We start from the raw sequence: 57,040 nt of genomic DNA on the forward strand, positions 1-57,040 counted from the left end.
TCCCGACAGGCTCCACCACTGAGGACGACTTTTGGGTCTGTAGCTCAGGTGGTTAGAGCGCACCCCTGATAAGGGTGAGGTCGGTGGTTCGAGTCCTCCCAGACCCACCAAAACCAGGCTGGCCATTACTTCTGAAACCTGCAATCGCACACTAAAAGATTATTTTGAAACGGATCGGCGCTGAAGCCGGCTTCGTGTTCTTTAACAACTTGTGACGTAGCGAGCGTTTTAGATTTTCATCTAGACGTGTCGTTGAGGCTAAGGCGGGGACTTCGAGTCCCTAATAAATTGAGTCGTATGTTCGCGTTGGTGGCTTTGTACCCCATCAACACGGCATGTAACTCCGAGGCGACTTGGGGTTATATGGTCAAGCGAATAAGCGCACACGGTGGATGCCTTGGCGGTCAGAGGCGATGAAGGACGTGGCAGCCTGCGAAAAGTGCGGGGGAGCTGGCAACAAGCATTGATCCCGCAATGTCCGAATGGGGAAACCCACTGCTTCGGCAGTATCCTGCAGTGAATACATAGCTGCTGGAGGCAAACCCGGTGAACTGAAATATCTAAGTAACCGGAGGAAAAGAAATCAACCGAGATTCCCTGAGTAGTGACGAGCGAACGGGGACCAGCCCTTAAGCTGGATTGGTTTTAGAAGAACAGTCTGGAAAGACTGGCCATAGACGGTGACAGCCCGGTATTCGAAAAGACCTTTTCAGTGAAGACGAGTAAGGCGGGGCACGAGAAACCCTGTCTGAACATGGGGGGACCATCCTCCAAGGCTAAATACTCCTGACCGACCGATAGTGAACCAGTACCGTGAGGGAAAGGCGAAAAGAACCCCGGAGAGGGGAGTGAAATAGATCCTGAAACCGTGTGCGTACAAGCAGTAGGAGCCCGCAAGGGTGACTGCGTACCTTTTGTATAATGGGTCAGCGACTTACTGTTCGTGGCAAGCTTAACCGTATAGGGGAGGCGAAGGGAAACCGAGTCTGATAAGGGCGCATAGTCGCGGGCAGTAGACCCGAAACCGGGTGATCTAGTCATGCCCAGGGTGAAGGTGCCGTAACAGGTACTGGAGGCCCGAACCCACTCCCGTTGCAAAGGTAGGGGATGAGGTGTGATTAGGAGTGAAAAGCTAATCGAACCCGGAGATAGCTGGTTCTCCTCGAAAGCTATTTAGGTAGCGCCTCGTATGAATCTTCTTGGGGGTAGAGCACTGTTATGGCTAGCGGGACATCGCGTCTTAGCAAACCATGGCAAACTCCGAATACCAAGACAGAATGTACGGGAGACACACGGCGGGTGCTAACGTCCGTCGTGAAAAGGGAAACAACCCAGACCCACAGCTAAGGTCCCAAATTTCGTGCTAAGTGGAAAACGATGTGGAAAGGCACAGACAGCCAGGAGGTTGGCTTAGAAGCAGCCACCCTTTAAAGAAAGCGTAATAGCTCACTGGTCGAGTCGGTCTGCGCGGAAGATTTAACGGGGCTAAGCACGAAACCGAAGCTTGGGGTGCATAACTTTGTTATGCGCGGTAGAGGAGCGTTCCGTAAGCCTGCGAAGGTGGCTTGAGAAGGCTGCTGGAGGTATCGGAAGTGCGAATGCTGACATGAGTAACGATAATGCGGGTGAAAAGCCCGCACGCCGAAAGCCCAAGGTTTCCTTGCGCAACGTTAATCGACGCAGGGTTAGTCGGTCCCTAAGGCGAGGGCGAAAGCCGTAGTCGATGGGAAGCAGGTTAATATTCCTGCACCTCGCGTGAGTGCGATGGAGGGACGGAGAAGGTTAGGTGTACCGGGCGTTGGTTGTCCCGGGGAAAGGCGGTAGGTTTGGATCTTTGGCAAATCCGGGATCCTTTAAGACCGAGCACCGAGACGAGCCCTTTAGGGCGAAGTCACTGATACCACGCTTCCAGGAAAAGCTCCTAAGCTTCAGCTCACGCAGACCGTACCGTAAACCGACACAGGTGGGTAGGATGAGAATTCTCAGGCGCTTGAGAGAACTCGGGTGAAGGAACTAGGCAACATGGCACCGTAACTTCGGGAGAAGGTGCACCCTCTTTGGTGGCCCATGCGGGCTATAGCTGAGGGGGGTCGCAGAAACCAGGCCGCTGCGACTGTTTATCAAAAACACAGCACTCTGCAAACACGAAAGTGGACGTATAGGGTGTGACGCCTGCCCGGTGCTGGAAGGTTAATTGATGGGGTCAGCCGCAAGGCGAAGCTCTTGATCGAAGCCCCAGTAAACGGCGGCCGTAACTATAACGGTCCTAAGGTAGCGAAATTCCTTGTCGGGTAAGTTCCGACCTGCACGAATGGCGTAACGACAGCGGCGCTGTCTCCACCCGAGACTCAGTGAAATTGAAATCGCTGTGAAGATGCAGCGTTCCCGTGGCAAGACGGAAAGACCCCGTGAACCTTTACTATAGCTTTACATTGAACGTTGAGTTCGTCTGTGTAGGATAGGTGGGAGGCTATGAAACCGAGGCGCTAGCTTCGGCGGAGCCAACCTTGAAATACCACCCTGATGTGCTTGACGTTCTAACCTAGGTCCGTAATCCGGATCGGGGACCATGTATGGTGGGTAGTTTGACTGGGGCGGTCTCCTCCCAAAGAGTAACGGAGGAGCTCGAAGGTACGCTCAGCGCGGTCGGACATCGCGCACTGTGTGCAAAGGCATAAGCGTGCTTGACTGCGAGATCGACGGATCAAGCAGGTACGAAAGTAGGACTTAGTGATCCGGTGGTTCTGTATGGAAGGGCCATCGCTCAACGGATAAAAGGTACTCCGGGGATAACAGGCTGATACCGCCCAAGAGTTCATATCGACGGCGGTGTTTGGCACCTCGATGTCGGCTCATCACATCCTGGGGCTGTAGTCGGTCCCAAGGGTATGGCTGTTCGCCATTTAAAGTGGTACGCGAGCTGGGTTCAGAACGTCGTGAGACAGTTCGGTCCCTATCTGCCATGGGCGTTGGAAGTTTGAGAGGGGCTGCTCCTAGTACGAGAGGACCGGAGTGGACGAACCTCTGGTGTTCCGGTTGTCACGCCAGTGGCATTGCCGGGTAGCTATGTTCGGAAGCGATAACCGCTGAAAGCATCTAAGCGGGAAGCGCGCCTCAAGATGAGACTTCCCGGGGCACAAGCCCCCTAAAGGAACCATCAAGACTAGGTGGTTGATAGGTCAGGTGTGTAAGTGGGGCAACCCATTGAGCTAACTGATACTAATGATCCGTGCGGCTTGACCATATAACCTCAAGTGGCCTTGGACTCGACGATATCGTCAGAGAAAATCCAATGCCCGCTACGTCACAAGACCCTATGAGAGATTGGCGCCTTAATCCGTTCCCTGGATGGCGACGCTCCAACCCTCTCCCTGGTGAAATTAGCGCTGTGGTCCCACCCGTTCCCATCCCGAACACGGAAGTGAAACGCAGCCGCGCCGATGGTAGTGTGGCTTAAGCCATGCAAGAGTAGGTCATCGCCAGGGGCTTTATCCCGAAACCCCCAGCCGTAAGGCTGGGGGTTTTTTATTGCCCGGCTTTCGCCAACAATCGGGGTTCATCTCACAGGGGCGAAGCATGAAGCGGACTTTGTTGGCCTTGGCCACCACGCTGGCGATATTGGCGAGCGCTGACATCGCAGCGAAGGACGCCAGTGCGGAAGCGGCGCGCATACATGAGGGTGCCTTGGTGCTCGATACCCATCTGGATACGCCGGCGAACCTGCGACGGCCGGGATGGAGCATTGCCGACGACCATCGCCACGAAGGCGAGCTGTCGCAAGTGGATCTCCCGCGCATGAAGGCAGGAGGCCTGGATGGCGGGTTCTGGGTCATCTACACGGCGCAGGGCGCGCGCGATGAGGCGGGCAAGCGCGCGGCCCGGGATCACGGGTTGGAACGGTTGGTCAGCATTCGCGAGATGCTCGCCGCGCACGCCTCAGACATGGAGCTTGCGCTGACGGTGGCCGATGCCGAGCGGATCGCATCGGCCGGCAGGCGCGTGAGCTTCATCAGCATGGAGAACGCGGCGCCGCTGGCGAGCGACCCAAGCCTGCTGGAGGTCTACCACCGCCTTGGCCTGCGGATGCTGGGGATCACCCATGTGCGCAACAACGAGTTCGGGGATTCATCGACGGATCCTGCAGGAGCGGAGTGGAACGGACTGAGCCCTGCCGGGCGCGCGCTCGTGGAGCAGGCGAACCGGCTTGGCATCGTGCTGGACGCCTCGCACGCGAGCGATGCGGTGTTCGACCAGCTGCTGGAACTGTCGCGTGCGCCCATCGTGCTTTCCCACACCAGTGCGGACGCGGTGTACGACCACCCTCGCAACATCGACGATGCGCGTATCCGTCGGCTTGCTGCCAAAGGAGGCGTCATCCACGTCAATGCCTATGGCGGCTACCTAGTCGACATCCCCAAGGTACCAGAGAGAGAGGCGGCGCTCGAAGCCCTGTCGGAGAAGTTCGGTCCGGAGGAGCGACTGCCGACGAGCCGCGTGACGGCCTATCTGAGTGAGCGCCGCGCGATCGAAGCGCGGTATCCCGTCAAGCGGGCGACCTTCGATGACTACATGTCGCACCTGCTGCACATCATCCGCGTCGCGGGCGTCGACCACGTCGGTATCGGTGCCGACTGGGATGGCGGCGGCGGCGTGGTGGGCATGGAGGACGTCACCGCCCTGCCCAGGATCACGGAGGCCCTGCTGGCGGCGGGCTATTCGGAAGGCGATGTGAGGAAGATCTGGGGTGGCAACCTGTTGCGCGTCCTGAGGCAGGTCCAGGACGCGAGCGACGCTTCCGCTCCGTAGCCGTACTTCGGGTCGTGAGGCAAAGCCAAAACGTGGCAGTCCGCGCGATGGGCGAGGACGCAGATCATTGAAGAACGCTTGGAACGCGCAGGGACGCATCTACATGGACGAGCGCATCACGCCACGCCGCTTCGCCGCCGGGTTGCCCGGGGACATTCCCCGGCACTGGCTGCCGGGGAACGAATTCGTATCGTCGCTGTTGAATGCTTACACCATCCTGGTGCCTGCCAACGAGGCGTTCTACATCCGCACGCTCAATGCATGCCTGCCGCATGTGCGCGACGAAACGCTGCTGGGTCGCTGCCAGGATTTCATCCGTCAGGAAGCGCAGCACGGCGTGGCGCACAAGCGCTACTGGGACAATCTGGATGCGCAGGGCTACGCATACCGCGGGTTCGAGCGCATGGTCGACCGCTGGGTCTTTCGGGTGATGGACCGTTTCGCGCCCCTCTGGTTCCGGGCTTCGCTGGTCAGCTGCGTCGAGCACATCAATGCCTTTCTGGGATACGAGTTCCTGTCCCAGTCGATTCTCGCTTCCGCAGATCCGCGCATGCGCGACCTGATGGAATGGCACTTCGCGGAGGAGATCGAACATCGCGCGGTCGCCTTCGATCTGCTGCAGGCGGTTTCACCCCGCTATCCGGTGCGTCTGCTCGGCGCGATCACGACGAGCACCCTGTTCTATCTGTTGATGACCGGTCTGACGACGGCCCTGCTGGCTCAGGATCGGCGGCTCTTGCGCAAGGCCGCCTGGCGGCAGGCAGCCTGGCATCTGGGCACGGGCCATGGCATGGCACGCCGCACGCTGCAGCATCTGCTGGACTACCTGCGACCCGGCTTCCATCCTTCTCGTCTGCCGGGCGCCGACGCGCTGGCGGCGGGGGTACTGACGCGCCAAGCCAGCCGGCAGCCCCCGGCTGTCGTCGCGATGGGCACCCGAACCTGAACGCCAGTTCCACCCGAGCCGACGCGATCACCCGTGTCGCGCGCGGTGGCGGGCCCGCCCATTACCAAGTCATTGACTGATAAAGGGCTTGGGTGCCGGGCGGGATGGCGCGCCATCGTTGCAGTGCTGGGACAATGGGGAACTTCCCATGTGGTTAGCAGTCGAACCCCCCGACTGCTAACATCCTTGCCCATGAGCCAGAACACCTCCACTACCGCCTTGGTCGCCAACAACCTGCCGATCCCCAGTGCCCTGGGCTCGCTCGACGCCTACATCAGCGCCGTGCACCAGATCCCGGTGCTGACGGTCGAGGACGAGCGCGCCCTGGCGCAGCGCTACCGCGAAGAGGAAGACCTCGATGCGGCACGCGAACTGGTGCACTCGCACCTGCGTTTCGTGGTGCACGTGGCCCGCGGCTACAACGGCTACGGCCTGCCGCTGGGCGACCTGATCCAGGAAGGCAACATCGGCCTGATGAAGGCGGTGAAGCGCTTCGACCCCGACATGGGCGTGCGCCTGGTGAGCTTCGCGGTGCACTGGATCCGTGCCGAGATGCACGAGTTCATCCTGAAGAACTGGCGCATCGTCAAAGTCGCCACGACGAAGGCGCAGCGCAAGCTGTTCTTCAACCTGCGCAAGTCCAAGACGCGGCTGGGCTGGATGAATGCCGAAGAGGTCAGCGCCATCGCCAAGGACCTCAATGTGTCCGAGCGGGAAGTGCTGGAGATGGAAGCGCGCCTTTCCGGTCGCGATATCGGGTTCGATGCCCCCGCGGACGAGGACGAGGACCATGCACCGCCGTCGCCGGCCAGCTACCTTGTCGCGCACGACGAGGATCCTTCGCAGGCCTACGAACGCGCAGACAGCGAGGACAACCAGCTGGAACTGTTGCGCGAAGGCCTGGCCAACCTGGACGACCGCTCGCGCGACATCATCAAGCGTCGCTGGCTGGATGGCGAAAGCAAGGTCACGCTGCAGGAACTCGCCGACGAGTACGGCATCTCCGCCGAGCGCGTGCGCCAGGTCGAAGCCAATGCGCTGAAGAAGATGAAAGCCCTGTTCGCGGCCTGATCCGCGTCGCACGATGTCTTCGAAGAGGCCCCGCAAGGGGCCTTTTCCATTGGCGTGTTCATCGTCCGGCGGAAGTGTGGTCCACTACGCCGCGATCCGCATTGGGCGGCAGACCGGCAAAGGAGCACGGCATGGGGTGGGGCAGCAGGCGGTGGGCAAAGCTCGCGTGGGCGGCGGTGGCGGCATTGGGCCTGGCGGCATTGCCGGCGATCGCGGCGACGAATGCGGCCGAGGGCGGAAACGAGAAATCAGACAGTACCGAACGTGGCATCCGCTTCGGCATCGATCGTGAGGAATACGACGCGCAGGCGCGTGCGGCGATGCAGGTCGATCCCGTCGTGGCCGCGCAGTTGGGCGCGATCCGCAAGGTGACGCTGGACGAAGCGGCCAGCATGGACGAACCCGGTCCGGACGTACTGGTGTTCGATGTGGAGGGAAGTCGTGGCAAGGGGCGCGTCACCGCGCGTTTCATCACGGTCAGCGCTACTCAGGAGGCGCTGGGTCCGGGCATGCTGGTCATGGCCGACGGCACCCGGCACGCCATCGAGGGCGACGCCGATGCGCTGGCTGCGGAGGACGGCCACGCGCATGACCATGAGCATGATGAGGATGTCGAAGCGGGCGCCGGCCTCTTTACCCGGCAGGCACAGGAAGCCGCGCAGCGTTACCCCCTGATCCGCCAGCACATCGGGCAGATCACGACGTTCGAGATCGATACCGACGCCACCGGCGCCGCGCCCGGCATGAACACCTTCGTGTTCGACGTGGCAGGCGACAAGGGACGCGGGCGCCTGCAGGCCGATTTCATCACCGTCGATGCGGGTACCGAGCGCCTGGGCAAGGGCGTGCTGACGCTGGCCGATGGCCGGCGGCTGGCATTCGAGGGCGAACCGCCCGGCGAGGGCGAGGCAGCCGACGAGGGCGCGGGCGTCGACGATCTGTTCGGCGACATGCAGGACAACATCTTCACCCGCCAGGCCCGCGTGGCCGTGCAGCGTTATCCGCTGGTGCAGCAGCACATCGGCGCGCTGCAGACCTTCGAGTTCGACATGGCCGCGACCGGCGAAGCGGAGGGCGTCAACGAGTTCGCGTTCGCACTGGTCGGCGACAAGGGGCGCGGGCATATCGTGGCGGAGTTCATCACCGTCGATGCGGATACCGAACGCCTGGGCAAGGGCGTGCTGACGCTGGCCGATGGGCGCGAACTGGCATTCGAGGGCGAGCCTCCGTTCCCGGGAGAGCAGGTCGACGGGGACGTTCCCGAGACCTTCGCGCGCCAGGATGGCATCTTCGTGTTGCAGGCCAATGCGGCGATGCAGGCGCACCCGGTGGTGCGACGCCATATCGGCGACATCCGCGAGGCGGCCTTCGATCGCGACGCGTCCTGGGCGGCAGAAGGCGAGCGCTATATCTTCGACCTGAAAGGCAGCAAGGGTCAGGGACGCCTGGAAGCCGAGTTCATCACCGTCGACGCCGACAGCGAGCGCATCGGCGAGGGCGAGCTGGTCATGGCCGACGGCACGCGTTATCCGCTGGACTAGAAGCGGGCCGAACAAGATCCGGATAGCGCCGCCGTGACGGCGGCGCGAGCATGGCGTCCTCTGTTCCGGAGCCTGATGCCATGTCGTTCGTGATCCGCGGGCTGTCGCCCGACACCTTCCGGCCGTTGTTCGCACTCGACGACGGCGCGCTGGCGGCGCGCAACATACGCCGCGTCGTCGCCGACGCCGACCGGGGATTCCCGTGCCGGGTCATCCTGGAAGACGCGCGGCAGGGCGAGACGCTGTTGCTGCTGCCGTTCCTGCACCACGACGTGGCAGGCCCCTATCGTGCCAGTGGGCCCATCTACGTACGCGAGGCCGCCATGCAGCAGCCCGCGGCGGTATTCCGCGACACGCTGCCGCCCAGCTTTCCGCGACGCCTGCTGTCGCTGCGCGCGTACGATGCAAACGGCCTGATGCGCGATGCCGATGCGGTGGAAGGAAGCGACGCGCTGTCCCACCTGCAACGCCTGCTCGCCGTGCCGGACGTCGCCTACCTGCACGTCCACAACGCGCGACCTGGCTGCTACGCCTGTCGCGTCGATCCGGCCTGATCCTCGTCCTTGCCCAGGATGATCCGCGCGCCGCGCTGGTAGCTCCAGTACGCCCAGCACCAGTTCAACAGCACCACCAGCCGGTTACGGAAGCCGATCAGGAAGAACACGTGCGCCGTCAACCAGAACCACCAAGCCAGCAGGCCGGAGAACTTCAACCGGCCGAAATCCACCACGGCCGCCATGCGGCCGATGGTCGCGAGGTTGCCATAGTCCTGGTAGCGGAAGTCGCCAGGCGATGCGCGCCCATCCAGGCGTGCGCGCAGTACCTGCGCCACGTGCCGACCCATCTGTTTCGCCGCCGGCGCCACGCCGGGCACGGGGCGCCCGTCCGAGGTCACGGCGGCGAGATCTCCCGCGACAAAGATGTCCGGATGCCCCGCGACACTGAGGTCGGGCTGCACGGGCACGCGGCCGGCGCGATCCAGTGGCACGTCGAGCGTGCGCGCCAGCGGTGACGCGGCCACGCCGGCAGCCCACACCACCGTCTTCGCCGGCACGAAGGTGTCGCCCAGCCGGTAACCCTCGTCGGTGATGTCGCTGACCGGCGTGCCGGTGACGACCTCGACGCCCAGCCGTTCCAACTGCCTGCGCGCCTTCTCCGACAGCGTGTCGGGAAAGGACGCCAGCACGCGCGGTCCCGCCTCCACCAGCCGCACGCGCGCCTGCGAGGGGTCGATGCGGCGGAACTCGTTCGTCAGCGTATGCCGCGCGATCTCGGCCAGCGTGCCGGCCAGTTCCACGCCGGTCGGTCCGCCGCCGACGATGGCGAAGCTGAGCCACGCGGCGCGTTTCCCGGGATCGGTCTCGGCTTCAGCGCGCTCGAAGGCGAGCAGCAGATGGCGGCGCAGCTGCAGGGCATCGTCCAGCGTCTTCAGGCCGGGCGCATGCCGCGCCCACTCGTCGTGGCCGAAATAGGCATGCGTCGCGCCCGTCGCAAGCAGCAACGCGTCGTAGGCGATGGTCGTGCCGTCGGCCAATACGACATGCTTCTCCTGCGGCGCGATCGCAGCGACCTCCGCCAGCCGCACTTCCACGTTGGCCTGCTTGCGCAGGATGTGGCGCAGCGGCGCGGCGATATCGGGTGCCGACAATCCGGCGGTGGCGACCTGGTAGAGCAGCGGCTGGAACAGGTGATGGTTGTGCCGGTCGATCAGGGTGATGCGCACCGGCGCGGACGCCAGCGCGCGCGTGGCCCAGAGGCCGGCGAAGCCACCGCCGACGATGACGAAATGGTGTGCTGCCTGCATGCCGTCTCCCGCAGCCACGAAGTGCGTGGCGGATCGCGACGGATTGTCGCACGCGGCCCGCCGCCGTCGTTCAGTCCGGGTCGCGGTCGATCAGCGAGGTCGTGCGCGTGTCGGGCATCCACAGGTAGACCAGCAGCGAACACGCGATGCAGGCGGTGACGTACCCGTAGAAGCCGGTCTCCATGCCGATCTTCTTGAACCACAGCGCGACCATGTCCGCCGTTCCGCCGAAGAGCGCGACGGTCAGTGCATAGGGCAGGCCGACGCCGAGGGCGCGGATCTCCACCGGGAACATTTCCGCCTTCACCACCGCGTTGATCGCGGTGTAGCCGCTGAGGATCACCAGTGCCGCCATGACCAGCCAGAACGCCTGCGCCGGGCTGGATACGGTCTGCAGCGTCGACAGGATCGGCCACGTGCACAGCGTGCCCAGCACGCCGAACGCGATGAGGATCCGCCGGCGGCCGATCCGGTCGGACAGCGCGCCGACCACCGGTTGCAGCAGCATGAAGAAGAACAGCGTGGAAGCGTTGATCAGGCTGGCCGTCTCGCTGGCCATGCCGGCGCTGTTGACGAGGAATTTGTGCACGTAGGTGGTGTACGTGTAGAAGGCCAGCGTGCCGCCCATCGTCAGCCCGACCACGGCGAGCACCGCGCGTGGGTGCTGCATCAGCGCGCGCAGCGTGCCCTGCGCCTCCTGCTGGTCCGGCGTGCCCGCGGCCTCGTGGCGGGAGAAGGACTCGGTTTCCACCATGTTCCGGCGCAGCCACAACGCCACCAGCGCCGCCACCGCGCCGATCGCGAACGGGATGCGCCAGCCCCATTCGCGCAGTTGCTCGTCGGTGAGGAACACACGCTGCAGCGCGATCAGTACGGCCAACGCAATCAGGTGCCCCATCACCAGCGTGACGTACTGGAAGCTGGACCAGAAGCCGCGATGCCCGCGCGTGGCCATCTCGCTGAGATAGGTCGCCGAGGTGCCGTATTCGCCGCCGACCGACAGTCCCTGCAGCAGCCGCGCCAGCACCAGCAGGATCGGTGCGGCCACGCCGATGCTCGCGTAGCCGGGCGTGCAGGCGATGATCAGCGAACCGCCGCACATCATCACCACCGACAGCATCAGCGCGCGCCTGCGGCCGTGGCGATCGGCGTAACGGCCCAGCAGCCAGCCGCCGAGCGGGCGCATCAAAAAGCCCACCGCGAAGATCGCAGCGGTCTTCAGCAACTGGCTGGTGCGGTCGCCGCCGGGGAAGAACACCTCGGCGAAGTACAGCGAGAACGCCGCGTAGACGTACCAGTCGTACCACTCCACCAGGTTGCCGACCGAGCCGCTGAAGATGCTGCGCAGGCGTTGGGCGGGCGTCAGTTCGGCACGGGACGTGGGCGTCATCAGTACAGGTCCATGGGGTCGACATCGAGCGACCAGCGCGTACGGCGGGCTTCCGGCAGGGCGCGGATGTCGGGGAGCGCGAGATCGAGCGCGCGATGCAGGGCGCGCCGCTCGGCTGAGGACAGCAGCAGCTGTACGCGATGCAGGCCTGCGCGACGCGGCATGGGTGCAGGCAGTGGTCCGTGCATCTCCAGCGAGGCATCGTGTGCGCGCAACGCGCGCTTCGCCGCCTGCAGGAACTGCTGCGCGGCGTCGACGTGCTGGGCTTCGGCGCGCAGCAGCGCCAGGTGCGCGAAGGGCGGGAACCCGGCCATCTGGCGTTGCTCCAGTTCGGCCTCGGCGAAGGCGTGGTAGCCGCCGCTGATCAGCGTGTTCAGCAGCGGATGGTCGGGATGGTGCGTCTGCAGCCACACATCGCCGCGCTTGCCCGCGCGTCCCGCGCGTCCGGCCACCTGGATGAGCTGCTGCGCCAGCTTCTCGCCGGCCCGGAAGTCGGTGGAGAACAGGCCCTCGTCCACGCCGACCACGGCCACACGGGTGAGATGCGGCAGGTCGTGGCCCTTGGCCAGGATCTGCGTGCCTACCAGGATGCCGGGCGTGTCGCCCAGCTTCGCCAGTTGCTGCGCCAGGCCGTCGCGCTTCTGCGTGGTGCCGCGATCCACGCGCAGCACCGGCACGTCCGCGAACTGTTCGGCCAGCAGTTCTTCCAGCCGCTCGGTGCCGATGCCCTGCGGTTGCAGCGCCAGACCCCCGCAGTCGGGGCAGGCCGGTGGCGCCGCCTGCCGCGCGCCGCAGTGGTGGCACTGCAACCGCTTGCCACCCGCGTGCACGGTCATGGGGCTGTCGCAGCGCTTGCACTGCGCGCTCCAGCCGCAGTCGTGGCACAGCAGGACCGGGGCGTAGCCGCGACGGTTCTTGAACACCAGCACCTGGCCGCCGGCGTCCAGCGCCTGGCGGATCGCCTGCAGCGTGTCCGACAGCAGGCCGGCCTGCTGCGCGCGCTTGCGCATGTCCAGCACGCGCACGGCCGGCGGCTGCGCCTCACCGGCACGACGCGACAGGCGCAGGTGCGCATAGCGGCCGCTGCGTGCGTTGTGCAGGGTTTCCAGCGATGGCGTGGCGCTGCCCAGCACCACCGGCACGTCCAGCGCCTTGCCGCGTACCAGCGCGAAGTCGCGTGCGTGGTAGCGGATGCCGTCCTGCTGCTTGTAGCTGCCGTCGTGCTCCTCGTCGACCACGATCAGGCCGGCCTCCGGCAGCGGCGTGAACACCGCCGAGCGCGTGCCCACGATCACCCGCGCCTCGCCGCGCAGGCAGGCGGCCCAGGTGCGGGCGCGCTCACCGTCGTTGAGGCCGGAGTGCAGTGCATGCACCGGCACGCCCAGCCGTTCGCGAAAGCGCGACAGCGTCTGCGGGGTCAGGCCGATCTCCGGCACCAGCACCAGCGCCTGCCGGCCGCGCCGCAGGCAGTCGGCGATGGCGTGCAGGTAGACCTCGGTCTTTCCGCTGCCGGTCACGCCGTCGAGTAGGAGGGCACCGAACCCCGAGGTGCCGATGATCGCGTCGGCAGCGGCTTGCTGTTCGTCGTTGAGCGCCGGGCCGGGCCGCGGCGACGCGACGGCGGCGGCAGGCGGGGCCGCGAAGCGCTCCGCCAACCCACGCTTGCCCAAATCGCGTGCGGTGGCGCGTCCTGTGTCCAGGTGCAGGTCCAGCACGTCTTCATCGAGGGTGCCGTGCTGCGCCAGCAGGTCCGCCAGCCGCCGTGGTCGGCTACCCGCGCGCAGGCGCTCGCGTCCCGAAAGGCCGGCTTCCGTCAGGCGCCAATGCCAGGCATGGGTATCGGGCAACGGCTCGCCCTGGCGCAACAGCACCGGCAGGGCGGTGGCCACCACCTCGCCCAGCGGGGCGTGCGTGTAGCGGGCCAGCCAGTGCAGCGATTCCAGCAGCTCGCCGTGCAGCAGGGGGGCCGCGTCCAGCAGTGCGTCCGCCGGTCGGAGGTCCAGGCCGGGATCGGACGGCGGGCCGACCCCGGCGACGAACCCGGTCAGCGCCCGGTTGCCGAACATCACGCTCACCCGCTTGCCGACATCGCCTGGCGAGGCGGCCTGGCCGATAGGGGGCAGGTAGTCGAACAACCGTGGCAACGGCACGGGCAGGGCGACTTGAAGGACGTGATCGGGCGGCATCGCGTGCAGTGTATCGGCCCCTTCCGATGGCGGTCAGGTCTCACACAGTTGCGGCGATGTCCTGCCAGAATCTTGACGAAAATCACGCAAGTGCCGATCTCCAAAGGGGATTCCGGTTTATCCACACAGGTTGTGGATAAATCTGTGCATGGCGTTAATGCTTCACGGCGCAATGACGGTCCCGCAAGCATCCGGGTCGGGTTGGCGAAAAAAACGCCAGCGGCATAATTCCAAATAAAATCAGTAGCTTGACCGTGAAACCGAAATGAAACATGGGCGCCAGGGGTGGGTCAGCGGCCACGGATGACGGATCGATGACCGCTGTGCACAACGTTGTTTCGTCGAAACCCTTGTGCCATCGGGGAGAGCAGATTCCGACGCGCTGTCAAGCGTCCATACGGGCCGGATGGGTGACTATCATCGGCCATCCGCAACCGGTTCCATGATGGCTCCCCAAGACACCGTCGGCTCTCCCCCCGCCGCCCTGGCCGCCTTCCTGCGTGGCTGCGAGCGTCGCGGCGCCGTGTTCGCCGAACTCCAGTGCGGCGACCCGGACCGCGGCGATGTCGCCCTGGCCGCTGCCCTGCGAGCGTTCCGTGGCAATGCGGCGGCGCTGCCGATGGCGGACTGGCCGGTGCGCTTCTGGTCGCTGCTGTCCGCCGCGCCGCCGTTGCGGACGGCTGCCCCTGACGCTCGATGGCCGGGCGCGCTGTCCGCCCTGGCCGCGGCCGCGCCGCTCGACCGTGCCGCGCTGTTGCTGCGGCTGGCCGGTGGCCTGCAGGAAGCCGACGCCGCCGACGCCCTGGGGCTCGATGGCGCGGCTTACCGCGATGCCCTGGCCCGTGCCTGCCCCCGCGACGCGTTGGGCCATCCCGATGCCGCCGCGTGGCGCGCCGTGGCCGAGGCGATCCAGACGCAGCTGCGGGAACTGTCCCCCGACCGGCTGGCCAAACTCGCCCGCCTGCGCGAGGACGCCCTGGCCGGCACCCGCGTGCCGGCCGTGGCGCCGGCGAAGGCGCCAGAGACCAGGACTGTCGATGCCCGGCGCCGCTGGCCGTGGATCCTGCTGGCCGGCATCCTGCTGCTGGCCGCCGCGGGCGCGGCGCTTTGGTGGTGGCAAGGGCAGGCGCCACCGCCGGCATCGACGCCGACAGGGGCGCCCGCCGCGGAAGAAGGGGTCTCGGCGCTTCCGCCTGATCCGGTCATCACGTCGGCACCCCTGCCCGCGGCCGAGGCGCCCGCCTTGCGCGCAGACAACTTGATCCCCGCCGAGACCCATGGGGATTTCGCGCTCCTCGCCGATGCCGATGACGAGGCCCATGCCCGCGAAGCGGATTTTCTGGCCTGGTACGTCGCGGGTGCCGGCGCGATGTCGTCGACCGCTGTGCCCAACCCCGATGCAGGAGCCGCGACCGATGCGGCGCGCTGACCGCAGACCGGCGACTGCCGTGCGCGCGATGGCCGTCATCGCCCTGTTGGCGGGCATCGGCGCGTCGCCCGCGCAGGACGCAACGAACGCATCCCGCTGGGCCACCATGTCGCCCACGGCGCAGGCCGAATGGCAGCAGCGTCGCCTGGCCTGGGACGCCTTGCCGCGGCACGAGCGCGAGGACCGTCGCGCGCGCTACGCCGCCTGGCGCGCGCTGGACGAGGTGCAACGCACGCGGTTGCGCGCCGCCGCCAGCGAGATCGCGGCGCTGCCGCCGGAACACCAGGCCGCGCTGCGCACGCAGTTCGGCATGCTGGACGCGATGCAGCGGCAGGGCTGGCGGCTGGGTCCGGACCTGGGCGCCGACTGGCCGCGCCTGCAGCCGCTGTTCGCTTACGTCCCGCCCACCGAGCGCGATGGCCTGCTGGCCATCCTGCGGCGGCTGGATGCGGAGCAGCGCGACGACCTGGCCGCGCTCGCGCAGCGGCTGCCGCCGCAGGACCGGGATGCGTTCCGTCGCGAATTGCTGGCGGTGCCTGATGGCCGACGCCGCGCATGGCTGCAGCAACGGCGTGAACGCTAGCCCGGGATTCTGTCGGAGCGGATCCGCCGCACCCTGCATCGGGCGATCGATCGACCGGCCGCAAGGGCCCAGGTTTTCCCTGGAAAGCGCGGTACGGCTTTTCTAAGCATTCACCAGGCTGGTCAGGGACAGCAGGACCATGGCCGTGACGACCAGCATGAAGTACAGCATGCCCAGCGCGAGGTACTTCAGCAGCGTGACGACCGGGTGCTGGCGATAGACGCGCTGCTGCATCCAGAACAGGTAGACCGGCATCCAGAACATGACCAGCAACTCGGCCAGCCACACCGGCGCCCGCGCCACGGTCGCCTGCGCGGGCAGCAGGCTGTCGATGAAGGAGAGCAGGAAGAACGCCAGCACGCACAGGCACAGGTAGGCGTGGCTGTAGAGCGCCACCACCAGGTGCTCCAGATAGAACCGGCCTGTGCCGATGTAGGCCAGCTTCAACAGCAGCGCGAACACCGGCACCAGCACGAACAGCGCGGACGGCACGGCGCCCATCATGGCGTTCTTGAACAGTTCCGGGTCTTTCTGCAGGCGCGGGATGTTGTCCTGCGCGCGTGCGATCTTCTTGTTCAACCAGCGGTTGCCGAACTCCGGAAGCCAGGCCACGCGCACGGGGTTGTCGACCGGATGCCAGGGCTTGCCGTTCTGGGAGAACAGCGAGCCGGTGCTGTCGGGCATCGGCCCGTTTTCCGGAATCCGGTCGGGCTGGGCCAGCGCCGGGTGGTCGGGCTGCAGTTCGGCGATGCGCGCGCGCGCCCGCGCCTGGGTGCCACGGATGTTGTCTTCCACCCGTTCGCGTGCGAACACGAGCGTCGGCGGAATGGTGGCGCGGGCAGCCAGCAGCCCGTCGATGGTGCGGTCGCGCAGGCGCACCACTTCGTCGGGATCGGTCAACGATGCGAAATCGACGCCTTCGCCCCCCGCGCCCGTCACCTGGACCGTCGTGCCGCCCTTGCCGTCCGCCACGGCAGGCGGGCTCAGCACGTCGCCGCTGCCCATGGCGAACTTGCCCACGAAGAACGTCAGCACGCTGAGGATGACGAACAGCCGCAGCGGCGCCACGTACGGCGCCCGGTGGCCGGCCAGGTAGGCGTTGGCCAGCCTGCCCGGCGACAGCAACGTGCGCAGGGTGCGGAAGATGCGGCCGTCCAGGTGCCAGAACGATTCGAATACCTCTTCCACCGCATGCCCGAAGCTGCGCAGCGGGTTGTGTGCATTCTGTCCGCAGACGTGGCAGAACCCGCCCTGCAGCGGCGTCTGGCAGTTCTCGCACGCGCTGGCGTGCACGGCATCGTGCGATGGGGTCATGGGGCGTTCGGGTGGCGCAGGTGGCGAGCGGGTAAGATAACGGCCTCCCGTGACCCGGTGCCAGCGCGAAACCGCGCGACCGTAGTCCGGCGGTTGATCCCCATGTCTGTGTCTCCCTCCCCGACCCCGCGCTTCGGCCAGGAAGTGCGTGCGACGGCCACGCTCGCGCTGCCGCTGGTGCTGGGCCATGTCTCCACCGGCCTGATCGGCTTCGTCGACAACGTGATCGCCGGCCACCACGCCACCGCCACGCTGGCGGCGGTGACGGTGGGCACGGCGCTGCTGTGGCTGCCGATGATGGTGCCGATCGGCACGCTGATCTCGCTGACCGCCTCGGTCTCGCAGCTGGACGGCGCGAACCGGCGCGCCGAGATCGCGCCGCTGTTCCGCCAGGCGCTGTGGCTGTCGCTGGGCCTGGGCGTGCTGATGTTCGCCTTCCTCAGCGTGGCGCCGCACGCACTGGCGGCATTCGGCATCGCGCCCGACATCATTCCCGGCGCCACCGCGTTCCTGCACGGCATCCGCTGGGGCGTACCGGCGCTGACGTTCTACTTCTGCATGCGCTATCTCAGCGAGGGCACGCACTGGACGCTGCCCACGATGATCCTCGGCTTCGGCGGGCTGCTGGTGCTGGCACCGGTGGGCTACGTGCTGACGTTCGGCAAGCTGGGATTCCCGGAAATGGGCGCAGGCGGCCTGGGCATCGCCTCGGCGCTGACCATGTGGCTGCAGGCCATCGCGTTCGCGACGTACCTCGCGCGTGCGAAGCGGTTCGCCGACCTGCACCTGTTCGCGCATTTCGATCCGCCGCGCCGCGGGCCGATCATGCAGCTGCTGCGCACCGGCCTGCCGATCGGCATCACCGTACTGATGGAAGGCAGCCTGTTCATCGTCACCGCGCTGCTGATCGCACGCCTGGGGGCCACGCCCGCCGCCGCCCACCAGATCGCCATCAACGTGTCGGCGCTGTGCTTCATGGTGCCGATGGGCGTGGCCGAGGCCACCACCGTGCGCGTGGGCCATGCGGTCGGCTCGGGCGACGTGGCCGGCATCCGCCGCGCCGCGCACGCCGGCTACGTCATCGTATTGGCGACGCAGGCCATGTCGGCGCTGTTCCTGCTGCTGGGGCACGACCTGGTGGTGTCCCTGTACACCGACGACCTGGCGGTGGCCGCGCTGGCCGGCACCCTGCTGCTGTTCGCCGCCGCCTTCCAGTTCCCCGATGGCATCCAGGTGCTGTCGGCCGGCGCACTGCGCGGGCTGAAGGACACCCGGGTGCCCATGTGGCTGGCGGTGGTGTCGTACTGGGGCCTGGGCATGCCGCTGGGCGCCGGTTTGGGCCTGGGGCTGGGCTGGGGCCCGCAGGGCATGTGGCTGGGCCTGATCGTGGGCCTGACCGCCGCGGCCGTGCTGCTGGGCTGGCGCTTCGAGCGCAGCAGCCGGCGCCGGCCCGCCGTCATGTCAGCCTGACGGGTGACCATCGGGGCATGAAAGCCCGATGGCCGCACGCTACAGTGGTCCCAGTTTCCCGGAGTTCCCCATGAGCCAAGTCGCCCCCGCACCCCGTCGCAGCCCGGTCGCCGCCTTCTTCGTCGGCCTGTGGGACGTGGCGAATTTCACCCGCAAGCTGGTCCTCAACCTGATCTTCTTCGGGCTGCTGTTCCTGGTCTTCATCTTCTTCATCATCGCCGCCGGCAGTGGCGGGGTGAAGCCGCTGATGGAGCGCACCACCTTCGTGCTGGCGCCGGAAGGCCGCCTGGTGGAGCAGTTCACCGCCGATCCCGCCACCCGCGCGCTGGCCAAGGCGCTGGGCGACAAGAGCGCCGAGGAAGTGCAGCTGCGCGACCTGCTGCGCGCCATCGAGGCGGCGCAGAAGGACGAGAAGATCGAGCGCATGCTGCTGCGCGTGGACCAGCTGCAGCCCACCGGCTACGCCTCGCTGCGCGAAGTCGCCGCCGCGCTGGCGAAGTTCCGCGCGTCCGGCAAGCAGATCGTCGCCTTCGGCGAGAACCTCAGCCAGACCCAGTACCTGCTGGCCGCGCAGGCCGACGAGGTTTACCTCGATCCGATGGGCAGCCTGATGCTGGAGGGCCTGGGCCGCTACCGCCAGTACTACCGTGAAGGCCTGCAGGACAAGCTGGGCGTGGACGTACACCTGTTCAAGGTGGGCGAGTACAAGTCCGCGGCCGAACCCTACGTGCTGGACGCCGCCTCCAAGAAAGCCAAGGAAGCCGACCTGTACTGGATGAACGACGTGTGGCAGCGCCTGCTGGCCGACATCGCCAAGGTCCGCAAGACCACGCCCGAAGCGCTGGCCGCCGGCATCGACACGCTGCCCGAGGGCATCGCCGCCGCGGGCGGCGACCTGGCCAAGTACGCGCTGCAGCAGAAGCTGGTGGATGGCCTGAAGACCCAGGAAGAAGTCGAGGACCTGCTGATCGAGCGCGGCGTGGCCGATGAGGATTCGGACACCGGCTTCCGTGCCATCGGCCTGACCGGCTATCTGACCCAGCTCGACGCCAAGATCAATCCGCTCGACAAGCGCCCGCAGGTGGCAGTGGTCGTGGCCGAAGGCGAGATCACCGACGGCGACCAGCCGGCCGGCCGCGTGGGTGGCCTGTCCACCTCGGCGCTGCTGCGCGAGGCGCGCGACGACGACGACGTGAAGGCCGTGGTGCTGCGCGTGGATTCGCCCGGCGGTGGCGTGTACGCCTCCGAGCAGATCCGCCGCGAAGTGGCCGCGCTGAAGAAGGCCGGCAAGCCGGTGGTCGTGTCCATGGGCGACCTGGCCGCGTCCGGCGGCTACTGGATCAGCATGAATGCCGACCGCATCTACGCCGACCCGTCCACCATCACCGGCTCGATCGGCATCTTCGGCATGATCCCCACCGTGCCGCGCACGCTGGAGAAGATCGGCGTGCGCACCGATGGCGTGGGCACCACCCGCTTCGCCGGCGCGTTCGACATCACCCGTCCGCTGGACCCGGCCGTGGGCCAGGTGATCCAGTCGGTCATCGACAAGGGCTACGCCGACTTCACCGGCAAGGTCGCCGACGCGCGCAAGAAGTCCGTCGAGGAGATCGATGCCGTCGCCCGTGGCCGCGTGTGGAGCGGTGCGCAGGCCAAGGAGCGCGGGCTGGTCGACGAACTGGCGGGCCTGGACGCGGCCCTGGCCGACGCCGCCCGGCGCGCCAAGCTGGGCGAGGCCGGCAAGTACCGTGTGCGCTACATCGAGAAGATGTCCTCGCCGTTCTCGCAGTTCATGGGCGGCTTCGCGGGCAGCCGCATCGGTGCGGCCTGGCTGAAGGATTCGGACTTCGCGCGCGCGCTGCTGGCGCGCAGCCTGCCCGAGATGGAAGCGCAGCTGCGCTTCGTCGAGGAAGCCGTCAACGACCGCCAGGGCGCGCCGGTGAAGACGCTGGCGTACTGCTTCTGCGGCTTTTGACCGCGACCGGCATCACGTGATCCAGCGGGCCGCCCGGGTGACCGGGCGGCCCGCTCCGTTTGCGCCATGGGGTGGCCGTCATGCCCGCAATCCGCGTTGTAGGCAGCATCGACGGAGTGTGGAGTGCGGATGAAACGCATGAAGGTGGCCGCACTGGCGATGATCGCGCTGGCATGCGCGGGCGGCGCCCGGGCGACGCAGCCGGGCCTGCCCGACCTGCCGTCCTGTGCGCATGTGTCGGTGCCGGAAAACGCCGGTGTGGTGGCGACGCCCGGGGGCTTCATGCTGGCGCATCCACGCAATGCGGACCTGCCGGACGACTACACGGGTTGCAAGACGCTGTGGGTGATGGATCTCGATCCCGAACCTTGGCACTGGGCGACGCTGTGGTTCAGGGACGGTCGACTGCAGCGGGTGGTGAGCACGTCGCGGGATGCCTCGGCGCCGCATGCCTGCGACATGCCCGGCATGGCGCTGCCCGAAGGATTCGCGCCGGCGCCGGTCTGCGAAGGACTGGACGATCATCCCTGGGTCGCCCTGCGCCTGCCGAGCTGGCCGCGCGCCTGCGCGGGCGACGTGCCGCCGGCGGTCTGCGAGGGAGAACCGGAGTGAGGCCGATGATACGTGTCGTCACCGCGCTGGCGCTCGCGCTCGTCAGCACCCTGCCGTCCGCACGGGCGGGGGATGCCGACACGGAATTCGATGCGTTTCTCGCGCGCTGGCGCGCCGCCGTCGCTGCGAACGATGTCGATGCGGTCGTCGCCATGACCCGGCTGCCGTTCCTGTTCGAAGGCCGGGACCATGCCCGTGAAGGCGTGGCGCGCGAGGTGGTGCCGGCCCTGCTGACCGTCGAGGTGCGCCACTGCCTGCGTACCGCGGCGCCGCTGCGCGAGGACGACCGCTACGTGCTGTCCTGCGCGCCCTACCAGTTCTACCAGGGGCGTGTGGACGGTGAGTGGCGCTGGGTGGAGTTCGCCGCCGACGGCGAAGGCTGACGCTCAGGGCGCGCTGGCGTTGCCGGCGGCGTCGGCTTCGGCGGCGTTCGTGCGATCGGCCGCCGCCTGGACCTGCGCCTCCACGGCCTCGGCTTTCTGGATCGGTGCCTGCATCGCGTCGCGCAGTTCCGTGCCGCTGGGCGTCGTCGATGCGGTGGCCTGCGGTTCCGGTGGCTCGTCGGTGGGCGGCGGCTCCGGTGCGTGGCAGGCCGTGGCCAGCAGGGCGAGCGAGGCGATCAGGGCGAAGCGGATCCCGGGCATGGCGACGATCCTCATGTGACGTGGCGCTATGCTACGCCCAACGATGAAGGAGACGCACGTGGCGGCGAACCGGTGGCGACTGGAGGGACAACTGGCGCTGGTGACCGGCGCCAGCGCGGGCATCGGGCTGGCGATCACGCGCGAACTGCTGGGCTTCGGCGCCGATGTGTTGATGGTCGCGCGCGACGCGGACGCACTGCAGGACGCGCGCCAGGACTTGGCCGAGGAATTCCCCGAGCGCGAGATCAGCGTGCTGGCCGCCGACGTGGCCGATGACGAGGACCGCCGTGCCATCCTCGACTGGGTGGAAGACCACGCCGAAGGCCTGAACATCCTGGTCAACAACGCGGGCGGCAATGTCACCCGGGCCGCGGTGGACTACACCGAGGACGAGTGGCGTGGCATTTTCGAGACCAACGTATTCTCCGCCTTCGAGCTGTCGCGCTACGCGCATCCGCTGCTCACCCGGCATGCCGCTTCGTGCATTGTCAACGTGGGCAGCGTGTCGGGCATCACCGCCGTACGCAGCGGCGCGCCCTACGGGATGACCAAGGCCGCGCTGCACCAGCTGACCCGCAACCTCGCCGCCGAATGGGCCGAGGACGGCGTGCGCGTGAATGCGGTGGCGCCCTGGTACATCCGCACGCGCCGCACCTCCGGTCCGCTGTCGGACCCGGACTACTACGACGAAGTGATCGCGCGCACGCCGATGCGTCGCATCGGCGAGCCGGAGGAAGTCGCTGCCGCCGTCGGATTCCTCTGCCTGCCCGCCTCCAGCTACATCACCGGCGAGTGCATCGCGGTGGATGGCGGGTTCCTGCGCTACGGGTTCTGATTGACGTTCGTTTGATGCGTGCCCGCTAGCGTGTTCCCGTCACAGAGCGGGGACACGAAGATGGGACGCTGGATCAAGCGGGTCGCGACGGCGTGTGGTGCGCTCGTCCTGGTGGTATGCATCGTCGGCTTCGCGTACATGCGCGCACTGGACCTGGACAGCCAGCCGCCTGCGGGCGCGCGCAGCACGGTGGCCGACCTGGACTTCATGCGGGCGGCGGTGCACGGGTCGCGTGGCCGCATCCTCGCCGTGGTCACCAGTACCTCGCACTTTCCCGGTGGCGAAAAGAAGGCCGGTTTCGAACTGACCGAGCTGGCGCGTGCGTACTACGTGTTCCAGGCCAACGGCTACGAGGTGGACATCGCCAGTCCCCGCGGAGGCGCACCGCCGATGCGGCGCGATGACGAGGACATGGTGGCCACCGACTTCGCCTTCCTCAACGATGCCGGGGCGCGACGGAAACTGGCCGCGAGCCTGCGCGTGGCCGACGTGGATGCGTCGCGTTATGCCGCGGTCTACTTCGTCGGCGGCAAGGGGACCATGTTCGATTTTCCCGGCGATCCCGGCATCCAGCGCCTGGTGCGCGATGTGTACCAGCGCGGTGGTGTCATCGGTGCCGTCTGTCATGGCCCGGCCGCGTTGCTCGACGTGGTGCTGGACGACGGCACGCCGCTGCTGCGTGGACGTCGCGTGGCGGCCTTCAGCAACGCCGAGGAGCTGTTCCTGATCGAGGATGCGCGTTCACGATTCCCCTATCTGCTCCAGGACCGCATCCTGCAGAAGGGCGGGCACTACGTGGAAGGCCCGATGTATCTGGACAACACGGTCGTCGACGGCCGCATCGTCACCGGGCAGAACCCGTGGTCGACCTGGTCCACGGCGGAGGCCATGGTGCGTGCGCTGGGCCATGTTCCGGTCGCCCGCGCGCCGGGGCGGGACGAGCAGGCGGTGCAGGTGATGACGGCCTACCACCGGCACGGCATCGCGGCCGCACGCGAGGCGAGGGCTGCGTTGCCGGAGGCGGACAAGCGCCTGTTGCTGATGCACGCCCTGGTCGCGGCCATGCAGGGGCGTGCCGGCGATGCGTGGCATCTCCAGGCGCTGGCGCTGGGCTGACGCGGAACTACTCTCCGCAGTCGCTTTCGGACAGGATGCGCGCCACGCGCTCGTACTCGGCGCGGTTCCTGTCGACATTCTCGCGGCGCGCGAAACGCCAGGCCACTTCGGTTTCGTCGCGGCGCTTCTTCCATGCATCGCACAGCGCGCCGTCGGGCACGCGGGCGCAGGTGTCGCGCACCACTTCGCAGGCCTGGCCGGCGCCGCCCTGCGGGTTGCCGTCCAGTCCGGTCGTGCGCAACGCTACGCAGCGCGAGGCGGGCTCGCTGTCCTCGGTGACGTAGGTGTCCTTGTCGTAGGTGGTGCACTGGAACAGGACCGGTGGCGGCAGGCGGGGAGCATCGGCCGCGGCCGCGGGCGCGGCGGGTGCGGGTTCCTGCGTCGCGGGTCGGGTCGGAGTGGCCGGTTGCATCTGTGCAGTGGTCGGTGGCGAAGCCGAGTTCGCCGCCGCCATCGGCACCGTGTTGACGCCCTGCAGCGTGCGCTGCTCCTGCTTCATGCCCTTGGGGCACGGTGCATTCTGCAGCGTCAGGGCGCCGCTGGCGTCGGTGCAGCGGTAGATGACGACGTCGCCGGCCCGGGATGCGGGCGCGAGGGCGGCGCCGAGGAAGGTCGCCAGCAGCAGCCGGCGGGCGTAGGGAGCGGGGATACAGCTCATGGGTTCCTGCAGTCGTTGGCGATGCGCGCGTCGATGTCGCGCTGTTCCAGATCCAGCGCACGTCGTTCGCTCGACATCGCGCTGCCGTAGCGCCGGAGTATTTCATAGCGCCGGTCGGACAACCGTGCACAGACTTCCGATTGCGGCAGCGCGTGGCAGGTGTCGCGGATCCATACGCCACCCGGCGCGTAGCCGGCACCACCGTGGCCCGGCCGGGGCGGATGGGGCGGGCGTGGCGGTCGGGGATCGCCGCTCTGGAACGACAGCGTGCCGTTGCCGATGGATACATTGCCCGACACGCTGGCGGAGCCCGTGTGGCGGTCGCGCGGCCACGCAGGATAGCCGGCCGACCAGTAGGGCACCCAGCGCGGATTCCCTTCACCATCGTCGCTGGTGTAGGTCTCGCCGTCGGGCGTCACGCACTCGTACAGGGGGCGGGGCGGTGTGAGGTACACCACCTGGACGGTGGTGTTCGGGACCGGTGCGGCCGGCGTCGGCGTCGGTGCGGGCGGCTGCGCCGACGGCGCCGGATCGCGTGGACGTTGCATGGTGCGGACATCCTGCTGCTCGCCCTTCAGGCAAGGGGAGTCGCGCAGCGTCAGCGCGCCACTGGCATTCGTGCAGCGGTAGATCGTAACGTCGGTCGTGGCGGCCGGCTTCGACACCTGCGCGGAGGACGGCGTCGGGATCAGGAGGACCGGCAGCAGGAGCAGGGCAAGGCGCGGCATGCCGCCATGGTGCGCGCGTAGACAGGGGATGGAAAGCCGGGCGCCGTGAACGGCCGCCGGTCATTCACGCAGCGCTTGGCCGGTCAGTGCGTCGCGGATGGCGGTGGGACGAGCCAGGCCGCCGGTCTGGCCGGGCACGATGGCGTCCACGCGTGTCAGCAGGGCCGGGTCCAGCGCGTCGGAGTCGCTGACGGCAGGCTGGCCGCTCAGGTTCGCGCTGGTGGACACCAGCGCGCCGCCATAGGCCTGGCACAGGCCGACCACGGTGGGATGCTGGCTGACGCGCACGGCGATGCCGCGATGCTGGCCGGTGATCCAGCGCGGCGCCTGCGCGGTGGCGGGCATCACCCACGTGTACGGGCCCGGCCAGCTCGACAGCACGTCGGCCAGGCGGTCGGTGGGCACCGCCGCGACATCGATCAGCGGCTTGAGCTGTTCCAGTGTGGCGGCGATCAGGATCAGGCCCTTCTCCACCGGCCGCTGCTTGATCGCGAGCAGCCGGTGCACGGCGCCCTCATCGAACGGATCGCAACCCAGGCCCCACACGGCTTCGGTGGGATAGGCGACGATGCCGCCGCTGCGGATCACTTCCGCGGCTTCCTCGATGGTCCGTTCGATGGGCATGGCGTGCATGGTGGCAGGAGATCAGAACGGTGCGTCGTCTCCGGCAGCGGCCTTGGCGACGGATTTCTTCGCCACTTTCTTGGTCGCTGCCTTCTTCGTCGCGGTCTTCTTGGTGGCTTTCTTCGCCGCCTTCTTCGCGGGCGCTTTCTTGGCCGCCGTCTTCTTCGGCGCCGCTTCCTTCTTCACCGCCACCTTCTTCGCGGCGGCCTTCTTGGCGCCGAAGCCGCGACGCACGGGCTTGCCGGTCTCCTCCAGCAGCTTCTGCACTTCCTCCAGCGTCAAAGACGCCGGCTCGCGGTCCTTCGGGATCTTGCCGTTGAGCTTGCCATCGCTGATGTACGGTCCGAAGCGACCGTTAAGCACCTGGATGTCGCTGCCGTCGAATTCCTTGATGATGCGGTTGCGTGCGATCTCTTCCTTCTCTTCGATCAGGAACACCGCACGCGCCAGATCGATCGTGTACGGGTCGTCTTCCTTCTTCAGCGAGGCGTAGGTACTGCCGCGCTTGGCGAACGGACCAAAGCGGCCGATGCCGACGCTGACTTCTTCGCCCTTGTCCTGGCCCAGCTTGCGCGGCAGCTTGAACAGCTCCAGCGCGTCTTCCAGGGTGATGGTGTGCATCGATTGGCCGGGGCGCAGTGAGGCGAACTCCAGCTTCTCGTCGGTGTCCTTGTCGCCGATCTGCGCGTACGGCCCGTAGCGGCCCAGGCGCACGCTGACCGGCTTGCCGGATTTGGGGTCGGTGCCCAGCTCGCGCGCGCCGGTGGCTTCGCTGCGGTCGACGCTCTCGGCCTTCTCGTCGACCAGTTCCTTGAACGGGCCCCAGAATTTCTCCATCAGCGGAATCCACTCTTCCTCGCCACGGGAGACGGCGTCCAGCTCGTCCTCCAGCTTGGCGGTGAAATCGTAGTCCACGTATTGCGTGAAGTGGCCGGACAGGAACTTGCTGACCGCGCGGCCCACGTCGCTGGGCTTGAAGGCGCGGCCTTCCATTTCCACGTACTTGCGGAAGATCAGCGTCTGGATGATCGAGGCGTAGGTGGACGGACGGCCGATGCCGTATTCCTCCAGCGCCTTGACCAGCGCCGCTTCGGTGAAGCGCGGCGGCGGCTGGGTGAAATGCTGGTCGGCGTGGATGCGGTCCAGCGGCACCGAATCGCCAGGCTTCATCGGCGGCAGCTTCCGGCCTTCGTCGTCGTCCTCGGCGTTCTTCTGGTCCTTGCCTTCCTCGTACACGGCCAGGAAGCCGGGATCGACCACGGTGGTGCCGCTGGCGCGGAAGCTGTGCTGGCTGCCGGCGGCCAGGTCGACCGACACGGTGTTGAGCGTGGCCGGCACCATCTGGCAGGCGACCGCGCGCTTCCAGATCAGGTCGTAGAGCTTGCGCTCGTCGTCGCTCAGGTAGCGGGCGACCTGCGCCGGCGTGCGCAGTGCGCTGGTCGGGCGCACCGCTTCGTGCGCTTCCTGCGCGTTCTTGGACTTGGTGACGTAGACGTTGGGCTTGTCGGGCAGGGCCTGGGTGCCGAAATCGCGCGCGATGACGTCGCGGATCTCGGCCAGCGCCTCGGCGGACAGGCTGACCGAGTCGGTACGCATGTAGCTGATCAGGCCGACGGTGCCTTCCTCGTCGCCGATGTTGACGCCTTCGTACAGCTTCTGCGCCACCTGCATGGTCTTGCGGGTGGTGAAGCCGAGCTTGCGCGAGGCTTCCTGCTGCAGCGTGGACGTGGTGAACGGCGGCGCCGGACGACGCTTGCGTTCCTTGCTGCTGACATCGGTGACGTGCAGCGAACCCTGCGCGGCCTGCTGGATGCGCAGGCGTGCGGCTTCGGCGGTGTCTCCGTCGGTGACGGTGAACTGTTCGAACTTCTGCCCGTCCAGTTTGGTGAGCTTGGCGGTGAAGGCCTGGCGCGGATGCGCGCACTCGGCTTCGATGCTCCAGTATTCGCGGGCGACGAAGGCTTCGATCTCCTCCTCGCGCTCCACGATCATGCGCAACGCCGGCGACTGCACGCGGCCGGCGGACAGGCCTCGCTGCACCTTGCGCCACAGCACCGGCGACAGGTTGAAGCCGACCAGGTAATCCAGTGCGCGACGCGCCTGCTGGGCGTCGACCAGGTCGCCGGCGATCTGGCGCGGCTGGGTCATCGCCTCCTTGATGGCGCGGGGGGTGATCTCGGTGAACACCACGCGGTGCAGCGGCTTGTCCTTCAGCAGGCCGCGTTCCTTCAGGATCTCCGCGATGTGCCAGCTGATGGCTTCCCCTTCGCGGTCCGGGTCGGTGGCCAGGAAGATGTCGTCGGCACCCTTGGCGGCCTTGGCGATGGCGTCGACGTGCTTTTCGTTCTTGTCGATCAGGTCGTATCGCATCGCGAACCCGTTGTCCGGGTCCACCGCTCCTTCCTTCGGCACCAGGTCCCGGACGTGGCCATAGGACGCCAGGACGGTGAAGTCCTTGCCGAGGTATTTGTTGATCGTCTTGGCCTTGGCGGGCGACTCGACGATGAGCAGGTGCTTGGGCATGTCAGGGGTTCAGGGGAGTTCGGGTGGGCCGTCCGGGGCCGGCTAGGGTGGCCCAAATGCGGGCGCCAGAGAAGCGGACGCCCGGGGCGCGGGCCCCGGGCGTTCAGATTTCCTATTTATAGTGGTGTCACGGCCGCACCGGCCTGTCAAGCCGGTAGCCAGGGCCGGGCCGGGTTCCGTGACCCGGGTCGCCCCGTGGCGGCTCAGCGACCCATCGAGGCCAGCGCGGCGAAACCCACCACCATCAGGATGAAGGCGCCCACGAGCAGCACGCCGCCCAGGATCAGCACGACCAGGGCCACCGTGCCCAGTTCCTCGCGCTGGCGCTCGGGCTGGGCGGTGAAGGCCCACTTGTCGACCACCAGGGTGTCGCACATCAGGTCGTGGAGCCCCTGCTTGCGTTCCGTGAAGGCGGCCATGATCAGGCCGATGCAGAAGATCAGGCCGCTGAGCAGGTAGGCCCAGTAACGGCCGAAGCCGCGCAGGAAGCTGATCTTGTCGCCGTCGGTCCTTACCACCTTGATGCCGATGGCCAGTTTGCCGGGCGTCGCGCTCAGGCCGGCGGTCGAATGGAACCACGCGTAGGCGATGGCGGTGAGCAGGTACGACGTGATCGTCTCGCCCGGGTTGAACACCTGGGTCGTGAAGGAGCTGCCGGCGCCCATCAGGCCACCGACGATCATGGCCACGATCGCGACGGGAATGCCGATGGCGAAGGCGTCGATGATGCTGGCCGCCACGCGCTTCCAGAAACCTGCGTAGACCACATGGCCGTCTTGCACGCGCGCCGCGGAACGCGGCTCGACCACATCGGCCCGGGGCGCGGCGTAGGGCGATGCCGCCGTGGCCGCAGCCGCCACGGCACCCACCGGGCCCGTCTGCACAGGCGTGTGCTGGGCGTAGCTGGGCTCACTGGCCGTGAACACCGCACGTCCGGTCAGTGGCCGTTCGGCCACTGGTTCGGCCGCGGGCTCGGGAGTCGGGGGCGCAGCGACGGGCGCGGGCGCGGCAAGGCCGAGTTCGCTGCCGAGTTCCCCCAGCGGCGTCCACTGGCCCATGCCTTCGCGCCAGGCCAGCGAGGCGTCGTTAAGCGCGCCGCTGCGATGCAGCTTCACCAGCGCTTCCTGCGGCACGGGGCCCTGGCGCTGGCGCAGGTTGTCGACGTAGTACCACTCGGTCATGCGGGGTCTCCGTGGATCTTTCAGGATTGCAGGGCCATCGGAACGACGATGGCGGCGATCACGGCGATGAACATCAGGCCGTAGAGCACGCCGGCGATCGCCAGGATGACCTTGGTGACGGTCCCCAGTCCGCGCTGCTGCCAGTCCGGGTGCGCCGTGTACGCCCAGCGGTCCACCACCAGCGTGCCCACCACCATGTCGTGCAGGCCCTGCTTGCGTTCGGTGAAGGCGGCGATCAGGTAGCCGACGTACAGCGTGATGTAGTTGAGGAACACGGCCAGCCAGCGCAGCAGCGCACGGCCCAGCGTCAGGCGGCGACCTTTGGTATCGGTCACCTTGATGCCGACCGCCATCTTGCCCAGCGTGGCCTGCTTGCCCGACGATTCGAAGCCGGCGTAGTACGCCGCGCTGATCACCGGGTACAGCAGGTAGACCAGCGCCATCATGCCGAACATCGCGGCCATGCCCTCCGTGCTGTCCTGGTTGCGCAGCAGCAGGCTGCCGCCGATGCCCAGCACCACCACGGCGACGATCAGCACCAGGTAGTAGGCGAAGCCCACCACCATCGAGTCGATGAACAGCGCGGCCAGGCGTCGCCAGAAGCCGGCCAGCACCACGTCGCCGCCGGCGACAGGCTGCTGTTCGGAGGCGAGCGGGGCGGTCGGTGGCGCATAGGGCGCATCGGCGGCGGGCGACGTGGCGGACCCTGCCGGCATGGCCGGCATGGCCGGCGTGCCGAGCGCGACGTCCAGCTCGGACGCCATCGACGCCAGCGGTTGCCACGTCTCAAGGCCGTCGCGCCAGACCAGCGAATGGGCAGCCAGACGTTCCGCCCGGACGTGTCCGGCCAGTTCCTCGGCGCTGAAAGGCCCCTGCCGCTGCCCTTGGGCATCGGCGTAATACCAGTGCGTCATTCCTTCATTCCCCGGTGCAGGGCGTGGCGCGCGTCGCCACGCCGGCGTCGATCAGCCGCGGCAGTCCAGTGGCAGGTACTTGTCGTCCACTTCCGACGAGCAGTGCCACTGTTCGTTGTCGCTGCCGATGTCCCACCACAGCTTGCGCCCATCGATCTGCGCATTGCCGGTGTTGCCGAATTCCAGTTCGAACCCGCACGTACCGTCGTCGAACTCGCCGATGGTGGCGCGGGTGACGTAGGTGCCGGCATAGCTTTCGGGCGCGCCGAAGTCGCCTTCGCCATTGGTCGGGCAACGGCCCTGGTCGAGGCGGAACATCTGCACGTCGACCTTCAGCGCCTGGACCTCGGCATTGGCCTGCACGATCTTGGCGCGCAGCGTGTAGTCGTTGTAGGCCGGGATGGCGATGGCGGCCAGGATGCCGGCGATGCCGATGCACGGCACCACCATGACGGCGGCCACGATCAGCGCGATCTTGCCGCCGGACATGCCGGGCTTCTTCGCTGCAGGCGCGGGCGGCAGGGAGGACTGCGCCAGGGGCGCAGCGACCGGCGGTACTGGAGGCGGTGGTGCGGGGGCGACATCGACCGGCGCCGGATCCAGGCCCAGTTCGTCGGCGAAATCGCGCAAGGGCCGCCATTGCGGCAGACCTTCGCGCCAGACCAGGTCGCCCAGCGCGATGCGCCCGAAACGGTAATGCGTGACCAGCTCATCCGCCGTCACCGGACCGTGCTGTTCACGGTTCCGGTCGGCGTAATACCAACCCGACATGCTTCCCCCAGAAGCGGATCAACGCCTCAGTGTACCGGTTCGGGCTCGTCGGCAAACATCTGGGTTTCCATCCAGGCGTAGGCGGCCTCCGAGCCGGGCTGGTTGAACAGCACCATCAGCACGACCCACTTCAGGTCGTCCAGGTCCAGTTCGTCCTGGTCCAGCGCCATGGCGCGGTCCAGGACCAGCTCGCGCTGGTCCGCATCGAGCACGCCATGCTGTTCCAGGAACAGCAGGAAGCCACGGCACTCCACGTCCAGCTTCTCCAGCTCGGGACCATGGAAGACCCGGGTGGGGCCGCCCACGCGGGGCGTGGAGGCGGCCGGCCGCTGCTCGGCCAGCGCGTCGAGCCAGTCGAAGGCCTTGCTGATTTCGGCGGGGCTGAAACCGGCCTGGATCAGGCCGTTCTGGAGAGAGTCGCGGTCGCGGACCGGGTCCGCGTCTTCGGTGAAGTAGTGTTCGAACAGGTACAGCAGTACATCCAGGATGCTCTCTTTCATTGCCCCTCGGCCTGCGTCGTGGACGCTGTGGAGGTGAAGAAACCGGTCTTTCTCTGGTATCGGCCGTGCTCGGCCGTTACTAAGCCATCCAGTTCCATGACCAGCAGCATGGAGGACAGTTCCGCGGCCGTCAATCCAGTGCGTGAGACGAGCTGATCCATACCTGTTGGGTCATGGCCGAGCCCGTCCCACAATCGCTGGTAGTCAGGGTCGAGACGGCAGGACGTCTCGCCGTTGCCTGCGATTGCCCCGGATTCAGCCTGCCCAAGCCGCACGCGCAGCGCGTCGGCCAGATTGGCGGCCAGCGGCGCCAGGGCAGTGATGATCTCGGTGGCGTCCTCCACCAGTGCCGCGCCCTCCCGGATCAGGCGGTGGCAGCCGCGGGCCCGGGGATTGTGGATCGAGCCGGGAATTGCGAACACCTCGCGACCGGCCTCGCCCGCCTGGCGCGCGGTGATCAGTGCGCCGGACTGCTCGGCCGCTTCCACCACCAGCGTGCCCAGGGTCAGGCCTGCCAGGATCCGGTTGCGGGCGGGGAAGTGGGTACGCAGGGCGGGGGTGCCGGGAGGATGCTCGCTGACCACGGCGCCTTCGCGTGCCAGGCGTTCGCGCAGCCGCTCGTGGGCGGGTGGATAGGTGAGATCGGGGCCGGTCCCGACGACGGCAAAGGTGGTCCCCGGCCCGCAGGCCAGGGCCGCCTCATGCGCCTCCGCGTCGACGCCGCGCGCCATGCCGCTGGCGACCACGATGCCCGACGCCGCCAGTCCGCGGGCGAAGGCATGTGCGTTGTCACGGCCGCCGCTGGTAGGCGTGCGGCTGCCCACCACCGCCACCGCCGGTCGCCACAGCAGGGCAGGGTCGCCGTCGATGAAAAGCGCCAGCGGCGGGCTGGAAATCGTGCGCAGCGGTGCGGGGAAGTCGGCGTCGTGCCAGCCCACCAGGTGATGGCCGGGGACCTGCAGCCACTCCCGCGTGCGCGCCAGGGCTTCGCTGACGGCCCGATCCTGCAGGGCCGCGATTTGCGCCGGGTCCAGCCCGGACGCGCGCCATGCGCCTGCACCCGCGGCGAGCGCCGCCGCAGGTGAGCCGTGGCGGTCGAGCAGGTGTCGCCGGCATTGGGCCGGGCCACCGGCCAGTACCAGCCGGGCCAGGGCGGTCGCATCGTCGAAGGACATGCGGCCAGCGTAGGGACGAAACGACGACGGCGCCCTCGGGCGCCGTCGCGGTATTGCGTAGGATTTGCCCGACCCGGGTCAGTAGGTCGCGTCGGGGTGCTTGAGCTCATAGCCCACGCGGGTGGCTTCCACGCCCTCCATGACCAGCGCGTAGCTGACCTTGTCGAAGGTGCGGAACACCATGGCGTGGCTGGCATACTCGTCCGGCAGGCTCACGCGGCCGGCGCCCGACTTCGGCGACTCGCTGATGCGCGAGGATTCCGGATGCGCCATGCGGTTGGCGGTGTGGCTGCCGTTGCGCCAGATCGAGAACACCGTGCCGTTGTCCACGCCGTCCAGGCGGCCGCCGGAGATGGCGATGACATCGCGCGGGCCGCCGGAGGTGAGGGCATCGGCCACGGCCAGCACGCGCAGCTTGCCGGCCGGATCGCGGGCGGGCGGATGCGGGAAGAAGTGCAGGTCGTACGGCTGCGCATCGACCGGGATCAGGCGGTCGCCGACGCGGATCTCATGCCCGCCGATATCGGCCACCAGCGTGCTCACCTCGGTACCGGGCACCACGCCGCGGGTGAACGTGGCCACGTTCACCTTGACCAGTTCGTAGCCCAGGAACGCGCCCTTGCCGGTCTGCTCGGTGATGTCCTTCCACATGTCCACTTCGCCACGGATCGTCCTGCCGCGGAAGTCCAGGTCCTGCGAGCGCGGATTGTCGGTGAAGCGCGCGCTGGGACGGACCACCGTGAAGCGCTGGCCCGGCTGGGCGCCGTCCAGGCCGCGCACGTAGATGTTGTGGCCGCCGGAGCTGCGCAGACGGTCTTCGTCCAGGCCGGCCACGTGCGGCAGGCCCTCGAAGCTGTCCACCACGCGGCGGTCCTTCAGGAACGGCTCGATGTCGGACAGCGGGATCGCATTCAGCGGCGCTTCCTCGCGCGGGCCGGGCTGCACCGCCACGCGGTCCAGGTAGGCCAGGCTGATCACGTCGCCGGGATAGATCAGGTGCGGGTTCTGGATCTGCGGGTTGGCCTGCCAGATCTCGGGCCACAGCCACGGCTTTTTCAGGAAGCGGGCCGAAATGTCCCACAGCGTGTCGCCGCGCTTGACCACATAGGTGTCGGGATGGCCTCCCGCCATCTCGGCGGCAGCCGCATAGGTGCCGACGGTCAGCACCGCGACGGCGAAAACCGTACGAAAACATTTAAACATGGCGGTATCTACCTGATTCCCCGACAGGTGGTCCGCACTATAGTCCAGAAAACCCGGCGCAACGCAAGCGCCCGCGTTAGAATTCGTGAGGCCTTGCCGGATTCCACTGGCGCCCCCATCCCGAGACGTACCATGGCCCTGCTCCCCATCCTCGAATTCCCCGACCCCCGCCTGCGCACCAAGGCCGTGCCGGTGGAGGCCGCAAATGTGACGACGGCCGAATTCCAGCGCCTGCTCGACGACATGTTCGAGACCATGTACGACGCGCCGGGCATCGGCCTGGCCGCCAGCCAGGTGGACGTGCACCAGCGCTTCATGGTCATCGACATCAGCGAGGAAAAGAACCAGCCCCAGGTCTTCATCAATCCGGAGCTGAGCGACAAGGCCGGCGAACAGGTGTACCAGGAAGGCTGCCTGTCCGTGCCCGGCATCTTCGCCGACGTGACCCGCGCCGACGAGATCACCGTGCGCTTCCTCGACCGCCAGGGCCAGCCGCAGGAGTTGCGGGCCGACGGCCTGCTGGCCGTCTGCATCCAGCACGAGATGGATCACCTGGACGGCAAGCTGTTCGTCGATTACCTCTCGCCGCTGAAGCGCGAGATGGTGCGCAAGAAGCTGGCCAAGCAGCGCAAGCACGTGGCGTAAGGCGGCGGGGTGGGAACGGGGAACCGGGCATGACGGTTCGCTGCCGCGCCGGCGGTCCCGTCGCCGCCAGTGCCGCCGCTTTCCATCCTCCGTTCCCCATTTTCCATTCCCTGCCTCCATGAGAATCGTCTTCGCCGGCACGCCGGCGTTCGCCGTGCCCAGCCTGCGCGCCGCGCATGCCCACCATGAAGTGGTGGCCGTCTACACCCAGCCCGACCGGCCCGCCGGCCGAGGGCGCGGGCTGACGCGGTCCCCGGTCAAGCTGGAGGCGATCCAGCGCGGCATTCCCGTACTGCAGCCGCTGTCGCTGAAGAAGAAGTCGACCCAGGAAGCACTGCGCGAAATGCAGCCCGACGTGATGATCGTGGTGGCCTACGGCCTGATCCTGCCGCAGGCGGTGCTCGACATCCCGCAGTACGGCTGCTGGAACGTGCATGCCTCGCTGCTGCCCCGCTGGCGCGGCGCGGCGCCGATCCAGCGCGCCATCGAAGCCGGCGACGAGGAGACCGGCGTTTGCCTGATGCAGATGGAGGCCGGCCTGGATACCGGGCCGGTGCTGCTGGCGCAGAGCCTGGACATCGGGCCCGAAGAAACCGGCGGCCAGTTGCATGACCGTCTGGCCGATCTGGGCGCCCAGGTGCTGCGCGATGCGCTCGGGCTGCTGCGCGCAGGCGTCCGCCTGCCGCCGCATCCGCAACCCGAGGCCGGCGTCGTCTACGCGCACAAGCTGGACAAGGCCGAAGCCCGGCTCGACTGGACGCAGCCGGCCGACGTGCTGGCGCGCAAGGTGCGCGCCTTCAATCCCTGGCCCATCGCCGAAGCCCAGGTCGCCGGCGAACGCCTGCGCATCCACGGCGCGGTGGCGGTGGAGCAGGCGCATACCGCCGCGCCCGGCACGCTGCTGGCCGCCAGCCGGCAAGGACTGGACATCGCCTGCGGCAGCGGCGTGCTGCGGTTGCGCGTGGTCCAGCGCGAGGGCGGCAAGGCGATCACCGCGGCGGACTACCTCAACGCCCGGCGCGACCTGGTGACGCCGTGACCACCCAGGCGGGCGTCGCGGTGCGGGTCATCGCGACCCGTGTGGTCGATGCGGTGATGCATCGCGGCCGCTCGCTGAAGGCCGAACTGGCGGCCAATCTCCCCAGGGTGGAGGACGCCCGCGATCGCGCGCTGCTCGAGGCGATCTGTTTCGCGGTGCTGCGTTCCCGTGCCCGCAGCGACGCCGCCCTCGCGGCCTGGATGCCCAAGCCGCTGGGACGCAGCGAAAACGAACTGCGCGCGCTGCTGCATGTGGGCTTCGTCCAGGTGGTGGTGATGGGCCTGCCCGCCCATGCAGCGCTGTCGGCCACCGTCGAGGCCGTGCGGGCACTGGGCCGCCCCCACCAGGACAAGCTGGTCAATGCGCTGCTGCGACGCGCGCAGCGCGAGGGCTTGCCGGCGGCGCCGTCCGATGCCCTGTGGCCGGCATGGCTGCGACAGCAGGTGCGCCAGGCCTGGCCGGCGCAGGCCGATGACATCTTCGCCGCCAGCCAGCAGGAGGCGCCACTGTGGTTGCGGGTCAACCGGCTGCGCGGCAACCGTGACGCCTATCGGCAACGGCTGCTGGACGCGGGCATCGAGGCGGAAGTTCCGGACGGCGTGCCGGACGCGCTGCTGCTCCGCGCCCCGGTGGCGGCGACGGGCCTGCCCGGATTCGCCCAGGGCGATGTGTCGGTGCAGGATGGCGCCGCGCAACGCGTGGCGGACCTGCTGGACGGGCTGCCCGCGGGTGCGCGGGTGCTGGACATGTGCGCGGCGCCGGGTGGCAAGTCCGCGCATCTGCTCGAGCGCGACCCGACGCGGCGTCTGCTGGCGATCGATGTGGATGCGCGCAGGCTCCAGCGCGTGCGTGAGACCTTCGATCGCGTCGGTGTGCAGGCCGACATGAAAGCCGCGGACGCGGCCGATCCCTCGGCATGGTGGGACGGTGAGCCGTTCGATGCGGTCCTGCTGGATGCGCCCTGTTCCGCCACGGGCATCGTGCGCCGCCAACCCGATGTGCTGCTGCATCGGCGTGCCGACGACCTGGTGGCGCTCACCCGCCTGCAGGCACGCCTGCTCGATGCCGCGTGGCGGGTGCTGCGTCCGGGCGGGTGCCTGGTCTACACCACCTGCTCGATCCTGCGCGCCGAGAATGCGCTGCAGTTGGGGGCATTCCGCGCACGCCACGCCGCGGCGCTGGTCGAGCCGCTCGATGAAACGTGGGGGCATGCCGATGGGGGTGGTCGACAGCGGCTGCCGGGCGAATGCGATATGGACGGATTCTTCTACGCCGTCCTGCGGAAAGCGTGATTCGCGCAGCAGTACGCGGTAACGCCACGCGCGTGGTGATGCACTGTTGACGGTCCCTTCCCTGAGTGCGCGATACTGACGACGAAGACAGGGTATCGCTGTTCACCTCGCCTTGACGTGGCGGGAACGGAGTAGGTGCAGACTCCGTCGTCATGGTCGGTTCGCACACGCTGCCTTCATGAACGTGTCGTCGCACAGGGAAGGATCCACGGCAATGCAAGGCAGGAGCCATCGTCGACAGGATGTCGCGCGCGTGTTCGCGTGGCTGTCAGGATTCAGTGCCCCTGCCTTGCTGGTGGTGCCCAAGGGACTGGGTGCGTTCGGCATGCTGATGCTGGTGGCCACACTGCTGGCGCTGCCGGATGCCTGGCGTGGTCGTGACGCGCGTACGCCGCGTGCCTTGCATCTCCTGCTGGGTACGGCGCTGGCCGTCCTGGCCGTCGCCGCGCTTTCCATGTGGGGCAGCGGCGCCGACCTGTCCGCGCTCGACAATCCCTCGCGCGCCTTGCTGCTGCCGTGGTGTGCCTGGCTGGCATGGTCCACGCGCATGCGCGCGACGAGTCTCTGGTGTGGCGCGCTGGCGGGACTGACGCTTGCGTTCACGATCTCGATGGCACAGGCGTCGTGGGGCGTGGAGCGCGCGGGCGGCGAGGCCAACCCCATCGTGTTCGCGAACGCCGTGCTGGCGCTGCTGGTGGTGGGCGTGTTCTGCCGGCCGGCACGCAACGGGTTCCCGATGCAGTTGCTGCTGGCCGCGCTGGTGGCACTGGCCGTGGTTGCCGTGATCCTCAGTGGCAGCCGCGGCGTGCTGCCCGGTCTCGGGCTGGTGGTGCTGATGCTGCTTGCCGGCAACGAAGCACGGCATCGCGGGTGGCGGCTGGGCGCGACCGGCGTCGCGCTGGCGCTGCTGCTGGCCGCGTTGTGGACGGTGCCGTGGCTGTCGGCGCAGTTCCGGTTCGACCAGTTGCACGCGGACGTGGCGGGTTACGCGCAGGGCCAGGTGGACCAGCCGATCAGCGCGCGGCTGGCATTGTGGTCGGTGGCGTGGGATGCATTCCGTGAGGCGCCGTTCACGGGCGTGGGGATCGAGGCCTTCAAGTCCCGGGTCGACGCCAGCCTCTACTGCCAGGGCGCGTCACGGCATTTCTGCGGACTGGAGCATGCGCACAACGATGTCGCGCAGTGGGCCGCCACGATGGGAATTGCGGGTCTGGCCGTGCTGCTGGCGCTCTATGGCGTGCCGCTGGCCATCGCGATTCGTCAAATCCGCCGTAAGCGCTTGCACGCACCCGTCGGTCCCTCCTGGGCCGCGGGAATGCTGGTGTTCGCCTACCTGGTGTCCGGGCTGACACAGTCGATGTTCTCCCATGCCCTCAGCACCAGCGCCTACGTGGTGCTGGTCGGACTGTTGCTGGGCATGGGGATGGCGCCTCGCGACGCTGCGGAGGAAAACGGCTCGGAATAGCGCTGCCCGCGCGAGATAGTCAGGAAGGCGTGAGGCGTCCGTTCGGCGCAGTCCATCCGGGCACAGGATGCGTCACCGCGAACGGATGTTCCACGAGCGCCTCACCAGACGCTCGGTGGATCGGCCGCGGGTTGAGATGAGGCAGGCATGTCCGGCATCTGCATCGGCCCGTGGCGCCGTGGGTGGCCGTCTTCGCCGAGGAGCCTGCCCGTGGACGCCAGGTCCTGGCCCGGACCGGGCTCGGAGTCGAGCGAGGGCGCGCCTGCCAGCAGTCGCGCATAGACGGCCTCGGTGTGATCGAGGAAGGTTCCGATGCCGAATTCGGCGAGCGCATGGTCGCGGGCCGCCTTGCCGCGGCGCAGGACGTCTTCGCGGTCATTCAGCATGTCGCGCAGCGCCGCCGCCATCGCGGCGTGTCCATGCACCGGCACGATCCAGCCATCGGTGCCGGGGCGGATGTTCTCGGGCAGGCCGGCGTAGTCGGTCACCATGACCGGCTTGCCCATCGCCATCATCTCGCGGCAGGCGAAGGAGATCGTTTCGATGTCATGGGACAGCACGAAGCCGGCATCCAGCCGGGCGATCATCGGACGCACGTCGTCCAGCAGACCGGGAAAATGGAAGCGGTCCTGCAGCCCGGATCGCGCAAGCATCTCCCGCTGGGCCGCAGACGGCGGGTGGCCGGCAATGACGACCTGGATGCGGTCGCGCTCGTCCGGCGTCAGCAACGCCAGCGCCGCCATCAGGTCGGTCCATCCTTTGTAGTCCGCCGTGCCGGCGTTGCTGCCGATCCAGAGCTGTCGCGCATCCGCGCGATCGGCTGGTTCGGCAGGTGAATAGAACGCGGTGTCGACGCCGTTGTAGACGGTTTCCGGTTGGCAGCGACGATAGGGGGTGTGGCTCAGCTGGCGGCGCACGAATTCGCACACCGCGATCACCTTGTCGGTCCCGAAGCGCGCACGCCACGCATGTTGCAGGCCGCGCATCGGCTTGGTGTTGTGCTTCGTCAGCACGACCAGGGGGCGGGGCTGCAGGCCTCTCAGGGCCGCGATCACGAGGCGGTGATCCGCCGACCCGTTCACGTGCACGATATCGAAGCGATGTTCCTCAAGGTACGCCCGCAAGCGTGCGCAGGCGCGCCTGCGGGCGGGCCGCAGGCGCAGGCCGTTGGGATAGGGTTGGGCGAAGGCGTGGAGACCGGGGATCTCCCTCGCTTCGCGCAACAGCCGGCTCTCTTCCGGCGCCGCGACGTGTACCTCGTGCCGCACCGACAACCCGCGCGCTAGTTCGCGGATGTAGGTGGTGTGTCCCCCGCCGCTGCCGCTGTGGAAATTGGTGTACAGGAGTTTCATGCGGCGGTCGGGGCGGCGGAAGCGGAACGCGGGTCGGGCCAGCGATCGCGCCTGGGCGCATGGGGGCTGGGAACGACGTCCGTGAATGTATCTCCACGCAGGCAACGGTCCAATGCGGCCAGCTGCCCTTCGTTCCAGCGCTGCGCGTCGGCAAAGGCGGCCAGGCCTAGCGATCGGCGCAAGTCCGCGTCCTTCGACAGGCGGATCACGTGGTCCGCGAAAGCGTCGTGGTCGTGATCGGGCACCACTCGCAGGCCGTTGCGGAATTGCGCCCCCAGGCCACGCGCTCCGGTGAGCGTGGAGATCGTGGGCACGCCGGCACCCATCGCGTCCAGGAGTTTGATGTTGATGCCCGTACCCGCGATCGTCGGATTGACCGACAACGGGGCGCGGGCGAAGGCGAGGCGCAGGTCGTCGACGAAGCCCAGCTTCTCCACGTTGGGCAGATCGGGTGCCCAGTTACAGATCGAGCCGGCCAGTCTGAGCCTGAAGTCCGGGATCGCACTCACCACGCGCGGCAGCACGTGTTCCAGGAACTGCCCCAGCGAAATCTGGTTCGACAACATGTTGGTGCCGACATAGAGCGCGGCATGGTCGACGCTGTGGTCGGGCACGGGTTGGTCGAGGCCGATGAAATGGCTGACCACGGCGATCTCCGGATTGCGTTCGACGGCTCCGTCCCGTGTCAGCTGCTGACGGAAATGCTCGGCTTCCTGCGCCTGGATGGCGATCACCGCGTCGGCCCGACGCAGGCCCCGGTTCTCGTCCTGGGGTTTGAGGGAAACCCAATACCCTTTGCGGAAACCGCGCACCACGAAAGGGCGATGCCGGTCGGCAAACGCGTCGTGGGTATCCAGCAGTTTGCGCGTCGAGGCTGGAAACGCGTCAAGCGCGCGGGAGTTGAAAGCGTACTCGACGACGACGGCATCGAACCGGCGATCCAGGGCCCGCAGCTGGTGGGTCCAGGCGTTTCGCCAGTTTTCGTCGAGCCGGGAGTAGTGGCTGTGCTCGTACCCGAGGCCGCACAGGATCTTCCGCCAGCGGCGTCGCAACTTGCCGCGCAGCCAGAAGACGGCACGCGCCCCGCGTGGGCCGTCGTGCAGATGCAGGTAGTGCTGTTCTCCGAAAAATTCGACATGCGACGCCGTGTCGGGCTTCTGCGTGTCCAGCTTGGAGGAGACATGGACGAACGTCAGCTCGTGACCCAGCGCCCTGATCGCCTTGCACAGTTGCAGGATGCGCACGCTGTGCCCGGCCTTCGCCGGAAAGACCGGTGTCATCGAGATCAGCGCGACCCTCATCGGGCCCTGGGTCGGGCCAGATGTGCGGGAGAATGCATCGCGGGCGGATCCCGCGCCTCGCGTCTCGGAGTGCCGGATCGATGAAGGGACGATCATCCGTGGTGGACCGGGTTTTGCGGACGGAGGCGATCCACGAGCATGGCCCGTGACCCGATTCCGGTCGCTTGGGGGAGGCACCAATTCTCCGGGCACGGCGTGGTGGCGCCAGCCGCCGCCAGCCGACAAGACAGCCCCCAGTCAGATTCGCGTGCCCGGATCCGGATGAAACATGGCCCAAGGAGTGAACGGGTTCGCCTTTTTTCTGTCCCGCGGCGTGTTGCCTTCGCTGCGCAGGGATCCGGCGCTGGCGGGACGGCCCCCGATTCCATCGTGTATCGAGGCGGCGGGGCGTGACCGTACCTGACCTTTCGCGTCCAGCTGCTGCGGCGCGACCGCGTGCGGGGCGATGCTGGATAGCCTAAGAACCGCTAAGCTCATGGCATGTCTTTCTTGCCCCTCTCCCTCGTCGTCATCACCCACAACGAGGGGTTGAACATCGCCCGCTGCCTGGACAGCGTCCCGTTCGCCGCGGACAAGCTGGTGGTGGACAGCGGTAGCACCGACGACACCGTCGCCATCGCCCAGGCCCACGGCGCGCGCGTGGTGCACCAGGACTGGCTGGGCTTCGGACCCCAGCGCAACTTCGCCAGCACCCAGGCCGCCCACGACTGGATCCTGGTGCTGGATGCGGACGAGTTCCTGTCGCCCGAACTCGCGGCGGACCTCGAGCGCGGGCTGCCCGCGCTGATGGCCTCCAGCCGGCCCGCGGCGTGGCTGCGCCGGCGCACCTGGCTGATGGGCGCGCCGATGCGCTGGTACCGGCCGATGGTGGGGGAGAGGATGGCGCGGCTCTACCATCGCGACCGGGCCCGATGGACCGATGCGCGCGTACACGAGTCGCTGCGCTTCGACGGGGCGGCGGCCGAGTTCAGCGCGCCCTTCAACCACGCGGACAATCCCAGCCTGGTGCACAAACAGCTGAAGGTCCTGCGCTACAGCGAACTGAAGGCACTGGACTGGTGCGACAAGCGGCGTCCGGTGCGGATGTGGCTCACGCCGCTGGTGTACCTGTCCAGTTTCCTCAAGGACTACGTACTGCGGCTGGCCTTCCTGGATGGCTGGCGCGGTTTCATCATCGCGCAGACGGCGGCCAGCTACGCCGCCTACAAGCGCATGCGCTATTACGAGATGCGGCATAACCCGGCCTCGATCGGCGCCGCGCACGCCAAGCTCGCCAAACACGGACTGGAACACTGATGGCCAAGCACTACCTCCTCTACGGCTCCGAGCGCTATGCGCTGGCGATCCTGCGGCCCGTGCAGGAGGCCATCCGTGCGCGCGGCGGCGAGGCTGCCTGGTTCTTCGACGGCCCCGGCGCCGAGGATCTGCATCCAGACGAGAAGCTGCTGACGACGACCGAGGAGGTCCGCCGCTGGAACGCCATCGCCGTGATCACCGGTAGCAATGCGGTGCCGCACTTCTTCCCCGGCGTGAAGGTGGAAACCTTCCATGGTTTCGATGCCGGCAAGCCGCGCCATATCTACATCCGGGGATTCTTCGACCTGTACTGCACCACGGGGCCGCGCGACACCGCGCAGTTCAGGGCCATCGCCGACAAGGTGGGCCACTTCAGCGTGGTGGAGACCGGCTGGCCGAAAATCGATCCCTTCATGCAGGAGATCGCCGGTGACCTGCCGCCGGTGCGCCAGCCACCGGTGATCCTCTACCACTCCACGTTCTCGCCGTCGTGGAGCGCGGCGGAAACGCTGTACGAGGAAGTGAAACGGCTCTCGCGCACCGGCGAGTGGAAGTGGATCGTGACCTTCCACCCCAAGATGAGCCCGGACACGGTGGCGAAGTTCCGCGCGCTGGAGAACGAACACCTGCGCTTCGCCGACGACGACAACATCCTCGAGCTGTTCCCGCAGGTGGACATGATGTGCTCGGACACCTCGTCGGCACTCAACGAGTTCCTGCTGACCCACAAGCCGGTGGTGACGTTCAAGAACCGCCGTCCCGGCCCGCAGTTGATCGATATCGACGATCCTGCGCAGTTCGAACCGGCGATCCGCCGCGCACTGTCGCGGCCGCCCGAACTGATGCAGGCCATCGTCGCCTACGCCGACAGCATCCATCCCTATCGCGATGGCCGTTCCAGCGAGCGCGTGCTGGACGCCATCGACGCGTTCATCGCCGCAGGCGCCCGCAACCGGAAGCCGAAACCGATGAACCTGTGGCGCAAGCTCAAGATCCGCAAGCGGATCGGCTACTGGGGCCCTGCCTGAGCCGATCCCGCCTGCGGCCCTGAACGGAGGCCGCGGGCGACCGTCACCACCGCAGCCGGCGCTGTGCCAGGGCCAGCGAAAGCCGCTCGAACGCGTCGCGCGCCTCCGCCTCGGGGACGAAGCGCAGGGCGAGCGGAGCGGCAACGCCGCTGGCGCCGGCGGTGTCCAGCCACAGCGAGGCGGTGCCGCAGGCATGGTCGAGCGGCGAGCGCGACAGCCTCAGCGCCTGCAGCTTGTCGATCTCGGCGAACCGCCAGTAGCGCGACCACCAGCCGCTGCGGACCGCGACCAGATGTCCGTCCAGCGACCAGCCCATCCGTGAGGCGTGCCGATGCGCCGCATGGGCTGACGCCGGCAGCCAGGCCAGGGCGCACCAAGCCCAGGGCCCCAGGTGCCATGCGGCCAGCGCGGTCGCGGGCAGCAGCCATGTCAGGGTCGGCAGCAGCAGGCGCCAGCGGGCGGAGGCGGCGACCGGACGCCAGTCCGCGCGTGGCCATGCCGCCTGCGGCAGCAGGTGGTTGACCAGCGCGTCGCACGCCTCGGGCGTGGCGATCGGCGCCAGGTCCTTCAGTGCGCGCTGGTCCTGCTGGCCGGCCTTCTCGGCCACCGCGGTGTCGATGCGCAGCGAGCGCCGGCCGAACCACCGGTGCAGCACGCCTTCGTGCAGCGTCCATGCCTGGATGCGCCGGCGCGCCACGCTGGTGCGCAGGCGCGCCAGCAGGCCGCGCTCGACCATCAACCTGCGCGTGTCTTCACTGAGGCGGAACCCATGGAACTGCAGCAGCGCCAGCACCACCGACAGTGCGCGCACCAGGACCAGCGCCAGCACCACCAGCGCGGCGACGCCCGCGGCGCCGGCCAGCCAGCCCAGGTGGAGCTGTTCGGCATACCCGAAGGCCTGCTTGGCGCCCTGGCGGAAGAACTGTTCGATCATCCGCTCCGGCAGGATCTGCCAGGCCGCACCGAAGCCCGCGGCCACCACGATCATGCCGCGGTTGGAGATCAGGCCCAGGCGGATCACCTCGGCCGTCGACAGCGCCAGCAGCGTGGCGTCGCGCGCACGCGATGGCTCATCGGACGCAGCGGCCTGGATGGCCGCGGGGCCGCGCGCCTGGTGGCGCACCAGGTCTTCCAGCGCCAGCGCATCGCGCAGGCCCAGCACACGCATCTGCGCTTCCGGCTTCTGGCCGCCTGCGGATTCCAGACGCACCTCCGCCACGCCGAACACGCGGTGGAGCAGCGACTGGTGCACCACCACGTTGTGGATGCGGGAGAAGGGAATCTCGCGCCGCGAACGGTGCAGCAGGCCCTCGCGCACCGTCAGGCCATCGCGGCCGATCACGTAGCGGTAGGTGAAGTACTGCAGGATGGCCAGCACCACCAGCACGGCGATGCCGATCACGGGTGCGAACGCCAGCCAGGGATCACCGTCGTCGCTCTTGCGGGCGCCGAACACCAGCAACGCGATCAGCGGGAAAATGAACTGCCTGAGCTGCTGCAACAGTACGAACAGCCACGACCATGGGTGCAGGCGGCGTTCCGGGGCGTCGGTGTCCACGGCAGGTCCGTCCATCACAGCGCGTCGTCGTGGTCGACCTGCGTGGCCAGGCGTTCGCGCAGGCGCTCGGCGTCGTCCGCGTCCAGTCCCGACAGCGACACGGCGGCCATGCGCGTGCCGGCGGTGTGCACCACCAGCGTGGACAAGCGCGCGCTGCGTTCCAGCGGGCCGCGCTTCACGTCCAGGTGCTGTACGCGCGAAATCGGCACGTGGGTTTCGCTCTGCCACCAGTTCCCGCGGCGGACCGCGAAGCCCCGGTCGTCCAGGCGCCAGCGCGTGCGCCGGTGCCGCTTCACCGCGACCCAGGCGCCGAGCAGCGCGCCCACACCCGCGGCCACCGGCACGGCCAACCACGGCGACACCATGTCGGTGGCGCGGGCAACGAAGAAGGCGGGAAAGGCGAACGGAAACAGCAACGCTGCGCCGCCCAGCGCGGCCAGCCACGCGCCGCGCGCAGGCAGCGCCTGCCAGGCGTCGGTGGGCGCCAGCGGGATGGGGGTGTAGGTGTCGATCTGCATCACAGCCTGCCTGCTCTCATCTCGTCGATGGCTCGGTAGTCCAGCACGTAATCGCGGTCGTTGCGATACTTGCCCAGGCGCGCGCTCATCCGCTTTCGCGCGGCGGCCCGCCTGTCCTTGGAGAGGTCCTCGTCCGCGGCCATCTTCTCGAGGGCCAGGGTCTGGAACTGCGTCGCCCTGGCGAAGTCGCCATTGGCGGCCAGCGCGGCGGCCACCGTGTCCAGTTCGTGCCAGTCCAGCTCATCCCTGCGCTGGATCATGAACTGCGACAGCTCCAGGGCGCGGACGGTATCGCGCTGGTCCGGTACCGGACAGGTGGCGAGGATCCACACGCGCTCGTTGCGCGCCTGCTTCGCACCCGCTTCTTCCGCGCGCGCGGCCCATGCTTCGGCCTGCCGGCAATCGCGCGCCATGCCGGCCAGACCGTCATGGTGGTACTGCGCCATGGCCAGCAGGGCCTGCGGTTCGGTGCCGTGCGCGGCGGCGCGGGTAAGGTGGGGCAGGGCGCGCTGCATAGCGTCGTCGGAGAACCCGCCCTCCTCCGTGATGGCCACCGAGGCGAGCCAGGCGGCCTGCCCATGGCCGCCCTCGCTGGCCTTCTCCAGCCAGGCCAGGCCCTCGGCGGCGTTCTTGGGCACCAACTGCGGCATGCCGCCCCCGTACTGCAGCGCGCCGAAGGCGAACTGGGCGAACGCATCGCCGGCCTCGGCCTTGCTGCGCACTGCGCGCAGGCGCCAGCGCAGCGGCGCGGTGTAATCCGGCCAGGCTTCGTTGAGGCGGGTGCGCATGCCCGCATCGTCCAGCGGCGTGCGGTCCAGCAGGGCCAGACTGGGGGCCTCGCGCTCCAGCATCGCGGCCAGCGCAAGTTCCATGCTGCGCACCTCGCCCAGCCCGGACTGCCGGAAGGCCTGGTCCATGAAGGCCGAGACGTCCGGCATCATCGATTCGTAGCGGTACCGCCACTGTCCGCCCTCACGCACCAGGACCGGGCCGAACTGGAACTGGCTCTCCGTCGGCGGTGCCACTTCCCCCACCGCCAGGTCGTCGATCACGGTGACATTGGACAGCGTCATGAGCGGCTGGTCGTCGGTGGCGGATTCCACCCCGGACCAACCCTCGACCAGGCACAGTCGCGCCACCGCACGGTCGTCCATCGCCTTCAGCGCCGCGGGCGGCTGGGTGGCGCGCAGCAGGTAGACCACGATGCGGTCGCCGCTGGGCAGCCGGCGCAGTTGTTCCGGCGAGGCATAGAGCGCCATGTCGCGCAGGAAGCCGAAGTGGACCAGGCTGGACGCCGCCAGCAGGTCGACGCTCTCGGGTTTCTCCTGGCTGCTCAGTTCCGCATAGCGGTCCCATGCCTGCGAAACCTCGTTCAGCGCGGCGGGACCCTGCGCTGCCATCGCCGGAACCACGACCCACCCCGCCAACCATCCTGTCAGCCATCTGCGCACGCGCATCGCTTCCCCCTTGTCCGTCCCCTTCAGCGGTAGGGATTGTCCTCGCCGCTGCCCTCCGGCCGCAGGGTATAGCGTTTGTAGGTCCACTGGTACTGCGCGGGGTCGCGGCGCGCGATGCGCTCGACGGTCTGGTTGAGTACGGTCACCGCGGCGACCGGATCCGGATCGGCGATGCCGGGCGGGGCCGGTTCCACATGCAGCGCGAAGTCGGGACCGGGGCCGATCCGCTCGCACCAGGCGAACAGCACCGTCGCGCCGGTGCGTTCGGCCAGGCGCGAGACCAGCGTCATCGTCAGTGCCTGCGTACCGAAGAAGGGAGCGAACTCGCCATCGCCGGCCTTGGGCTGCTGGTCGGGCAGGATGCCCACCGCGCCGCCGTCCTTCAGGACCTTCCACAGCTGGCGCACGGCAGGGCCCTCGGCCCGCACCTGGCGGATGTTGTCCGCGCCACGCACCCGCAGCAGGAAGGCGTCGCCCACCGGAGACTCGGGCGGGCGGTAGACGATCGCGATGGGCCCGCGCGAGGCCAGCCACTGGTTGAGCAGTTCCCAGTTGCCGAAATGCGGCGCGGCCACTATCACGCCCTTGCCGCTGGCCAGGGCCGCGTCGTACAGCGCTTCGCCATGCCGCTCACGCAGCAGGCGCAGGTTCTCGGCGGGCGGCCGGGTCCAGAAGCGCAGCGTCTCGAGCGCCTGGCGGGCCGTGGTGCGCAGGATGGCCTGATGGAGGTCCTCGCGCTGGCCGGGCAGCAGGTCCGGAAAGGCGATCTCCAGGTTGCGTCGTGCCACCCGGCTCTCGCGCGCGTCGGACCGGCGCCAGGCCCAGGCCATCGCATCGCCGAGCGCGCGCAGCCAGGACCAGGGAAGACGGCCGACCAGGGCGGCGGCGTGGTAAGCCAGGGGGGCGAGGGTGGCCGGTTTCATGCGGCCAGTGTAGCCAACCGGCCGGTAACCCCCGGCGCGCCGGGGCGGACAGGGGCTGCGGCTATGCTGTCGCTCCGTCCCGCGGAGCCTCGCCATGCTGTCCCTGATCCAGCGCGTCACCTCGGCCACCGTCACCGTGGAGGGCGAGGTCGTCGGGACCATCGAAGCGGGCCTGCTGGCGCTGGTGGGCGTGGAACCGGGCGACGGGGAGGCCCAGATCGCCCGCATGGCCGAGCGCCTGCTGGGGTACCGGGTGTTCGCCGACGAAGCCGGCAGGATGAACCGCTCCCTTGCCGATACCGGGGGCGGGCTGTTGCTGGTCAGCCAGTTCACCCTGGCCGCGGATACGCGCTCCGGCATGCGACCCAGCTTCACCACCGCCGCCCCGCCCGCGGAAGCTGAACAGGGATTCAACCGACTGATCGACATCTGCCGGCAAAAGCATGCAGGGCGGGTGGAAACCGGCCGCTTCGGGGCCCATATGGTGATCAGCCTCGTCAACGACGGGCCGGTGACCTTCCTGCTGCGGCCGTGACGTTCTTCCCTTGTCGGCGGCCGGGATTCAGGAACCCAACCCGGTCCGCGCTGGTATAATACGGGGTTCTCCCTTCCTTACTCCCCGGTGGCGCAACCTCCATGGCCAACGAACGTCCTGCCCAGCAGTCCGACATCAAGCTCTTGATCAGCAAGGGCCTGGAGCAGGGCTATCTGACTTACGCCGAAGTCAACGATCACCTCCCGGACGACCTGGTCGACCCGGAGCAGATCGAGGACATCATCGGCATGATCAACGGCATGGGCATCGATGTCCATGAAGTCGCGCCCGATGCCGAAACCCTGCTGCTCGCCGACGGCAACACCGGCAACCGCGAAGTCGACGAGACCGCGGCCGAAGAAGCCGCCGCCGCCCTGACCTCGCTGGACACCGAAGGTGGCCGCACCACCGACCCGGTGCGCATGTACATGCGCGAGATGGGTACGGTCGAACTGCTGACTCGCGAGGGCGAGATCGCCATCGCCAAGCGCATCGAGGAAGGCCTGTCCCAGGTGCAGGCTTCGCTGGGCAACTTCCCGTGGTCCATCGAGCTGCTGCTGGAAGAGTACGAACTGCACAAGGCGGGCAAGAAGCGCCTGGCCGAGGTGGTGGTCGGTTTCAACGACGTCGAGGAGCCGGTCGAAGAAGTGCCGGCCGCCGAAGAGGTCGCCGATGCGGCCGAAGACGCCGATGACGACGAGGAAAGCGGCGACGATGCCGCCGAGGAAGCGGCGCCGACGGGCCCGGATCCGGAAGAGGTCGCGCGCCGCATGCAGGTGCTGGCCGACGGCTACGCCAAGTTCAAGAAGTCCCATGCCAAGAACGGTCCGGACAACAAGGCCGTCGCCAAGCTGCGTGCCGAGCTGGCCGAGACCTTCGTCACCCTTAAGCTGCCGCTGCCGCTGACCGACACCCTGGTGCGCAAGCTGCGCGAGGTGATGGCGCAGATCAAGGACCACGAGCGCCGCGTGCTGCACCTGTGCGCCAACGTCGCCAAGATGCCGCGCAAGGAATTCCTGCGCGCGTGGGAAGGCAACCAGACCAACCTGGGCTGGGTTGACGAGGTGCTGAAGCGCAAGCAGAAGTGGTCATCGGGCCTGCGCGACGTCAAGGACCAGATCGTCGCCGAGCAGGAAGCCACCATCGCCGTCGAGCAGGCGATGCACCTGACCCTGGCCGACATCAAGGACATCAGCCGTGCGATGGCCTACGGCGAAGCCAAGGCGCGCAAGGCCAAGAAGGAGATGGTCGAGGCCAACCTGCGCCTGGTGATCTCCATCGCCAAGAAGTACACCAACCGCGGCCTGCAGTTCCTGGACCTGATCCAGGAGGGCAACATCGGCCTGATGAAGGCCGTGGACAAGTTCGAATACCGCCGCGGCTACAAGTTCTCGACCTACGCCACCTGGTGGATCCGCCAGGCGATCACCCGCTCGATCGCCGACCAGGCGCGCACCATCCGCATCCCGGTGCACATGATCGAGACGATCAACAAGCTCAACCGCATTTCCCGCCAGATGCTCCAGCAATACGGCCGCGAGGCCACGCCGGAAGAACTGGCCAAGGAAATGGACATGCCCGAGGACAAGATCCGCAAGGTGATGAAGATCGCGAAGGAACCGATCTCCATGGAAACCCCGATCGGCGACGACGAGGATTCCCACCTGGGCGACTTCATCGAGGACACCAACGTGGAGTCCCCGATCGAGAACACCACCAACATCAACCTGCAGGAAACCGTCCGCGACGTGCTGGCCGGCCTGACCCCGCGGGAAGCCAAGGTGCTGCGCATGCGCTTCGGTATCGACATGAATACCGACCACACGCTGGAAGAGGTCGGCAAGCAGTTCGACGTCACCCGCGAGCGCATCCGCCAGATCGAAGCCAAGGCCCTGCGCAAGCTGCGCCACCCGTCGCGTTCGGAACAGCTGCGCAGCTTCCTCGACATCGACTGACGCAACGCGCGGTTCCGCACCGTCCAGGCGCGGCCCTCCGGGGCCGCGCTTTTTTTGTGCATCAACGCGTCCTGCGTGCGCCGGCGCCTTGTCATGGTCATCGGATCACGCGCCCTACATCGCGCGTTTCGCCACGGTCGGCGAACCGCGTGCAGCGACGGGACGCACTCAGGAGCGCGCCCCAGAAGAGACTTCGGTGCCATTGTCCTTTGCGCGCGTCCCGCAGCTGCACGGTGCCCAACCACCCCGCAATCGACCTGGCCTCATCCGGTACAATTCCGGCGCAACGGGCCTATAGCTCAATGGTTAGAGCAGAGGACTCATAATCCTTTGGTTCCAGGTTCGAGTCCTGGTGGGCCCACCAGTCGATGCAACCACTTAGGTGATTGGTACCGGTGGCATAAGTTGAAACATTGTTTCAACTTATGATGATTAAAAAATCAATAGTTGCAACGACTTGCCTATGAAATGACCGCCAGCCGGGTTGCTTTGGTAGAGATTCGCATGCGTCCAGCTCCTTTTCTGCCGGAAGCGGACTTGCGGGCTCGGGTGGCCGCTATCGGCCAGAAGCGGACATCTGCTACGAGGAGAGGTCCAAAAGCCTAGCCCTGGACTACGCGTGCCCGTCATCCGATTCACTTGCGGCGAGCAACTCCCCTCCAAGAGAAGGCGTTGTCGTTCGTCCTGGCGCATGGGTTAACCCTTCGGGCGCGCGGGACTGGCTTGGCAGCGGCCCTTCGTGGTGAACTGGCCATGGAGTTCGTCGCTTGGACTATCCACTCGTATGACATCGGCATCCTTGGACCGGCGGGTACTCCCACCTTACTGGCTACCGGTACTGGCCGGCCTACCGTTGGGCGCCTGCCTGCTGGTGATGGCACTGCCGCTTCTCGGTCATGGCAACGCGACGCTGTCGCGTACCTTGTACCTGTACGCGTTCGCGCTGTGGCTACTGCCGCTGACCGCACTGCAACGCTGGCTGTGGCGGCGCGGCACGCCGGGCTGGCGCATCGCCCTGGTGCTGCTGGCGGCCACCTACGCGATGGCGCTGGCCACGCGTCTGCTGAGCGTGGCCGTGCAGGCGACGGCGTCGGGCAGCCTCGCGCGGCTGATGACACCGGGCGTGGTAGACGTGCCGCTGTTGTTCCGCGGCCTGGAGGGCGCATGGCTGGTGCTGGTGGCCTACTGCGCGATCCACGCGGTGGTGACCTATTACGCCGCGCTGCGACAGGAGCAGGCGGACCATCTGGAAGCGCGTTCGCTTGCGCGCGACGCCGAACTGCGCGCTTTGCGCTACCAGTTGCAGCCGCACTTCCTGTTCAACACGCTCAATGCGGTGTCCACCCTGATCGCGGAAGGCCACGGCGCGGACGCACGGCAGATGCTGGCACGGCTCAGCGAGTTCCTGCGCACGGTGCTCGAGGCGAGGCCCCGCCACGAGGTGACCCTGGCGGAGGAGATAGCCATGACCGAGGCTTACCTGGAAGTGGAAAAGGCCCGGCTGGGACGGCGCCTGCAGCTGGCCTGGCAACTGGGCGACGGCGTGCTCGCCGCCTACGTGCCCTATCTGCTGCTGCAGCCGCTGGTGGAGAACGCGATCCGCCACGGCATCGCACCCCGTCGCGCGCCGGGACGGCTCGACCTGCGCATCGTCCGCAACGGCACGCGGCTCGAGCTCCACCTGCTCAACGATCTGCCAGACACCGACGACACACCATCGCCGCCCGACGGCGCCCGTGACGCCGTTGGCCTGGACAACGTGCGTGGCCGGCTGGCGCGCCTGTACCCAGGCGAAGCTGCGCTGCAGACCGGCATCGAGGGCGACCGCTACCACGTGCGCCTGACGCTGCCGCTACGCCTGCATACCGGAGCGAGCGCATGATCCGCGTTGCGGTGGTCGACGACGAACCCCTTGCACGACGTGGCGTGATCTCGCAACTGGCCGCGTTCGACGACCTGGTGCTGACTGGCGAATACGAAGACGGTCCCGCCGCCCTGGCGGGACTGCGTGAGACGCTACCGGACCTAGTGTTCCTCGATGTGCAGATGCCGGGCATGAATGGCCTCGATGTGCTGGCCGCGCTGCCGCCCGAGCGACGTCCGCTCGCTATCCTACTGACCGCACACGAAGGCTTCGCGGTGCGTGCGTTCGCACTGAACGCCGTGGATTACCTGTTAAAGCCGCTCGACGACCCGCGCTTCGGCGAGGCGGTGGCGCGCGCGCGCAGCCTGCTCCGTCTGCGCGGCCTCGATGCGTCGGCGGTGGACGCCCGCGCGGCCGCACCGCTGCGTCCGTTGCAAAAGTTTCTGGTCCGGATCGGCAGCCGTACGCTCTTCATCCGCGCCGATGCGGTGGAATGGATCAGCGCCGATGGCGACTATGCAGTGCTGCACGTCGGCGCGCGGACGTACATGGTGCGGGAATCTCTGCACCAGCTCGCGACCCAGCTGGACCCTGCGCGCCTCGTCCGCGTGCACCGCTCCTCGATCGTGCGCCTGGACCAGGTGGCGGAACTGCAGCCGCTGACCAACCGAGATGCCGTGTTGCGCCTGCACGACGGCACACCAGTGCGGGTCAGTCGCACCTATATCGACGCACTGCTCGTGGCGCTGCACGCACGCGCCTGACGGTCGCGTACGCGGCGCGCCACCGGATCGGCGCACCGCAGGCACGCGCAACCGCACGCTGCGCGACATCACCGGACGGCGTCACTAGGGTGAAGGCTCCCCGACCGGAGTCGACCGATGCCAGCCCCTTCTCCCCTCCCGCATGCACGCACACGCCTGAGCGCGGCGTGCATCCTTGCGCTGCTCGCGACCGCCGAGCCCGCGATGGCGGCCGATACCTGCAGCACCGCGCCCGCCGATGCCGCCAGTACCACCTCGCAACGACTGCTGCAGGCTCTGGTCGAGACCAACGGCGTGCCCGGCATGGGCGCGGCGGTATGGCGCGATGGCCGCGTGGCCTGGACCGGCTGTGCCGGCCTGCGCGATGTCGAAGCGCGGGCGCCAGTGCAGCGCGACACCGTGTTCCGGTTGGCCAGCGTATCCAAGGTCATAGCCACCACGGCGGCGGCGAAGCTGATCGAAGACGGCCGGCTCGACATCGATGCTGCAGTCGGCGCCACCTTGCCCTGGTTGACGCCTGCGTGGTCGCAAGTGACCGTACGCCAACTCGCCGCACACATCTCCGGTGCGCCGCACTACGCGGGCAACGATCTGCAGACGCTCGGCAAGGTCCGCTATCCCACCGCGCGCGATGCCGTCGGCTATTTCTCCGAACGCGCTCTGCTTTCCAAGCCGGGCACAAAGTATTCCTACTCCTCCTGGGGTTACACGTTGATCGGCGCGATGATCGAAGCGCGCTCGGGCCTGCACTTCCTCGACTACGTGCGCCAGCACGTCACCGACGGCTTGGCCATCCTGGCTGACGGCGACGCGCCATCCGCGCAGGCATCCGTTCTTTACGACATCGAGCACGGACCGGCGCGGCGCGTCCCGAACACGGACATGAGCTACACCTGGCCCGGCGGTGGACTGGCGGCCACGCCCGAGGCGTTGGCCACCTTCGGTGGCCGCCTGCTCGACCACCGAATCGTTGGCGCCGCGCGGTGGGAGGCGATGCTGCAACCCACCCTGCTGGCCGACGGCACCCCGGTGCACGAGCGCGACTACGATGTCGGTTTCGGCTGGCGCGTCGGCCGCGATGCCGATGGCGACCGGATCGCGCACCATGCCGGCACCACCACCGGCGCACGCAGCGTGTTGCTCCTGTGGCCCGGACAGGACACCGCCGTCGGCGTACTGTCGAATGCGATGTGGGTATCGGCGATCGAACCCACTGCGGAATTGCTGGCCGCACCGTTCCGCACGCCGCCGGCCAGCCTGACGGCCGCGGTATGCCCCACCGGCGCACGCCTAACCGGCACGCTAAAGGACGAGCGCTTCGAACTCGACGCGACGTTCCGTCTCGAACACGGTCGCTGCGTTGGCGACTTCGTCGCACCCGATCCTCTGCGCGACTTCTTTGCCAGCGCGTATGCGTGGCCCGGACACCGCCTGCGCATCGTCGCACTGGCCGACGACGGCACGCTGTCGCGTGCGGCGCTCGCCACGCCTTACGGCCTGTACGACCTGCGCGCTGTCCGTGATGGCGAATGGACGGTGTCCCTCAACGCCACGTCCACGCTGACCCTGACGCGCTGAGCCGCGCGCGCGCGTCCCCGGGGCCGGCACGCGCGATCCCTCACGGCCCCATCATGGAAAGGAACCACACGATGCGTTTCCGCACTCTCGCCTGCACCAGTCTCGCCGCCTTCTGTCTCGCCACTGTCGGCTGCAGTTCGATCGCAAGCCGCACCAACTCCCTCTCCGACGAACGCATTCTGTCCGAAACCGGCGGCGTGCTCGGCCTGTCGCCGTCGGAACTCACCCTGATCGAGCGCCGCACCGAAGGCACCAATACCTACGTCACCCTAAAGGCGCGCAACGGCAAGACCTATGCGTGCACCGTCAACGGCGGCAACCTGCTGTCGTTCGGCATGACCAATCCCCCGGTCTGCCAGCCGCGCTGAAACACCCTCGCCGCGACCGCACCCGGTCGCGGCCTTCTTCTCTCCCACAGGAGCCCGTTGATGCGCACACGCTGCCCATCCCGGCGCGTGCATGCGCGCCTGTTCTTCCTCTTCTGCAGCGGACTGGTAGCACCGGCCACGCAGGCGGCCATCGTGGTCGACGGTCGCTTGGACGAACCGGAGTGGCGCGACGCGGTGCAGTACCGCGATTTCCGCGTGGTGGCCCCATACCTGCTGTCGCCGGCCCCCGATAGCGCGGCGACGGTGGCGTACCTGCTGTCCACGCCGGATGGATTGGTGGTGGGGTTCATCCTGACACAGTCCGACGACTATCCGCGCATCAGACCCCGCCTCGAACGCGATCAGGACACGCGCGCCGATCGGGTCACGGTGATGATCGACTTCGACGCTGACGGCCGTACCGCTTACAGCTTCGGCGTGGACCTCTCCGGCTCGGTCCAGGACGGCGTGGTAACCAACGAGAACCAGCTTGCCACCGACTGGGACACCGACTGGACCTGGGCGGTCGGCGAGCATGACAGCGGCTGGCAGGTCGAGCTGCTCCTGCCGTGGACGGTAGCGCCGATGCGCGGCGCGGATGCACCCACCCGCGACATTGCCGTCCACTTCAGCCGCACGCTGGGGGCCACGGGCGAACAGGTCGCTTACCCCGCCGTCTCGCCCGAGCGAGCGCGCTTCGTCTCCGCCTTCGAGCGCGTAAATCTGGCGCAGTACCGCAAGGCGCTGCTGCACGTATGGCCGTACGCGACCGTCACCCACGACCGTCTCGAGGGCGACCAACGCCACAAAGCCGGCGTCGATCTGCTGTGGAAGCCGTCGCCCACCTTCCAGCTGGGCGCCACGGTCAATCCCGATTTCGGCCAGGTCGAGTCCGACGACCTCGTCATCAGCTTCGACGCCGTGGAGACGTTCCAGAGCGACCGACGTCCGTTCTTCACCGAGAACCAGAGCATCTTCAAGCAGACCACACCCGATGCCGGCCGTCTGGTGCACACGCGCCGCATCGGCGCCGAGGCCGATGACGGCACCGGAATGGCCGACATCGCGGCCGCGATCAAGCTCAACGGCTCGCTCGGTGCGCTCGGCTACGGCATGCTGTCGGCGAGCGAGCGCGGCCCCGTCGGCCGCGACTTCCATGCAGCGCGCCTGCAGTACCCCGTATCGACCGGAGTCAACGTCGGCTGGCTCGGCACCTATGTCCGCCGTCCGTTCCTGCAGCGCGAGGCCCGCGTGCACGCGGTCGATCTGAGCTGGCGCCGTGGCGAGCAACTGGTGGTCGATGCGCAGGTGCTCGCCAGCGAGGCAAACCAGCATGGAGTGACGCGCAGCGGTTCCGGTGCATGGCTGCGGTTGTTCTGGATGCCATCCTCACGCTGGACATACGAAATGGAAGCTACCCATTTCGATCCCGACCTCGATTTCAACGACCTGGGCTACCAGCGCCGCGGCGATCTCGATGAGATCGAAGTCACCGGCGCCTACCTTCATAGCAGCGAAGGCGCGTCGTCTCGCCTGTCGACGGCGCGCTGGTCTCTGGAGGCGCAGGCACGGCGCAATCATCGCGGCGAACGTCTGCCGGACATGTGGATCGCGCGCGGCACCTTCGATCTGCGCAGCGGCACCCGGATCGTCGTCGACAGTGTCACCAGCAGCGGCGGCTGGGACGACCGTTTCCTGCGCGGGTACGGTGCGGTGTGGTTCGGCCATCGGAACGAGGCAAGCGCCCGCGTGGTCAGCCGCCGCTTCGGTGCATGGTCGTATGAGGCCGAACTATCGTTGGTGGCGCTCGGCCTGAGTGCGCGTCCCTCGCAGGCCGCACGGTTGGCGGTGAACTGGTTCGCTGGCGACCGCTTCAACGCGAAGCTGGAACTTGCGCCGGATATCAGCCGGGACTGGTTGATCTGGGAGGTTGGCGATTACGCGGGCCGCTACACGCGCCGAGGCGATGCTTTGAGGCTCGACGCCACCTGGTTTTCCGGCCGCCAGCACGAGCTGCGCTTGAAATCGGAATGGCTCGGGCTGCGTGCCGAGGCAGGCCAACGTTACCGGCGCGGCGCCGATGGCAGGCTGCATGACACCGGC

At 67.8% G+C, this 57,040-nt stretch carries 47 protein-coding genes, 3 tRNA genes and 2 rRNA genes (2 of these 52 only partly in view); 31 read left to right on the top strand and 21 right to left on the bottom strand.

Translation table 11 applies throughout. The features are described 5' to 3' along the window. The 9 genes from IAE60_RS05080 to IAE60_RS05120 form a co-directional block, all read left to right on the top strand. Positions 1–18: transfer RNA gene (locus tag IAE60_RS05080), tRNA-Ala, on the top strand (it extends 58 nt beyond the left edge of the window). Between the two features lie 15 nt (positions 19–33). Further along, positions 34–110 (top strand) — tRNA-Ile (locus IAE60_RS05085). Positions 111–365: 255 nt separating this feature from the next. Further along, positions 366–3,244: ribosomal RNA gene (locus tag IAE60_RS05090) — 23S ribosomal RNA — on the top strand. 126 nt (positions 3,245–3,370) lie between these two features. After that, positions 3,371–3,485 (top strand): 5S ribosomal RNA (rrf, locus tag IAE60_RS05095). A gap of 91 nt (positions 3,486–3,576) precedes the next feature. Further along, positions 3,577–4,806, top strand: a complete 1,230-nt coding sequence (locus IAE60_RS05100; RefSeq protein WP_187574106.1) for a dipeptidase — start codon at positions 3,577–3,579, stop codon at positions 4,804–4,806. 67 nt (positions 4,807–4,873) lie between these two features. Next, on the top strand, positions 4,874–5,752 hold the full coding sequence (locus IAE60_RS05105; protein ID WP_187574107.1) for a metal-dependent hydrolase: 879 nt from the start codon (positions 4,874–4,876) through the stop codon (positions 5,750–5,752). Positions 5,753–5,944: 192 nt separating this feature from the next. Further along, positions 5,945–6,823: an RNA polymerase sigma factor RpoH gene (gene rpoH, locus IAE60_RS05110; RefSeq protein WP_162111302.1), complete on the top strand. Its 879-nt coding sequence runs from the start codon at positions 5,945–5,947 to the stop codon at positions 6,821–6,823. Positions 6,824–6,954: 131 nt separating this feature from the next. Further along, positions 6,955–8,364, top strand: coding sequence for a hypothetical protein (locus IAE60_RS05115; protein ID WP_187574108.1), 1,410 nt, complete (start codon positions 6,955–6,957; stop codon positions 8,362–8,364). Between the two features lie 80 nt (positions 8,365–8,444). After that, positions 8,445–8,918, top strand: coding sequence for a DUF1203 domain-containing protein (locus tag IAE60_RS05120; protein WP_187574109.1), 474 nt, complete (start codon positions 8,445–8,447; stop codon positions 8,916–8,918). Here the strand turns inward: IAE60_RS05120 and IAE60_RS05125 are convergent. The 3 genes from IAE60_RS05125 to IAE60_RS05135 form a co-directional block, all read right to left on the bottom strand. Continuing rightward, positions 8,891–10,168, bottom strand: coding sequence for an NAD(P)/FAD-dependent oxidoreductase (locus tag IAE60_RS05125; protein WP_187574110.1), 1,278 nt, complete (start codon positions 10,166–10,168; stop codon positions 8,891–8,893). The two genes, IAE60_RS05120 and IAE60_RS05125, sit on opposite strands and share 28 nt — an antisense overlap. Positions 10,169–10,238: 70 nt before the next feature. Next, positions 10,239–11,558 (bottom strand): MFS transporter, encoded by a 1,320-nt coding sequence (locus tag IAE60_RS05130; RefSeq protein WP_187574111.1) that lies wholly within the window; start codon positions 11,556–11,558, stop codon positions 10,239–10,241. Then, positions 11,558–13,744 carry a primosomal protein N' gene (locus tag IAE60_RS05135; protein WP_187574112.1) on the bottom strand — a complete coding sequence of 729 codons (2,187 nt, stop codon included), beginning with the start codon at positions 13,742–13,744 and terminating at the stop codon, positions 11,558–11,560. Before IAE60_RS05135 ends, IAE60_RS05130 begins: the two co-directional genes overlap by 1 nt. 442 nt (positions 13,745–14,186) lie before the next feature. Between IAE60_RS05135 and IAE60_RS05140 the strand changes: the two genes are divergently transcribed. Together IAE60_RS05140 and IAE60_RS05145 are read left to right on the top strand one after the other, a co-directional pair. Next, positions 14,187–15,173 carry a hypothetical protein gene (locus IAE60_RS05140; RefSeq protein WP_187574113.1) on the top strand — a complete coding sequence of 329 codons (987 nt, stop codon included), beginning with the start codon at positions 14,187–14,189 and terminating at the stop codon, positions 15,171–15,173. Then, on the top strand, positions 15,160–15,756 hold the full coding sequence (locus IAE60_RS05145; protein WP_238395082.1) for a DUF3106 domain-containing protein: 597 nt from the start codon (positions 15,160–15,162) through the stop codon (positions 15,754–15,756). Before IAE60_RS05140 ends, IAE60_RS05145 begins: the two co-directional genes overlap by 14 nt. 102 nt (positions 15,757–15,858) lie before the next feature. Here the strand turns inward: IAE60_RS05145 and IAE60_RS05150 are convergent, their stop codons facing one another. Further along, positions 15,859–17,070 carry a DUF3667 domain-containing protein gene (locus IAE60_RS05150; protein WP_162111377.1) on the bottom strand — a complete coding sequence of 404 codons (1,212 nt, stop codon included), beginning with the start codon at positions 17,068–17,070 and terminating at the stop codon, positions 15,859–15,861. 102 nt (positions 17,071–17,172) lie between these two features. On the opposite strand from IAE60_RS05150, the gene IAE60_RS05155 reads away from it, so the two are divergent. The 4 genes from IAE60_RS05155 (at position 17,173) to IAE60_RS05170 (ending at position 21,510) form a co-directional block, all read left to right on the top strand. Further along, positions 17,173–18,540, top strand: a complete 1,368-nt coding sequence (locus IAE60_RS05155; RefSeq protein ID WP_187574114.1) for an MATE family efflux transporter — start codon at positions 17,173–17,175, stop codon at positions 18,538–18,540. Positions 18,541–18,610: 70 nt separating this feature from the next. Continuing rightward, the gene (sppA, locus tag IAE60_RS05160; RefSeq protein ID WP_187574115.1) at positions 18,611–20,515 is read left to right on the top strand and encodes a signal peptide peptidase SppA; all 1,905 of its coding nucleotides are present in this window, start codon (positions 18,611–18,613) and stop codon (positions 20,513–20,515) included. 129 nt (positions 20,516–20,644) lie between these two features. Next, positions 20,645–21,127, top strand: a complete 483-nt coding sequence (locus tag IAE60_RS05165; protein WP_187574116.1) for a hypothetical protein — start codon at positions 20,645–20,647, stop codon at positions 21,125–21,127. 5 nt (positions 21,128–21,132) lie between these two features. Then, positions 21,133–21,510: a hypothetical protein gene (locus tag IAE60_RS05170; RefSeq protein ID WP_187574117.1), complete on the top strand. Its 378-nt coding sequence runs from the start codon at positions 21,133–21,135 to the stop codon at positions 21,508–21,510. Positions 21,511–21,513: 3 nt separating this feature from the next. Here the strand turns inward: IAE60_RS05170 and IAE60_RS05175 are convergent, their stop codons facing one another. Beyond that, on the bottom strand, positions 21,514–21,771 hold the full coding sequence (locus IAE60_RS05175) for a hypothetical protein (protein ID WP_162111381.1): 258 nt from the start codon (positions 21,769–21,771) through the stop codon (positions 21,514–21,516). A gap of 58 nt (positions 21,772–21,829) precedes the next feature. On the opposite strand from IAE60_RS05175, the gene IAE60_RS05180 reads away from it, so the two are divergent. Beyond that, the gene (locus IAE60_RS05180) at positions 21,830–22,606 is read left to right on the top strand and encodes an SDR family oxidoreductase (protein WP_187574118.1); all 777 of its coding nucleotides are present in this window, start codon (positions 21,830–21,832) and stop codon (positions 22,604–22,606) included. A 60-nt stretch (positions 22,607–22,666) separates the two neighbouring features. Next, positions 22,667–23,722 (top strand): type 1 glutamine amidotransferase domain-containing protein, encoded by a 1,056-nt coding sequence (locus IAE60_RS05185; protein ID WP_187574119.1) that lies wholly within the window; start codon positions 22,667–22,669, stop codon positions 23,720–23,722. 7 nt (positions 23,723–23,729) lie between these two features. On the opposite strand, the gene IAE60_RS05190 is transcribed toward IAE60_RS05185, so the two are convergent. The 10 genes from IAE60_RS05190 to IAE60_RS05235 all read right to left on the bottom strand — a co-directional run bounded on the left by IAE60_RS05190 (position 23,730) and on the right by IAE60_RS05235 (position 33,999). Then, complete coding sequence (locus IAE60_RS05190; RefSeq protein WP_187574120.1) at positions 23,730–24,380, bottom strand: DUF4124 domain-containing protein; 651 nt, start codon at positions 24,378–24,380, stop codon at positions 23,730–23,732. Beyond that, on the bottom strand, positions 24,377–25,108 hold the full coding sequence (locus IAE60_RS05195) for a DUF4124 domain-containing protein (protein WP_244966662.1): 732 nt from the start codon (positions 25,106–25,108) through the stop codon (positions 24,377–24,379). Before IAE60_RS05195 ends, IAE60_RS05190 begins: the two co-directional genes overlap by 4 nt. 60 nt (positions 25,109–25,168) lie before the next feature. Next, positions 25,169–25,732, bottom strand: coding sequence for an L-threonylcarbamoyladenylate synthase type 1 TsaC (tsaC, locus tag IAE60_RS05200; protein ID WP_187574121.1), 564 nt, complete (start codon positions 25,730–25,732; stop codon positions 25,169–25,171). A 21-nt stretch (positions 25,733–25,753) separates the two neighbouring features. Then, the gene (locus IAE60_RS05205; protein ID WP_187574122.1) at positions 25,754–28,255 is read right to left on the bottom strand and encodes a DNA topoisomerase I; all 2,502 of its coding nucleotides are present in this window, start codon (positions 28,253–28,255) and stop codon (positions 25,754–25,756) included. Between the two features lie 203 nt (positions 28,256–28,458). After that, a complete protein-coding gene (locus IAE60_RS05210; protein WP_162111255.1) occupies positions 28,459–29,436 on the bottom strand; it encodes an RDD family protein in 978 nt (325 codons plus the stop codon). A 20-nt stretch (positions 29,437–29,456) separates the two neighbouring features. Beyond that, positions 29,457–30,350, bottom strand: a complete 894-nt coding sequence (locus IAE60_RS05215) for an RDD family protein (protein WP_187574123.1) — start codon at positions 30,348–30,350, stop codon at positions 29,457–29,459. Positions 30,351–30,401: 51 nt separating this feature from the next. Continuing rightward, entirely contained in the window at positions 30,402–31,121 is a 720-nt protein-coding gene (locus IAE60_RS18910) for a pilin (RefSeq protein ID WP_187574124.1), read from the bottom strand. A 26-nt stretch (positions 31,122–31,147) separates the two neighbouring features. Beyond that, the gene (locus IAE60_RS05225; RefSeq protein ID WP_185894982.1) at positions 31,148–31,621 is read right to left on the bottom strand and encodes a DUF494 family protein; all 474 of its coding nucleotides are present in this window, start codon (positions 31,619–31,621) and stop codon (positions 31,148–31,150) included. Then, on the bottom strand, positions 31,618–32,796 hold the full coding sequence (gene dprA / locus IAE60_RS05230; protein ID WP_187574125.1) for a DNA-processing protein DprA: 1,179 nt from the start codon (positions 32,794–32,796) through the stop codon (positions 31,618–31,620). Before dprA ends, IAE60_RS05225 begins: the two co-directional genes overlap by 4 nt. A gap of 78 nt (positions 32,797–32,874) precedes the next feature. Next, entirely contained in the window at positions 32,875–33,999 is a 1,125-nt protein-coding gene (locus IAE60_RS05235) for a LysM peptidoglycan-binding domain-containing protein (protein ID WP_187574126.1), read from the bottom strand. Between the two features lie 132 nt (positions 34,000–34,131). Here IAE60_RS05235 and def point away from each other — a divergent pair, with 132 nt between their 5' ends. The 4 genes from def to IAE60_RS05255 all read left to right on the top strand — a co-directional run bounded on the left by def (position 34,132) and on the right by IAE60_RS05255 (position 38,440). Then, positions 34,132–34,644, top strand: a complete 513-nt coding sequence (gene def, locus IAE60_RS05240; protein ID WP_162111249.1) for a peptide deformylase — start codon at positions 34,132–34,134, stop codon at positions 34,642–34,644. A 118-nt stretch (positions 34,645–34,762) separates the two neighbouring features. Next, positions 34,763–35,683: a methionyl-tRNA formyltransferase gene (gene fmt, locus IAE60_RS05245; RefSeq protein WP_187574127.1), complete on the top strand. Its 921-nt coding sequence runs from the start codon at positions 34,763–34,765 to the stop codon at positions 35,681–35,683. Positions 35,684–35,739: 56 nt separating this feature from the next. Then, complete coding sequence (gene rsmB / locus IAE60_RS05250) at positions 35,740–36,975, top strand: 16S rRNA (cytosine(967)-C(5))-methyltransferase RsmB (protein WP_244966707.1); 1,236 nt, start codon at positions 35,740–35,742, stop codon at positions 36,973–36,975. Positions 36,976–37,189: 214 nt separating this feature from the next. Beyond that, positions 37,190–38,440: an O-antigen ligase family protein gene (locus tag IAE60_RS05255; protein ID WP_187574128.1), complete on the top strand. Its 1,251-nt coding sequence runs from the start codon at positions 37,190–37,192 to the stop codon at positions 38,438–38,440. Between the two features lie 101 nt (positions 38,441–38,541). Here IAE60_RS05255 and IAE60_RS05260 read toward each other — a convergent pair whose 3' ends face one another. Beyond that, positions 38,542–39,792, bottom strand: a complete 1,251-nt coding sequence (locus tag IAE60_RS05260; RefSeq protein WP_187574129.1) for a glycosyltransferase family 4 protein — start codon at positions 39,790–39,792, stop codon at positions 38,542–38,544. Beyond that, positions 39,789–41,093: a glycosyltransferase family 4 protein gene (locus tag IAE60_RS05265; RefSeq protein WP_187574130.1), complete on the bottom strand. Its 1,305-nt coding sequence runs from the start codon at positions 41,091–41,093 to the stop codon at positions 39,789–39,791. Before IAE60_RS05265 ends, IAE60_RS05260 begins: the two co-directional genes overlap by 4 nt. A gap of 480 nt (positions 41,094–41,573) precedes the next feature. Between IAE60_RS05265 and IAE60_RS05270 the strand changes: the two genes are divergently transcribed. After that, positions 41,574–42,389: a glycosyltransferase family 2 protein gene (locus IAE60_RS05270; protein WP_185894989.1), complete on the top strand. Its 816-nt coding sequence runs from the start codon at positions 41,574–41,576 to the stop codon at positions 42,387–42,389. Next, positions 42,389–43,417 carry a CDP-glycerol glycerophosphotransferase family protein gene (locus IAE60_RS05275; RefSeq protein WP_187574131.1) on the top strand — a complete coding sequence of 343 codons (1,029 nt, stop codon included), beginning with the start codon at positions 42,389–42,391 and terminating at the stop codon, positions 43,415–43,417. Before IAE60_RS05270 ends, IAE60_RS05275 begins: the two co-directional genes overlap by 1 nt. 43 nt (positions 43,418–43,460) lie before the next feature. Here the strand turns inward: IAE60_RS05275 and IAE60_RS05280 are convergent, their stop codons facing one another. Genes IAE60_RS05280 through IAE60_RS05295 form a run of 4 tightly spaced genes read right to left on the bottom strand, consistent with a single transcriptional unit; the run spans position 43,461 to position 47,873 of the window. Then, complete coding sequence (locus tag IAE60_RS05280) at positions 43,461–44,990, bottom strand: PH domain-containing protein (RefSeq protein ID WP_187574132.1); 1,530 nt, start codon at positions 44,988–44,990, stop codon at positions 43,461–43,463. Beyond that, positions 44,990–45,493, bottom strand: a complete 504-nt coding sequence (locus IAE60_RS05285) for a PH domain-containing protein (RefSeq protein ID WP_187574133.1) — start codon at positions 45,491–45,493, stop codon at positions 44,990–44,992. Before IAE60_RS05285 ends, IAE60_RS05280 begins: the two co-directional genes overlap by 1 nt. Further along, complete coding sequence (locus IAE60_RS05290) at positions 45,493–46,950, bottom strand: SEL1-like repeat protein (protein ID WP_187574134.1); 1,458 nt, start codon at positions 46,948–46,950, stop codon at positions 45,493–45,495. The genes IAE60_RS05285 and IAE60_RS05290 overlap by 1 nt, the downstream gene beginning before the upstream one ends. 23 nt (positions 46,951–46,973) lie before the next feature. Further along, the gene (locus IAE60_RS05295; protein WP_187574135.1) at positions 46,974–47,873 is read right to left on the bottom strand and encodes a lauroyl acyltransferase; all 900 of its coding nucleotides are present in this window, start codon (positions 47,871–47,873) and stop codon (positions 46,974–46,976) included. Positions 47,874–47,967: 94 nt separating this feature from the next. Between IAE60_RS05295 and dtd the strand changes: the two genes are divergently transcribed. The 8 genes from dtd to IAE60_RS05335 all read left to right on the top strand — a co-directional run. Beyond that, positions 47,968–48,408 (top strand): D-aminoacyl-tRNA deacylase, encoded by a 441-nt coding sequence (gene dtd / locus IAE60_RS05300; RefSeq protein WP_187574136.1) that lies wholly within the window; start codon positions 47,968–47,970, stop codon positions 48,406–48,408. Between the two features lie 101 nt (positions 48,409–48,509). Continuing rightward, on the top strand, positions 48,510–50,363 hold the full coding sequence (rpoD, locus tag IAE60_RS05305; RefSeq protein WP_185894996.1) for an RNA polymerase sigma factor RpoD: 1,854 nt from the start codon (positions 48,510–48,512) through the stop codon (positions 50,361–50,363). A 288-nt stretch (positions 50,364–50,651) separates the two neighbouring features. Next, a tRNA-Ile gene (locus IAE60_RS05310) sits at positions 50,652–50,727 on the top strand. Between the two features lie 510 nt (positions 50,728–51,237). After that, a complete protein-coding gene (locus IAE60_RS05315) occupies positions 51,238–52,245 on the top strand; it encodes a sensor histidine kinase (protein ID WP_187574137.1) in 1,008 nt (335 codons plus the stop codon). After that, on the top strand, positions 52,242–52,991 hold the full coding sequence (locus IAE60_RS05320; RefSeq protein WP_187574138.1) for a LytR/AlgR family response regulator transcription factor: 750 nt from the start codon (positions 52,242–52,244) through the stop codon (positions 52,989–52,991). Before IAE60_RS05315 ends, IAE60_RS05320 begins: the two co-directional genes overlap by 4 nt. Positions 52,992–53,108: 117 nt before the next feature. Beyond that, positions 53,109–54,569, top strand: coding sequence for a serine hydrolase domain-containing protein (locus IAE60_RS05325; RefSeq protein WP_187574139.1), 1,461 nt, complete (start codon positions 53,109–53,111; stop codon positions 54,567–54,569). A gap of 71 nt (positions 54,570–54,640) precedes the next feature. Beyond that, positions 54,641–54,937 (top strand): hypothetical protein, encoded by a 297-nt coding sequence (locus IAE60_RS05330; RefSeq protein WP_187574140.1) that lies wholly within the window; start codon positions 54,641–54,643, stop codon positions 54,935–54,937. Positions 54,938–54,997: 60 nt separating this feature from the next. Next, positions 54,998–57,040, top strand: the 5' portion of a protein-coding gene (locus IAE60_RS05335) for a DUF5916 domain-containing protein (RefSeq protein ID WP_187574141.1). It continues 213 nt past the right edge of the window; 2,043 of the gene's 2,256 nt are visible here — the first part of the coding sequence; it begins with the start codon at positions 54,998–55,000; the stop codon falls past the right edge of the window.

Source organism: Pseudoxanthomonas mexicana (genome assembly GCF_014397415.1).
GTDB classification, from domain to species: Bacteria; Pseudomonadota; Gammaproteobacteria; order Xanthomonadales; family Xanthomonadaceae; genus Pseudoxanthomonas_A; species Pseudoxanthomonas_A mexicana.

Bases quoted from the DNA above. Each gene is read 5' to 3' on its own strand.
- IAE60_RS05190 (WP_187574120.1), bottom strand. From the start codon at position 24,380: ATGAGCTGTATCCCCGCTCCCTACGCCCGCCGGCTGCTGCTGGCGACC.
- IAE60_RS05165 (WP_187574116.1), top strand. From the start codon at position 20,645: ATGAAACGCATGAAGGTGGCCGCACTGGCGATGATCGCGCTGGCATGC.
- IAE60_RS05330 (WP_187574140.1), top strand. From the start codon at position 54,641: ATGCGTTTCCGCACTCTCGCCTGCACCAGTCTCGCCGCCTTCTGTCTC.
- def (WP_162111249.1), top strand. From the start codon at position 34,132: ATGGCCCTGCTCCCCATCCTCGAATTCCCCGACCCCCGCCTGCGCACC.
- rsmB (WP_244966707.1), top strand. From the start codon at position 35,740: ATGCATCGCGGCCGCTCGCTGAAGGCCGAACTGGCGGCCAATCTCCCC.
- IAE60_RS18910 (WP_187574124.1), bottom strand. From the start codon at position 31,121: ATGTCGGGTTGGTATTACGCCGACCGGAACCGTGAACAGCACGGTCCG.
- IAE60_RS05175 (WP_162111381.1), bottom strand. From the start codon at position 21,771: ATGCCCGGGATCCGCTTCGCCCTGATCGCCTCGCTCGCCCTGCTGGCC.
- IAE60_RS05285 (WP_187574133.1), bottom strand. From the start codon at position 45,493: ATGCAGATCGACACCTACACCCCCATCCCGCTGGCGCCCACCGACGCC.
- IAE60_RS05185 (WP_187574119.1), top strand. From the start codon at position 22,667: ATGGGACGCTGGATCAAGCGGGTCGCGACGGCGTGTGGTGCGCTCGTC.
- IAE60_RS05210 (WP_162111255.1), bottom strand. From the start codon at position 29,436: ATGACCGAGTGGTACTACGTCGACAACCTGCGCCAGCGCCAGGGCCCC.
- IAE60_RS05275 (WP_187574131.1), top strand. From the start codon at position 42,389: ATGGCCAAGCACTACCTCCTCTACGGCTCCGAGCGCTATGCGCTGGCG.
- IAE60_RS05235 (WP_187574126.1), bottom strand. From the start codon at position 33,999: ATGTTTAAATGTTTTCGTACGGTTTTCGCCGTCGCGGTGCTGACCGTC.
- IAE60_RS05145 (WP_238395082.1), top strand. From the start codon at position 15,160: ATGCGGCGCGCTGACCGCAGACCGGCGACTGCCGTGCGCGCGATGGCC.
- IAE60_RS05315 (WP_187574137.1), top strand. From the start codon at position 51,238: ATGGCACTGCCGCTTCTCGGTCATGGCAACGCGACGCTGTCGCGTACC.
- dtd (WP_187574136.1), top strand. From the start codon at position 47,968: ATGCTGTCCCTGATCCAGCGCGTCACCTCGGCCACCGTCACCGTGGAG.
- IAE60_RS05260 (WP_187574129.1), bottom strand. From the start codon at position 39,792: ATGAAACTCCTGTACACCAATTTCCACAGCGGCAGCGGCGGGGGACAC.
- IAE60_RS05265 (WP_187574130.1), bottom strand. From the start codon at position 41,093: ATGAGGGTCGCGCTGATCTCGATGACACCGGTCTTTCCGGCGAAGGCC.
- rpoH (WP_162111302.1), top strand. From the start codon at position 5,945: ATGAGCCAGAACACCTCCACTACCGCCTTGGTCGCCAACAACCTGCCG.
- IAE60_RS05120 (WP_187574109.1), top strand. From the start codon at position 8,445: ATGTCGTTCGTGATCCGCGGGCTGTCGCCCGACACCTTCCGGCCGTTG.
- IAE60_RS05215 (WP_187574123.1), bottom strand. From the start codon at position 30,350: ATGACGCACTGGTATTACGCCGATGCCCAAGGGCAGCGGCAGGGGCCT.
- IAE60_RS05195 (WP_244966662.1), bottom strand. From the start codon at position 25,108: ATGCCGCGCCTTGCCCTGCTCCTGCTGCCGGTCCTCCTGATCCCGACG.
- tsaC (WP_187574121.1), bottom strand. From the start codon at position 25,732: ATGCCCATCGAACGGACCATCGAGGAAGCCGCGGAAGTGATCCGCAGC.
- fmt (WP_187574127.1), top strand. From the start codon at position 34,763: ATGAGAATCGTCTTCGCCGGCACGCCGGCGTTCGCCGTGCCCAGCCTG.
- IAE60_RS05125 (WP_187574110.1), bottom strand. From the start codon at position 10,168: ATGCAGGCAGCACACCATTTCGTCATCGTCGGCGGTGGCTTCGCCGGC.
- IAE60_RS05130 (WP_187574111.1), bottom strand. From the start codon at position 11,558: ATGACGCCCACGTCCCGTGCCGAACTGACGCCCGCCCAACGCCTGCGC.
- IAE60_RS05115 (WP_187574108.1), top strand. From the start codon at position 6,955: ATGGGGTGGGGCAGCAGGCGGTGGGCAAAGCTCGCGTGGGCGGCGGTG.
- IAE60_RS05290 (WP_187574134.1), bottom strand. From the start codon at position 46,950: ATGCGCGTGCGCAGATGGCTGACAGGATGGTTGGCGGGGTGGGTCGTG.
- IAE60_RS05205 (WP_187574122.1), bottom strand. From the start codon at position 28,255: ATGCCCAAGCACCTGCTCATCGTCGAGTCGCCCGCCAAGGCCAAGACG.
- IAE60_RS05225 (WP_185894982.1), bottom strand. From the start codon at position 31,621: ATGAAAGAGAGCATCCTGGATGTACTGCTGTACCTGTTCGAACACTAC.
- IAE60_RS05135 (WP_187574112.1), bottom strand. From the start codon at position 13,744: ATGCCGCCCGATCACGTCCTTCAAGTCGCCCTGCCCGTGCCGTTGCCA.
- rpoD (WP_185894996.1), top strand. From the start codon at position 48,510: ATGGCCAACGAACGTCCTGCCCAGCAGTCCGACATCAAGCTCTTGATC.
- IAE60_RS05155 (WP_187574114.1), top strand. From the start codon at position 17,173: ATGTCTGTGTCTCCCTCCCCGACCCCGCGCTTCGGCCAGGAAGTGCGT.
- IAE60_RS05320 (WP_187574138.1), top strand. From the start codon at position 52,242: ATGATCCGCGTTGCGGTGGTCGACGACGAACCCCTTGCACGACGTGGC.
- dprA (WP_187574125.1), bottom strand. From the start codon at position 32,796: ATGTCCTTCGACGATGCGACCGCCCTGGCCCGGCTGGTACTGGCCGGT.
- IAE60_RS05295 (WP_187574135.1), bottom strand. From the start codon at position 47,873: ATGAAACCGGCCACCCTCGCCCCCCTGGCTTACCACGCCGCCGCCCTG.
- IAE60_RS05255 (WP_187574128.1), top strand. From the start codon at position 37,190: ATGCAAGGCAGGAGCCATCGTCGACAGGATGTCGCGCGCGTGTTCGCG.
- IAE60_RS05170 (WP_187574117.1), top strand. From the start codon at position 21,133: ATGATACGTGTCGTCACCGCGCTGGCGCTCGCGCTCGTCAGCACCCTG.
- IAE60_RS05325 (WP_187574139.1), top strand. From the start codon at position 53,109: ATGCCAGCCCCTTCTCCCCTCCCGCATGCACGCACACGCCTGAGCGCG.
- IAE60_RS05150 (WP_162111377.1), bottom strand. From the start codon at position 17,070: ATGACCCCATCGCACGATGCCGTGCACGCCAGCGCGTGCGAGAACTGC.
- IAE60_RS05270 (WP_185894989.1), top strand. From the start codon at position 41,574: ATGTCTTTCTTGCCCCTCTCCCTCGTCGTCATCACCCACAACGAGGGG.
- IAE60_RS05100 (WP_187574106.1), top strand. From the start codon at position 3,577: ATGAAGCGGACTTTGTTGGCCTTGGCCACCACGCTGGCGATATTGGCG.
- IAE60_RS05140 (WP_187574113.1), top strand. From the start codon at position 14,187: ATGATGGCTCCCCAAGACACCGTCGGCTCTCCCCCCGCCGCCCTGGCC.
- IAE60_RS05280 (WP_187574132.1), bottom strand. From the start codon at position 44,990: ATGGACGGACCTGCCGTGGACACCGACGCCCCGGAACGCCGCCTGCAC.
- sppA (WP_187574115.1), top strand. From the start codon at position 18,611: ATGAGCCAAGTCGCCCCCGCACCCCGTCGCAGCCCGGTCGCCGCCTTC.